Source organism: uncultured Cocleimonas sp. (assembly GCF_947495625.1).
Taxonomy (GTDB): Bacteria; Pseudomonadota; Gammaproteobacteria; order Thiotrichales; family Thiotrichaceae; genus Cocleimonas.
The window spans coordinates 1-57,671 of record NZ_CANLZW010000013.1 but is presented as its reverse complement, the minus strand read 5'-3'; the positions used below and the strand labels follow the sequence as shown (position 1 = coordinate 57,671).

Here is a 57,671-nt window from a genome sequence, read left to right as displayed (position 1 = left end):
GCAATACGGTGTCAGCCATTATTACGATATGCTGGCTGAAAATGCCTTTGGTAATTACCGAGAGCTTTTAGAAAAGGTCACGTTACACCCTACGATGGGCATTTACCTCAGCATGGTGCGCAATCAAAAAGCCAATCCTGCTTTGCAAATACGCCCTGATGAAAACTATGCACGTGAAGTGTTACAGTTATTTTCGGTAGGATTGTATGAATTAAATGATCGCGGTGAAGCTTTACCTTTAGCGAATCCAATTCCTACTTACAGCCAGAATACCGTAGAAGATTTTGCCAAGGTATTTACTGGCTGGAACTTTGTTGATTCATCCGGCACATGGGTTTCAAACGACCTTACGCCTTACGATAAACGCTTGGCAATGGTGGCGGATTACAATACACCGGTGGCTGATTCTTATCACGATACAACCACCAAGATACTTCTGAATGATGCGCAATTAATGAGTAGCGCAAGCTCATCAACGCCTGCTGAAGATGATATGCAAGCGGCATTAGATAACATTGCGAGCCACCCGAATGTCGCGCCGTTTTTTAGTAAGCTACTGATCCAGCGTTTCACCACCAGCAACCCTAGTCCTAATTATGTAGAGCGCGTTGCTGCCGTTTTCAACGATAATGGACAAGGTGAAAAAGGTGATCTTGGTGCAGTAGTTAAAGCTATTTTATTAGATCAGGAAGCCGTTAACGGTAAATCGGTCAACCCTGATTTTGGCAAAGTGAAAGAACCATTAATGCAGTTGGCCCAACTATGGCGAGCCTTCGATGCGCAACCGGGTTCTGGCGCAACGAACAACACCTATCGTTTATACGCCAAATCAAGTGACCGTCTGGAAGAGGTCTTTGGTCAGGCGGTGCTTAAATCACCTTCTGTGTTTAATTTCTTCTTGCCAGATAATCTTTTAGCCAGCGATTCCAGTTTGTATGCACCTGAAATGCAGATTATGACTGAGGCGAATGTGGCTTCCATGCATAACGCGTTTCACCAGCAAATCTATACCTTCAACAGTCAGGATACTGGCGGATGGGATGCGGCAACCCGTATCAATATTGATAAAGCGGTACAACTCGCACCAGATGTTGATGCACTGGTTGAGTATCTGAATAAGTTACTACTTTCTGGTAGCTTAGGCGTAAGCCAGAAATCCATCATTACCAACCATCTTGCTACGATTTCAGACAGCAGTGAACGCGCGCAAGAGGCAATCTTCCTGATTGTTGCATCGGCTGGCTTTCAGGTTCAGGGATAAGGGGAATAGATATGAAAAACAGTAATAACATTTCAAGACGATCATTCCTTAAACGCGCTGGTGCTTCGGCATTAACCACGGGTAGTTTGAAGTACACCCCCCTACTTTCAGGCACTTTTTTAGGAACGGGTTTAACCTCATCGGTGGCTGCAGCTGATTGCGATCTGCCACAATCTCTGGTTTGTGTGTTTTTATTAGGTGGTGCAGATAGTTTTAATTTTGTGGTGCCAACTGATTCAGCTTACGATCAATACGCAGCAACTCGCGGTGCGATGGCGGTTAATAAATCTGACTTGTTAGCCAGCACCGATGCGACACAGGGTGAGTTTGGCTTTAATAGCAGACTGTCAGGGTTACACGATCTTTATGAAAATGACCGACTTGCTGTTGTCAGTAATGTAGGCAATTTAATACAGCCCACAACAAAAGCCGATTTCAATGCGTCTACCACCCTGCCCCAAAGTTTGTTTGCCCACGATGCACAACAAAAGCTCTGGCAAACAGGCAGTGGTAATTTAGCGGATGCCTTCGGCTGGGGTGGTTCGATTGCAGAACGAATTGCGAACTGTAACGCTACATCTAATGTGGCAACGTCCATTTCAATCAATGGCTCGAACTCGTGGCTAAATAATTTACAACAGAATTACGTTCAACTAAATGCTAATGCAAACATCCAACGCATGGTCGGTTACAACGCATCGAGTAGCACCCAGGCAACATTGGAAGCTTTGATAGCAGCCAGTAAAGCTGATCAGGCAGCGCCTTTTAAACAGCAGCTTGCGCACGCCATTACACGCGCAAATGACACGGCGAATAGTTTATCCGAAGCGATTAATGATCACCCCGTGAGCAGCTTTTCACCCGCAGGAGATTTACAACGACAGCTGCATTTAGTGGCTCGCATGATTTCAGCCCGCGAACAGTTAAATATGGGTAAACAGGTATTTTTTGTTGGGCTCGGTGGCTGGGATACACACAGCAATCAAAACGTCAGAATGATTCCACTAATGACAGAGTTAAATGCAGCACTGACCAGCTTTCAAACAGCCATTGATGACATGGGTAAAGCAGACAGTGTAACCACATTTACGGCTTCTGATTTTGGTCGAACACTCACCACCAATGGTGACGGAACTGACCACGGTTGGGGTGGGCATTCGCTGGTTTTGGGCAACAAAGTTAAGGGTGGTCAGATTTATGGTGCATTCCCCAGTTTTGCCTCACAGAATAATCCTGATGATGCTGGCGATGATGAGAATTTTGCAGGACGCATTATCCCGACAACTTCGGTCGCACAATATGGGGCAACACTCGCTGACTGGATGGGCGTATCAGCCGCAGAACAACAAGCGATGTTGCCAAATCTGGCTAATTTTAGTCAGAAAAACTTAGGATTTATGAAGTCTTAGAGTCTACCACTGCAAATCCATTGTTTTACTATTCTATGGTCGTTAGTACTACTTCTTTTTCAGTGGCTATTATAACGAAGGAATTTGCAATTTTTGACCATAAAATTTCGCACCCGCCGGGGTTAAATGACCACCATCAAAACTGATGAGCTCACCTGAGGGGGTGAATACGGGGCAATCCTGGGCTGAGGAGCTTCCACAAACGTCACTGTGCACATCAATCCATTTTCTCTCCTTTAGCGTTTCTTGCATGAGCTGATTGAAGCTGACCTGCTTTTTATCCACTTTATTCCTGTGTGCAATACGCTCTTCTTCCGACATCCGCAAGAAATGACGAATATTCACTTTACCTAGATTTTTTCTACCCACGATTAATAAATGTTGCTGGTCACTCAGTGCGAGATTTTTAATGGTAGTTGGTAATTGCTTTATTGACCATTCTTTCCAGTTTGCCGCGAGTATCACCAGATCTGCCTGTTTGATCCGGTCTATGCTTTTGGCGATACTAAAACCCTTTTCACAATTGGCGCGGTCTTTGGTTTTAATAAATTGATTAAGTTCATCGCCGAGGTAAGGCTGGCATTGTGTGATGATATGCACAGTACTAATCTGGAAGTTATCCAGACGGTTTGCCTCTATCACCATATTTAAAAAATCTTGAGCATGGCTATCACCGATTAGAATCGCTTTTTTCTTACTGCTAGTTTCATCAAAAGGTTTATTGAGTCTTTCAACAAAATGCTTGCGAACATATTTGCCTGATTCTTTGACATCGGCATATTTTATAAGCCCATTGCCTGCCTGAACCGGGACAGCCAGTGACAACAGTAACGTGAGTAATAACGCTGCTTTCATGTTTAATTTTATGTTTAACAATTTAAAGTCCCCCCGCTATCTGTGCACCTACTAAAATAAATAAAATACTGAATAACATACCTGTTATCAAGACTTGTTTCTGAGTAAAAAGTTTCTTGTTTCTGAAAGGTTTCTCTACAAAACGCCAACTGATCCACGCCAACAATAAAGCTACAATACCTAATGTACCGAGAACCCATGGACCCGGTTCTTCCAGGCTCGCTATACGAGCAAAGGCAAAAATGGGGACATGCCATAAGTAGGCGCTGTAAGAGATTAATCCGATAACCACAACAAGCTTTTGTGAAAGCAGTTTACCCACCAGTGTTTGCTCTGTTGCAAACAGTATAATGAATACAGTTCCCAGTATCGGCAATAAGCCATATAGGCTTGGGATAGGTATGCCAGAGTCATAAAATATTAGAGAAAAGAATATTGCAAGTAGGCCAAGTATTGCACCAATTTGATTACCTGTTGGTGCCCGGTTAATTAAATAGAATGCCGTGAATGCACCCGCTAGTAATTCCCACATACGTGTTGGAAGCATGTAAAAGTTAAAATCTGGCGAGTAACGCCAGGCCCATTCACTGAGTGCGATACTTAAGATCGCAAGTACAATTAAGGTCGTCAGGAGTATGTTTTTTCCAAACCTCCAAAGCAGAATCATGATAATAGGAAAGAATAGATAATATTGCTCCTCAACCGCCAAACTCCATGTATGTAACAAGGGAAGATACTCAGAATCTGAGGCGAAGTAGTCACTTTCTTGCCAAAAGAAGAAGTTAGAAGCGAAAATAGATACAGAAGCAATACTTTTTCCAAAAGAGGTTAATTCTGCTGGTAGTAACCAATAATAAGCAAAAGGAATTATTGCAATTATGACAAAGAATAATGCAGGAAAAATTCGGCGAATTCGGCGTTCGTAGAAATTAGCAATGGTAAAAGTGCCGTTATCTAATTCCGCCAAGATAATGCTAGTGATCAGGTAACCACTAATGACAAAGAAAATATCAACACCCACAAAGCCTCCGCCAAAAAATTCAAAGCCGGCATGGAATAATATGACTGGGATGACTGCGAGTGCACGAAGACCATCTATTTCTTTGCGATAGAGCATACTAAAAATACGTTTACTTAATTTTCACTATTTTTTAGAACACGTAGATAATCTATCTAGGATGATATTTTTCACAATATACAATCAGGGATGAATGTAGTGCTAAATTGACATATCTAGGTAGTTTTGAAGGATATTTGATAGATTCGTTTTATTAACGTGTTCGTATACATCATTGTGACTTTGATAAAGATTTCAAGATAACTAATAAGACTTTGTGCTTTAGAATTAGATAGGTGACAATCCCACGCTGATACAAAATACAACTACTTTCTAATTTAAGCAGACCGCTACCTTGCACATTTCTGATCACCTAAAAGGCATTCTAATTACCACACTCGGGGTGATTATTTTAAGTCCTGATGCGCTCATAATCCGGCTATTAAATGCGGACACATGGACTGTAATGATATGGCGTGGAACAGCCTTTGCTATTGGTATCACTTTGATAATGTTATTAACTTATCGAGAAAAAACCATACAACAGTTTATTAAAATCGGCAAACCTGGCCTCATGATCGGTTTGTTTTTTGGCTGTAGTAATTTATGTTTCACTACAGCTATCCAAAATACCAGTATTGCTAATACCTTGGTAATTATTGCCACCTCGCCTATGTTTGCAGCGCTTTTTACCTGGATGTTTCTTGGTGAAAAGATTAAAACCATAACATGGGTGGCAATGTTAATAATATTTGCGTCCATTTTCCTTATTATGTCTGACAGCTTAGAAACGGGCGGTATTTTAGGGGATTTAAGCGCTTTCGGTTCAGCAATCTTCATAGCAATTAGCTTTACATTTACACGTCGTCATAAAGAAGTAAATATGGTTCCTGCTATGGCACTCAGTGGGATACTTATCGCTTTAGTTTCTATTCCAGCAATTTTAAGTACCGGTGGCACTTTCAAATTATTACCCGAAGTAGTACCTTTTCTCATACTGGGAGGAGCCATCTCCAGTACCGCTTTCGCCTTAATTACATTAGGACCGCGCTATATGCCTGCGCCAGAAGTGAGTCTTATAATGCCTTTGGAAACAGTTTTAGGAACCTACCTTGGATGGCTGTTTATAAGTGAGAAACCAAGCAGCTTAACTATTATTGGAGGTGTTATCATAATTCTTACATTAGTCGCTCATTCATGGGTCTCTTTGAAGAATCAACATTAAGTTTTACCACCATTCCTTATTTATGAAGTAAATCCTTGTACTTCAACCTAGTTGTTTTGATTTAGTTCTTCGTTAAATAATTTCGCCATCCCCTGAATTGAGTGATTTCAGTCGCATCTAATACACCGTGTGATTCGCAAATGAAACTACACAAGGTGCGACCGTCTTTCACAGTCACTTTACCGATTCCCAGTGGTGCAGGAATACCAGCAACAAAAGAACCAAACTCAGTTGCAGGTAATGACCAAATTTCAACTTCTATACAAGCACCTTTTTTACTGGCTTCATCAAATACCAATGCTGGCCGAAACGGTGGGCCACCCGCCAATGCGTATAACCGATATCCATCAGAAGTTGTCGTTTTCTCGAGTAATGTTCCACCCCTTTCAGTCAATTGCCAATTCAAGGGCAAACCTTCTAAATGTGCGCCACAGACAACCACTTCTATATTATCACTGATACTCGCTGCTTGATTAAACTCTGACGCTTCTAGTTCAACTGAAGTTGCGCCTAAGGGTAGCTGTAGTGATTGCTGTAACATATTTGCAATACTTAACAGTTTTCTATCTTCAAAATGATCCCCAATTAAAGTAATACCAAAAGGTAAATTTTTAGCGGTAAAGCCTGTAGGGACTGCGATTGCGCTCATATCTAGCAGATTAACAAAGTTAGTATATTGACCTAACTGGCTGTTTGCTACTATTGGGTTTTGTTGCATTTCTTCAATTTTAAAATGCTTACTAGTAGTTGGTGTTAACAGGCAGTCAACTTTTTTCATCTCCATCAAACATTGTTTTTTTAATGCCGCTAATTTGTATTTTGCGGCAAATGCATCAATGGCTAATAAATCACCGGCGGGTTCGATAATTTCTCGAATCACATCGAGCATAGCCTCAGGGTTTTCTTTTACCAGGGGCATGGCGCCTAAATAACGTTCACTCACCCATGGACCTTCATACAATAGTTTTGCAGCTGTAAGGAAAGGAGCATAATCAATTTCTAAAAATTCAATATCAAGTTCAGAAAGTTTTTTAATCGATTCCGCATAAGCGAGTGTATAAGCTTCATCACCAAAAAACTCTAGTTGCTCTTGCGGCAGTATCCCTACTATTAATGGTTTTTTCTCAACACCATTTAATGAACCATAATGACGTTTTTGGTTTTTGTATGGATTTACACGGCTAAACTCATCACTCTCATCATGTCCTTCTGCAATTGCAAGCACACTATTAGCATCATCGGTATTTAAGCTAAAAATACTAATACAATCAAGGCTGCGACAGGCGCGTACTACTCCTGTATTTGAAAGCAAACCTCGGCTAGGTTTCAAACCTATGAGATTATTAAAACATGCAGGGACTCGACCCGAACCCGCGGTATCTGTACCCAGACTAAAGCTAGCTAAGCCTAGGGACACTGCGACAGCTGAACCTGCGCTAGAACCGCCACTAATATAATCTGAGTCAAATGCATTTCGACATGCGCCATAGGGTGAACGCGTTCCATTCAGGCCAGTTGCAAATTGATCGAGGTTCGTTTTGCCAATCGGGATAGCCCCAGCATCTATTAACTGCTGTACCACCGTGGCCGATTTTTCGGGCGTATAAGTAAATTCAGGACAGGCAGCCGTGGTTGGAATTCCTGCAAGGTCAATATTGTCTTTAATCGCAAACGGAATACCCCACAAGGCATGAGTTTCAGGATTTTTTTCAGCCAAAGCAAGCACATAAGGAGATAACTCAGCTTCGTTTAATTGATAAATCCATATATTTTTTTCAGCAAACGCTAGGCTATTTTTTAAAATATTATCAATAACATCTGCTGGTGTTAATACGCCATCAGCATAAGCTTTATGTAATGCTGATACGGTTAGATTTAATGTTACTACTTCGGATATAGAATTAGACATCATTTTCCTCCAATACAACTAAGGTCTGTCCTGCTTTTACTTCTTCACCTGCCTGAGTTAACACATGACTTACCTTGCCTGAAGCAGGTGCTTGTATATTAATTTCCATTTTCATCGATTCCAAAATCATTAATGTATCTCCTTCAACGACGTTATCCCCAGCTTTTACTAAAAGCTTCCAGACACTTGCCATTACCTGACTTTCAACAACTGTGCTTGAGGCAGGCCAATCGATTTGATTAGTTTCATCATTTGAATTTTTATTCTGAACACTTTCAAAATTAAACTGACCGCTGCTATGCCATAGCGCTAGTTCTTTTTCAAAAGCTGCTTCACGAGTATGAGTAAAACGATTAATAGTCTCGGCTTCTTCAACTAAAAAATCACTGTATTCAGCTAATGAGAATTCACTTTTTTCAATTTTCAAGGGATAACGACCTTGCGGAAAATTCTTACGAATGTCTTTGAGCTCATCACTACTAACTTCATAAAAACGAATTTGATCAAAGAAACGAAGCAACCAAGGCTTAGAGAATTCCTGTGTTTCTTTATAACGATTCCACATTTGCAAGGTACGGCCAACAAACTGATAGCCACCTGGACCTTCCATACCATATACACACATATAAGAACCCCCGATTCCTACCGAATTTTCTGCCGTCCAGGTTCTGGCTGGGTTGTATTTAGTCGTGACTAAACGATGGCGTGGATCTAACGGAGTCGCTACTGGTGCTCCTAAATAAACATCACCCAAACCCATCACTAAATAGCTTGCGGAAAAGACGATTTTTTTGACTTCTTCAATGCTTGCCAAGCCATTAATACGACGGATGAATTCGAGATTGCTCGGACACCAAGGAGCATCTTTGCGAACGGATTGCGTGTATCTATCAATAGCAAGTTTACAAGCTTCATCATCCCAAGAGAGTGGAATATTAACGATTCTGGAAGGGACGGTTAATTCATTCAGGGTTTTTGATAGCTCTTCCTCAGCTGATTTTAGATGCTCTATAAGTGTGGTAGCACTTAATTCCTGACTGTCGTAATGTAACTGCAATGAGCGAATACCCGGAGTCAATTCTTGCATACCAACGAGTCGATTTTTTTGTAACCATTGCATTAATGCATGCACACGAAAACGTAGTCTTATATCTAAAACTTGTTCTCCATATTCAACCAATAAAAAATGATCACCAGCCAACCGATAAGTAACTTCATCACCATATTTATCAGAGGATAAATTATCTTTGATGGCATTTACTGGTTCTACGCTCTCGCATCCATCTGCTAAAGATTTCAGAGATTCAATACTTTTTTGTTGTTGCTTCTCAGCTTCAACTGCGCTTTCTAAAGTAACACTGCGAAAACGGACTTTATCACCTGCGCGTAATTGTCCTAATTTCCATAAGTCTGCGTGGATCACTGTAGCAGGACAAACAAAACCTCCCAAAGAAGGTCCATCCGGGCCCAAGATAACCGGCATATCTCCTGTAAAATCAACGGCACCAAAAGCATAAGCATTATCATGAATGTTCGATGGATGCATGCCTGCCTCTCCACCATCAGCTCTGGCCCAGGTAGGTTTTGGCCCAATTAGTCTGACGCCAGTACGGCTTGAGTTATAGTGAATCTCCCAGTCGGTTTCAAAAAAGGTTGTTATATCTTCATCGGTAAAAAAGTCAGGCGCGCCATGTGGTCCGTAAATTACATTTAAGGTCCATTCATTGCAAAATGATGACTGAATGCACTCTGCTTTAGTCGTTTGAACCACTTCTGCAAACGTATCAGACACGCTTAACACATCGCCTGCTTGTAATGCACGCCCGTTATGTCCACCAAATTGGCCCAAGGTAAATGTACTTCTAGAGCCCAAATATGAAGGACACTGTATTCCGCCACGTATTGCCAAATATGCCCTGGCACCACAATCTTTAATTTGTCCAAGTTTGAGTTGCTGACCTGCATTAACATTAGTGACTTGATACATGGGAATATTTTTATCGTCTAACTGGGCATCAATAACAGCGCCTGTTAAGACAATTTGAGTCGCATAGCTAAACACCAAACTGGGGCCTTGCAGTGTGATTTCCAAAGCAGCACTATCAGCTGAATTTTCAAGTAAACGATTCGCCAATCTAAATGAATAATTATCGAACGGACCAGAAGGCGGAACGCCTACATCCCAATAACCCGTTCTGGCAGGATAATCCTGGATGGTCGTTTGAGTTCCACCACTTAACACATCAATACGTTGAGGGTTATACTCAAATTCATCTAAATAACGCGTCGTTACTTTACCTTCATGTAAAGTCGAATCTCCACTAAGTGCATGCAGATAGTCGAGGTTTGTCTGGGTTCCATATAATCGCGTTTGTGACAGGTGATTTTGTAAACTTTGCAGGGCTTTTTCCCGACTTTCAGCATGTACAATTAACTTCGCCAGCATAGGGTCGAAATACGTTGGAATTTGAGTGCCACTTTCTACCCAATAATCAATTCTTAAGCCTTTATCTTGAGGGAAGTAAACTTCATTAAGTAAACCGGGACTGGGCTGAAAATTTCGATACGGGTCTTCCGCATAGATACGCGCCTGAATAGCATGACCATTTGCTTTTATGGTACTTTTAATTTGTTTAAGATTCAGCGCAATGGTTGAGGTTTCACTTTTACTGCTTTGAAGATCAGAATCATTATGATCTGAAAATGCTTGTTTAAGCATCCATTCAACCAAATCAATACCATACACTTCTTCTGTTACACCATGCTCAACTTGTAGGCGGGTATTCACTTCAAGAAAATAAAACGCATCAGTATCCGCATCAAAAATGTATTCAACCGTACCAGCATTTCGATAGTTTACGCTGGCTAATAACCTTTCAGAAGTATCATAAAGTTGCTGACGAACCTGATCTGTCAATCCCGGTGCGGGACATTCTTCAATCACTTTTTGGTTACGGCGCTGCGCGGAGCAATCACGTTCACCTATGGCAATAGCTGTTCCTTTTCCATCACCAAACATCTGAACTTCTATATGTCGTGCACGCTGAATAAACTTTTCAAGAAAAACACCATCATTTGAAAAATTATTTTTGCCAAGTCTTTTAACGCTGTCAAATGCATCCAATAATTGAGTTTCATCATGACACAGCTGCATACCAATACCACCACCACCCGCTGTACTTTTAAGCATTACAGGATAGCCAATATTTTTAGCGTGCTCAGAAGCTTGCTGCTTATCAAAAAGCAAGCCAGACCCGGTTAATAATGGTGTGGATGAAGCTTCTGCCAATTCACGTGCTTTGTGCTTTAGACCAAATGCCATCATGTGTTCGGTAGTTGGGCCGATAAAACTGATACCCGCCTTTTCACATTCTCTTACAAACTCTGCATTCTCACTTAAAAAACCATAACCCGGGTGAATTGCTTCAGCACCAGACTTCTTTGCGATATCAAGGAGCTTCTGTTTATTTAAATAAGTATCAGTAGCTCCGCCATCCCCTAATGAATATGCTTCATCTGCATTACGCACGTGTAAACTATCCTTGTCGCACTCTGCATAAACCACTACCGATTCCACTTCAAGTTTTTTCAAGGTACGTAAGATACGGGTTGCAATAGCACCTCTATTGGCTATCAGAACTTTATTAAACATGTTATTTCCGTAAACGGGTCGTCCCGTTGGCTTTTACGACAATGGTCGTCCACTGAAGTCGTTAATCATTTATCCCAAATCAGAATTTCTATAGGCGTGGGATTGTAACCATTACATGGGTTATTCAATTGAGGACAATTGGATATCAAAACCACAACATCCATTCTAGCTATCATTTCAACATATTTACCCGGAGCTGAAATACCATCCTCAAAACTTAGACCTCCGGACTCAGTTACCGGGACGTTCATGAAAAAATTAATATTGTGAGAGATATCGCGCTTACTAATATCGAACTCGGGGTGCTCTGCTATAGCAAGCATCCAACTATCACGACAAGAATGCATGCAGCGTTTTTCTAAATCATAGCGAACGGTATTACTTTCACTAGCACAAGCCCCACCGATGGTATCGTGACGCCCACAGGTATCTGCAGTAATTTCGAGCATTATATTGTTTTCGTTAGAACGCAGCTGGCTACCCGTTGTAAGATAAAGATTTGATTGCTCTCTAATCGTATCTACTGCGCTGTAACGTTCGCTAGAATCGTTAGCATTAAAAAACAGAGTATCTGCTGCCTGATTCCCCTCCAGATCTAATATACGAAGAGTTTCACCCTTGTGTACCAAATGTATAAAGTAATCACCAGCACCTACAATGGTACTTTGCTTTGCTGAAGCTGGATTTTTTTCACTGATCGTTAACATCTATGTTTCTCCCATACCAAAGTGATACAGCTCATTATTAGCAAAACCTCTTAGATTCTCTGGTCGAAAATTACGGCAATAATCATCTTCCTTAACTGCATCAGCAATCCCTAAAGAAATCTCTATTTCATTATTTGGATATGAGTCAGCCTCAAGAAGCGGATGAGGACAAGTGTGTAACATCACCAAAGTATCCATTTCAAAACGTAACGTAATAGAAGACATAGGCTTACTATTATTTGGCTCTAGGGCTAAAGTCCCCTTTTCATTAGCCACAACTTTACTGAACCAATTAACATTGGCAGACATATCAGACCGGTTTAAACCAAATTTTGCCAGCTCAACCAAAAATGCGTCATTACCATTTTGATGCCAATCATTTTTGTCTTTTTGATAATCACGCTTTTGCCATTTTTCGGACACCATTTCCGCATTTGAATTTCCGCAAACTGTTTCGTGCCAACCAATTCCGTCATCAATAATAGAGCAGAAAATTCGACCCATATCAGAGTAAAGGCAGTTACCTTTTGTAAGCTTAAATGTGTATTGGCACTTCAGCGTATCTGGTGCGTTATAGCGCTCCAATAAATTCTCAGGGTTATAAAAAAGCATTCCAACATTAGCATTACCCTTAATATCAGTGAGTTTCATGGTGGTGCCACGTTTCACTTTTAGAGACCAATGTGATCCAGCAGGGATTTGGGTTTTATATTGTTTCATTATTTCTTACCTTGTTTCTTTTGCACTAGCGTGTTTGTTCTCAACTGTATGCGGTCTTATCTGATCATCGATTTGCTCATAGGTTAATTTATCAACGCTCCCCACGGGCAAATCGTAGGTAATATTTGCACCATAAGCTTGGGGGTGCTGAGGATCATGCCTCGTCTTATCGAACACCCACAGCCGAGTACCTAAATAGAACCCTTCTTTAATATCATGAGTCACCATGAATACTGTTAGCTTGTAGCTTTTCCATAAATCCAAGACAAGTTGATGCATATCTGCACGGATCCCAGGATCAAGCGCCCCAAAAGGCTCGTCTAATAGAAGTATGCGAGGCTGTCCCAAAAGTGCTTGCGCAATTGCTAACCTTTGACGCATTCCCCCAGATAATTCATGAGGGTATTTATTGATCGATGCTGTTAAGCCAACTTTATCAATGAGCTCATTTGCCTGCTCTACAGCCAACTTACGCTGATGACCAAACAAACGTCCCGTTATGCCTTTAGATTTGAAAGCTTTAGCGGCGACGATGTTCTCTAGAACATTCATGTGAGGAAAGACTGAATAATGTTGAAATACAATTCCTCTGTCTTCATCAGGCTCACTTTTCACAGGCTTTCCATCAAGTAACAAGCTACCTTTTGTTGGCGCTTCAATGCCCAATAACATATTAAGAAAAGTACTTTTACCGCAACCTGATGCTCCCACTAATGTTATAAATTCGCCCTCTTCTACCTTAATATTAAGATTTTCTAGAACAACATTATCGCCATAGGATTTCCATAAATTCTTAGCTTCTAAGATGATGCACCTCCCTCATGATGCCAAGGGAAAATCTTTCGACTTAACCAAACTAAAGCAACATCGAATAAGAAAGCTAAAAGCGTTATCCAAGCGACATATGGTAAAATAACATCCATAGCCAAATAACGTCTAACCAGAAAGATTCGATAGCCCAAACCATCGGTAGAAGCCACTGCTTCAGCAGCAATTAAGAATAACCAAGCTGTACCCATTGCTAACCTTACTGAGGAAATTAGCCTAGGTAATAGCTGAGGCAGAATTACTCTCAGAATAATCTGGATCGTATTGCCGCCCAATGTTTGTGCTTTGATTATTTGTTCTCGCGGTATTTCTTGTGCATAGCCCTGAATATCTCTAGCGATTAAAGGCGTAATACCAACCATGATTAAAACAACTTTGGATAATTCACCTAGGCCAAATACAATAAAAAGAATGGGTAGCAAAGCTAAAGGTGGAACTAAGGAAATCACGGTCAGAAATGGCGAGAATCCAGCTCCCATAACAGGTAATGCACCTATCACAATTCCAATAACTAAACCTAAGATTGCCGCTAGAAAAACACCAAGAGATAATCTTATAAGGCTGCTAGTAGTATCTACCCAGAAAAGGTATTCCCCACTACGCTTGCTAGGCTCGAATGCCATACGTTGAATCGCATTACCCATCTGCTCAAAACTTGGTAGTAGTTTATCGTTAGGGTTCTCAAGCAAACGTGCATCTGAACCAATTGAGTAGATGATCAACACTACAACAAAAGGAAGCAATCCCAACAACAGCCTCCAAGAAGGCTGGGGTTGGAAATTGATTAATTTTTTCATTATGAATAAGCCAGTAAGACTTAAAGTTTAGCGTCTTCAGCCATTTGCATGTATTCAGATGTAAAACGAAGCTTCACATTGCTTTTATCACCAAAGGTGCCTTTTGGAGTTTCTATACCGATGAATTCAGCATTGGGGGCTCCATCGCCTAACAAACCGTGAGTGAATGAAAATTCAGAAACTTTCTTCATCGTACTCAAAAGAGCTTCACTGTTTGCAAATTTTATAGCATCAGCTGGCTTATAGAACATCTCAGTACTGGCTAGTTGTGCTTCGTAACCTTTTAAGTCTGTACCAGAAGCTTTACCCAACCAAGTACGTACTTCTTCACCAGATTTATCTTTAGCGCTCATTAAACCCATAATTTCATACCAAGCACCGACCAGTGCTTTACCTAAATTAGGATTTTTCTTAAGTGTCTCGGTATTTACGACTAATAAATCGATAATCTCACCAGGGATTTTTGAAGAATCAAATACTTTAGTGCTATCTGGCATAGCTTCAATTTCACTCAACAATGGATTCCAGGTAGAAACTGCTTTCACACTATCGGTTCCATAGACTGCAACCATATCTGCATCTGAAGTATTTACTACTTTGATATCAGATTCTTTCAAACCTACAGAGTCTAATCCTCGTGCCAGCAGATAATGTGAAACACTTAGCTCAACCAAGTTAACACTTTCACCTTTAATTTCTTCGAGTGACTTTTTGCCTTTTAGCACGACACCATCATTACCATTCGAGAAATCTCCAATAATTAAAGCTGTGCTATCAACACCACCTGCAGCAGGAATAGTTAATGCATCCATGTTTGTCATGGCAGTCGCATCAAAAGAACCAGCGGTGTATTGATTAATTGATTCTACGTAGTCGTTAATTTGAACGACCTCTATATCAATACCGTATTTATCCCCCCATTTTTTCACAATTTCTTTTTCACTGGCATAGCCCCAAGGCATCCAGCCAACATAGATTGACCATGCTACTTTATAAGAATCACGAGCATAACTCGCTGAAGAAAATGCAATTAGAAATATAAGAAGAGCGAAACGTTTCATAGTAAAACCTCTAAGACCTAGTTAAATGGATGCAAGGACACTTTTGACAAATATGTCAAACTAGTCTCCCGGGCTTTTATCCCTCCGTGTAACCTTTGGTCTCAAAGGTCGAAAGCTCTTGGACCAGACATTGTGTTTACAATCGGAACCCTAGCTTTCTATTTGATAAATGTAGTTTGTCTTGAATCATCAAGAGTGCTTACGAAGAATACAAATGCAATTAATGTACCAATTAATTAGGAATTGAATAAATCCAAGAAACACAAAGAGCTTAAACAAATATCATTAATTTAAAATATCTAATTTTAACAAGGAGTTAGAAACTTTTAGTATGAATGACTTTCTTGATTCAAAAATCATTAGAATTGATAAGAACAAAAAATCGTTGCTGATTTTTTATAATAATTCCACCATTCTCGTACGATTATATTGGTGCGTATAATGATAAAAAAGCACTATTTAGGTGCGTAACCAGGATATTTTGCTATTCTATTAACACTATTACTCGTGCGTGGTTATCCTTATATGCAGAGAAAAGAAAAGCCCTCCCCCTACTTTGAATGACATTACGGTTTTGTGATTTAAAAACGTAAATGGAATTTAGCAGAACTAGGGATTTTTCCATTATTTCACTTCCTTCTCTTCACCCATCTGCCTATACAATTTAAATGCCATATAAGCCATCAGTAGTGTTCCTAGAATTAGCATTACCCAGAATATAATCAGTTTCCAGTTGGTATCTGGAGAGAAGACTTTTCCACTGTTTTCTATTTCGCCAAGTTTGACATTATCCACCATAGAGCCTGAATCCCGGATGGTTGTTATCAAGTTATTCAGGTCGTTTTGCTGCGAGGGTTTTATGTTTGGATTACTGAAGGCAATTTTAAACGGCTCTTTTCCCTGTGCTAAAAATAGCAGTTTTCTTGGTGACCATGCCGCTTTGATTTCAGGGAGTTGTTCATCGGTAAACTGCCCTTCTGAATCTAGTGTTACCTTCCAGTAACGGTTTTTATTAGGGTTAATTGAAAAGGCACTGCTTTGTAATTGAGTATCCCCAATATTTAAGCGATATTGGCTGATGTTATGCGAAAATCGCCACTCATCATTGTCATGATTTCGTGAATACAATTTACCCTTGTAGAGTAATCCGTCTTGAGGTGCGACAAATTCCATTTGCGTGATAGCAGCAACTACATCGCTTTCAAAAAGCCAATTTCCGTCTTTGTCATAACGTGGTTTTCCAAGGCTTTTCCATTGGGCTTGTTGCTTGCCAGTGCTGTTGTAAATGCCTTCAATTTTTTGAATATGAGCTTGAGAATTTGGATTCAACCAGGTGAGTCGCAGGTATTTTTGTGATGTACAGGAAAAGCCAATCTGGTCCTGTATCAGCTTAGAGCCTGCGTAATTGAGTTTAGATACCGTCTGCTTTCGGCTTAGGGTCGACCAGTTCTGCAAGTTATTACTACTCTCTAGTTTTAGCGGTAGCACCATGCTCGGCTTTTCTTGTACCCAATCGAGTTTTAGCCCGCACATATTCAATTTATGCGCTGCAGACTTGTTTTCAGGGTTTTCTATAATGTACTGGTATTCTTTATCGTCCTGATGATTATCAGGGTCACCCCCCCACTTTTGGGCGATTTTTATACTCTGTTGTCCATTTTGTTGAGTGGTGTTTTTATTCTGCTCGATGATTACTTTTATATTGCCAGTATCCGCCGCTTGCTCTTTGGTAAAAGGATAAAACACCAAAGGCTTTTGTTGTTGCGAATTAACCCTTTCAATCCGGCTCAGCTGATAGGGAACCAGTTGACCATCTGCGCTGAAAACACGAATATCACCATAATCTTTTCGTTGCATTTTTTCATAGACTATCAGCGGTAAATCAACCTCTCTTAATGAGGTTGTGGCATTGGTTAATTCTGCCGAATGCGCAAAGTCTTCGAGGGTAAATGGCGCTGCGTTTAGCGATAAATGCAGTACCGCCGTTATTGCACATACTCCGTATACCTTAAGTAATTGATGCTTTGCTTTCATCCTCATTTTTGATCCTCAATCGCACTTTCTTCACTGGTTTTCTCTTCGCTAGTTTTCTCTTCGCTGACACTGTCTTCGTTTAGTTCTTGTACTTGCTTACCAGTTCCATTTTTATCGGGCAATGGCGCAAAATAGCCAATGCTGGTTAGCAATACACCCACTACGAGGAATGAGACTACTCTACCTAAGCTGCCTAATGCAGCCAGATCAATCACAAACAATTTCAATACCACCAGTCCCAGTATCACCGCACCTGCAACCCACAATGGGCGAATCTGTTTTTTGCTTGAATACAAGGTGAGTATGACACCCGACAAAGCCCATAAAATAGAAACAGCGGTTTGTACCCAGTTTGAATAGAATAGGACATCAGGATCGTATGCAATGCCGAACCAGTGATGTGCCACTCTAAATAAAGTGAAGTTGAGCCATAAGAATACTAATGAGGCAAAACCAATCATTAGCGCACGCTGATTGAATAACGTTCTGTCAGGATTGTGATTGCCAATCGATGCAGTGTCACCGATGTCGCTGGCAACGTTCCCTATGCCACTAGCACGCCACCATTTGAACAAGCTGATGAAAACGATCACCACCATGATATCCGTAGGGTTCAATAATGGAATCCACGGCAATGGTTCTGATTGCCCTTTCGATACCAGTGCCATCAATGACCACAGCGCTAAATAGGCAGCGAACGCAAAACCAGTCTGCTGTCGATAAGTGAGTTGGTGCGTACTGAATGGCCAAAACTTTGCTTTGATAATCATCCAGAGCGCCAGTGTTGCTGGTATCACATACCAGATATTCAACCAGGCTGAAGAACTGGACAAGTGTTTATTCAACCACCATGTGCCTTCAAGCGTAATTAATGTCACCAGTAGAATCAGTAATAAACTGTGGAATATCGGTTGTATTTTCTGGAACACAGCGTGCTTTTGTAGCTGATATAAATGGAAATAGAATGCTGCAAAGACAATCGGCCATGCTATCCAACCATTCCATTGTGACGGATGGTAAGTGCTTTGAGAACCGGTTGCCCCGACCTGAGAAAGCCCAAGCAGTATCACTAATACAAATAAACCACTGGCTACATACCAGGCGTGTTTCCATTCTGGTTTTAATCGAGTCGCGGCAAGGGTGAAACCGATACTCACAATCGCGCTTAGAATGAGTAAATTACTCGCCATCCATTTCAGGTCGTAATAAGTGAAGAGCTGGAAACTAATGCCGCCGAACAACCAGATCAAACCCCAGCCTAGTGCGAAGGGGCTGATACCTTTTTCCCACACTCTGCGACCTTCGAATTCTTTAAAGAGTAATCTGGCTGAAATTATGCCCGCAACAGCCATCATCATACTGCTGATAAAGTGACCATTAACAAAAGGTTTTAAGTCGGCGATATGGCTGAATCGAGCGAGGAAAATGGCACCTGCACCCACCTGTAAGATTAAACCGAAAGCTCTTACAGAAATACGATCTTGGCGAGAACCTAACCAGAGTAATCCAGCACCTTCTAATGCCCAGGCTGCCGCTGTTTGCGTTGGAGCTAAAGCAAATGGAATCGCCATGGAAGCGAAGATCGCACCTAATGCGAGGAAAGCTTCGGATAACAGTTTTAAGCCATCACCTTTGCGCTTCCATACAAACCATGAAAGTACGATATAGAATAAACCCATCGCAAATGATGAAATCGACACGCCGTATTCAAAGTCTTTAACTAGAGAATACTGAAGCGCTGATGCAGCTAGCGGCACGCCGAATAATAAGGTCCCATCAACATAACCACGTAGCTTTGGTGGCTGACGTAATGCAAATAAAACAGCAATTAATACGTAGAATAGGAAGAAAATAATCAGGAACGGTTCGGTGGTTGCGAACTTGCTATCGTCATATCGCAATACACCCCAAACGGTGCCGATGATAAAGGTGAACGCGAAACCTAATAGATTCAGTGGGCGCCATGCTTTAAACCACGCTATCGCCACAATCGCGATATTGAGAACAGCATAGTAACTGAATAAATACACATGATTATTTGACCCGCTTGAGGCTAAAACCGGGGCGAGAAAACCACCACTAAAGCCCAAAACAGCGAGTGATTTTGAGTCTTGCAATACGGCTAATGCCGCACTTAACATGCTGACGACAAACAATAAGCCGAAGGCTAATGTTGGCTCAATGAGCTTGAACATACTAAAGGCAGCGAAGATATCCAGATATAAGATACCAATACCTGCACCTTGCAACAATAAGGCGTAGGTTTCATTTTTGTAACGTAATCGCCACCCTAGACCGAGTAAGAACATCGCCCCAACGACGACGCCAATCAAACGGTATTCGATCGGGAAAAAGCCTCGATCAGACACGTATTTGAGTAGGAAGGAAACACCAAAGAATAGAATAATGATACCAATGCGAACGAATAGGTTTCCACCCATAAAGTATTCTTTAATTTTATCCCCGACTTTTTCCAGAATATTGTCTTCGCGCGAAGTATTCGTTGATTCAATAGCGTCAGGCGCTTCTGTAACAGGAGGGACGTAAGGCGTTGAAGCGACCTGGTCAATAGACACTGGAACTGCTTGTTGATTTATTGTATTTGCATGAAGACCTGTTTCAAGGTTTGCTTCATCAGCAGGTGCAACGTTATTAGCTGCTTGCGAAATCGTATCGAGATATTCTTGCTGTTGATCATCACCACTTTCGCTAAATGTATTAGTCTGCGAAGATGGCTGACTGATGCTTTGTTCGTCTTCCACTTCCGATTTGTTAGCATTGGAAAACTTTGCTACAGCTTGATTTGCTCGAGCCTCAGCCTGTCTTTGTTCCCAGTCTTTAGCGAGCGCATCGCGCAAGGACTCTAATTCCTTAGATAAGCCTAATACCTGACCCAGCAAAAAACCGACGATGGTTGCAAGCCCAATAAATGCTAATTGCCACTCTCTGCTTCCCAATGAGAAAGATAACAACACAGAAACAACCAGAAATATTCCAGCGAAAAGAAACTTCATGAAAACTACCCATTTGTATTTTTTTGTATAATACTTTTTATAATCAACCCAAGACAGCAATGCCGAAATAGTATCAAAATACTATCCCTTAAGTTCCATCAGAACATCCCATTTCCTAAAAATCTGCAAATCAGAAAATTTAGCGATACTGTCTGCGGTGAATTGTATCAGGCTTAAGCTGTTGTGACGCTTAACTAATCACAACCCACCCCCCTACTTTCAGCACTTATTTTGGTAGATGAAGCGCTATCCTGCTATAACAAACTATCGATCATGATCAGGGAGAAAAAATGGCACGATTAATTCTAGTCTGTGGTCCTACAGGCGTTGGTAAAACCACTTATTCCGTAGCACTTGCTAAAGATGCTAAAGCTATCAGATTCTCCATAGACCCATGGATGCAAACGCTATTCGCAGACGATATGACAGAGTTGGATTATTCCTGGATGATTGAAAGAGTAAACCGCTGTTACGAGCAAATATGGAAAGTCAGTGAGCAAATTCTGGCGATAGATGGAAATGTTATTTTAGATCTAGGATTTACCACTAAGGCACAAAGAAATTTGTTTTCTCAACGAGCAGCTAAGTTAGGCATAGATGCCGAAGTGCATTATTTAGATGCGCCGACAGATATTCGGAGGAAACGTGTGGAGAAACGCAACGCGGAGAAAGACCCCGACGTGTATGCTTTTGAAGTCACTGAGATGATGTTTGATTTTATGGAACCACGATTTGAGATTCCTGATGAAGACGAACTTAAGAATGGATGTATTGTGGATAATACATAGCTGATTGTTTTAATTGCTAAGTCACCCCCCTACTTATGGGCACTTTTTTATATAACTTGAAAACAAGAACTAAACTTATAACAATCAATCATTATAAGCTTAGTCCTGTAATCACAAAATCACTACGATTTATAGCATCTTAAATCTAAAGTATACGGATATTCAGCTGTCATTTCTTCAGACAACTCACTGAAATCAGAACTACTCTTCTGATGTGTGACAAAGCTCTGCTTACCACCCAGTAATGGTGGAGCAACTACCGGAGCGCTCGCAGGTGTATGACCAAAGTCCCAGAAACGACTGACTCTACGTGATTCAGCTTCTACCGCATTAATCGGTGAGTTCTCAGGGTTTAATCCGCCAGGATGTGCCACATGGTAAGTACAACCACCTATTGAGCGATCATTCCAGGTGTCCACGACATCGATAACCAATGGCGCATGAATGCCAATCGTTGGATGTAATGCCGATGGTGGATTCCAGGCTCTATAGCGTATGCCCGCGACAGCTTCACCATGAGTGCCGGTACTTTTTAATGGTACACGATGGCCATTACATACAATGATGTATCGCGAGTCGGTAAAGCCACTGACGGTTATTTGAACACGCTCTACTGAAGAGTCAACATAACGAGCTGTTCCTTGACTACCGGATTCTTCACCCAACACATGCCACGGCTCAATCGCTCCATGTAACACGACTTGCTTATCATCTAACTGCAAGGTTCCATAACGAGGGAATCTAAATTCAATAAATGGCGCAAGCCATTCAAACTTAAACTCATAACCGGCATCATTAAGATCTCGGATAATTTCCTTCATGTCTGCAGCAACGTAGTGCCCAAGCATAAAGCGGTCATGTAGCTCTGTTCCCCAACGTACTAAGGTTTTCTTGTAAGGATTCTTCCAGAACCACGCAAGTAACGTTCTAATCAACAAGGCTTGCATCAAACTCATATGAGGATGTGGTGGCATTTCAAAACCACGGAACTCAAGAATACCCTGACGACCTGTCGCCGAATCTGGTGAAAATAGCTTATCGATACAAAACTCTGAGCGATGCGTATTACCCGTAATATCGGTCAATAAATGACGCAATAAACGATCCACTAACCATGGCTGATCAGTTTCACCGTTAGGCATTTGAGAGAATGCGATATCTAACTCATAGAGTTTTTCATCACGACCTTCATCGACACGCGGCGCCTGACTTGTCGGACCAATAAATAAACCCGAGAATAAGTAAGACAAAGCGGGATGATGCTGCCAATAAGTGACAAAACTCTGCAATAACTCAGGACGTCTTAAAAACGGACTATCCGTAGGTTGCGCAGCACCCAGTGTTACGTGGTTACCACCACCGGTTCCGGTGTGTCTGCCATCCTGCATGAATTTCTCTGTTCCCAAGCGACAAATACGCGCTTCTTCATAGAGAATTTCAGTGTGTTTAACCAGATCTGCCCAGTTGTTCGATGGGTGTATATTAACTTCGATAACGCCCGGATCAGGCGTAATCTGGAATGAAGTAACACGATGATCACGTGGTGGCGGGTAGCCTTCAATACGCACCGGTGTTTTCAACTTTTCCGCTGTCAGCTCTATGGCACTAATCAATTCGAGATAATGTTCCAGGTAACTTAATGGCGGCATAAACACATGCAAATAGCCATCTCTTGCTTCGATAGAAAGCGCGGTATGCGGAACATCAACAATAAACTTTTCGGTATTCTTCTTTTCTTTTTTACCTTTTTTCTTACTGCTGGTTTCTTTACCTGAGTCTTTTTCCAGCTTCATGTCGGCAGTTGGTTGCTGTCTCTTTTTCGATTTACGCTTCAACCAGCCAAAGTAGCTTTCAAGAATGCCTTTATTAGATTCATTTTCATCATCATCCGAATTTTCATAACGATCGACAACTTCACCATAATAATCATCTAGCTCGCCTAGCTCTTCCATAGTGTCGCGATCTGTCTGGATTTCGCGTTCATCTTCGGCTTGCCATGGTAATGAATCAAGCGGCAATCTAAGACCCATGGGTGAGTCTCCCGGTATTAATTGCAGTCGATCATTTCTAAACTGCCAAGGTGCACTGTGCCACTTAAGTTCATTGTAATCCCAGCTAATCGGAAGCACATATCCCACTTCACTGTCCAAACCTTGCATCAGCACTTTTGCAATTGCCTGACGTTCTAAGGAGTCTTTCAAACTCGCTTTTTGTGAGTCGAGATTTATCGGGATCGTACCCTCTTTCCAGAGGAAATATAATTGATCCTCAAACGCCGGAATAATGTATTTATCAGACAGCCCGAGATGTTTGGTTAAAATTCGCGAAAACTCTTTAGCATTTTCCGGCGTCTGCTTGTAATCCTCATAATCTTTGGCAATTAGATCAGGGTTTTTCCAGATCGCCTTGCCATCATTACGCCAGTAAGTACCTAGCGCCCAGCGTGGAATCTCTTCCCCTGGATACCATTTACCTTGACCATAATGTAGCAAACTGCCTGTAGAAAAACGATCCTTGAGGTTTAATAGTAATTGACCTGCCAGAATGCGTTTATGCTCTCCAAGTGCTTCGGTGTTCCATTGTGGTGCTTCCATATCATCGATAGAAACAAATGTTGGTTCTCCTCCCATGGTAAGACGTACATCTTCAGCGATGAGTACTTCATCAACCTTCTGACCCAGAGCGTTGATCGCTTGCCATTGTTTTTCTGTATAGGGCTTGGTTACTCGTGGATCTTCTCTTACACGTGTTACAACATTACTAAAATTAAAGTCGACAACTTCACATTCATCCATGCCACCTGTTACCGGTGCAGCACTTCCAGGATCAGCAGTACATGCCAGTGGAATGTGGCCTTCACTGGCGAATAAACCTGATGTTGGGTCAAGACCAATCCAGCCAGCACCTGGGATAAATACTTCACACCATGCATGCAAATCGGTGAAGTCTTCTTCTGGGCCTGACGGTCCATCTAAAGATTTCTCGTCTGAGGTTAATTGTACTAAGTAACCCGATACAAAACGGCTTGCTAGTCCAAGGTGGCGCAAAATTTGTACGAGTAACCATGCACTATCACGACAAGAACCGGTTGCTGTTTCGAGCGTTTCTTCGCAGGTCTGAACACCTGGCTCCATGCGTATGTTATAGCCAATCTCTTTTTCTAAGCGCTGATTCAACTGTACGAGGAAATCCTGTACGCGTACCTCTGATGTATCTACATCTTTCAGCCATTCTTTAAGTTTTTCACCATTTTGAGAAACTTGTAAATAGGGTGACAGCTCATTTTTTAATTCAGACTTATATTCAAAGGGGTAATTTTCAGCATACTCTTCAACAAAAAAGTCGAATGGGTTGATGACTGTCAATTCCGCGACCAAGTCTACTTCGAAAGAAAACTTGGTGGTCTTATTGGGAAAAACCAGTCGCGCCTCATAATTTCCAAAAGGGTCCTGCATCCAGTTGATATAATGATCTTCTGGCTCAATTCGCAAAGAATAAGATTTGATCGGGGTACGTGAATGTGGAGCTGGCCTTAAACGTATTACATGCGGGGAAAGATTGACCGCGCGATCATACGTGTACGACGTTTTATGGGTTAAAGCTACATCTATTGTCATATTTTATATTTTCCTGATTCAGGCTTGTGTTTGTTTTTGAGAAAGATCTTCATCGACTTGCATCGGCGACCCATCATTCTCTTCATCTGTTTTTTCTTCTTCTGGTTCTATAACTATTTCAGCTATTTTAGGGAACCATGTATGACATATCCCGTTATGAATTTGTATAATTCCTTTTTGAATATCGTCGAAATAACGATGCAAAAATTCTGGGGAGACATCCTTTGTTTCATCGAAACTATTCACCTGTTCTAACAGTAAATCCCATCCTTCAAAAACCTCATCATTGTCTGGTAATTGAGAGGCATATACTTCAATTTCTGTCAGACAAAACTTGATTGAACGCGGAAAATCATCTCTACATAAGAGAAAGTGAAGTACTTTTGTTGGATCAATCTTGGGACCATTCAGACTGCGGTACATCTGTATGCCATTTTGCGCTTTGAGGATTTCATGCCAGATCAGCATGTCAAATGTACCGACTTCTGAAGCATTGCGACGTAATAAAATACCCGCAGCAACATCCAACATTCTAGAGGTCATATCAGCTCGTTCGAGCATAATTCCAACCTGCAAAAAGTCGTAGGCCTGATTTCGACTCAAAGAGTTTTGTATCATGCCATTGAATTGTAAGCATTTTGAAATGATTTCCGATAAAAACTTATATCGATTCCTCCTATTCGTTGAATCATTTGCTGATTCTTTAACAAACAGATTTAAATCATTAAGCATTTCCCAGGCAGATATTGGAATGGCTTCTTTGGATGTTCGCGCATTCTCGCGCGCTGCCTTAATAGATGAACGAATGGAATTGGGATTTTCGACATCTGCCAACAGAAATGTAATCACATTCTTTTCAGTCGCTTCATCATAAAGTTTATTGAACTCATATTCCGCCGAAAGGATTTGTAATAAGGTATTCCAACTGAGTTTATGCGTTTTAGGAATATCCATCATTACTTGCGAGAAAGCTTTGAGCATTCTTGCGGTATCTTCCGTTCTTTCGATATAACGACCTAACCAGTAAACACGTTCTGCACTTCTAGATAACATATTTATTCATCCTCCTGTTCGACAATCCAGGTATCTTTACTACCACCACCTTGTGACGAATTCACAACAAGCGATCCCTCTACCATTGCAACGCGTGTTAGACCACCTTTCGTTACCCAACAATTTTCACCTTGTAATACAAATGGACGTAAATCCAGATGTCTCGGCGAAATGCCCTGATCGGTAATAACAGGTGCAGTTGATAAATCTAACATCGGTTGTGCCACGTAGTTTCTAGGGTTTTTAGTAATAAGATCACGGAATTCTTCAACTTCTTCTTTAGAAGCTTTTGGGCCTAAGAGGATGCCATATCCACCTGATTCATTAACCGGTTTAATGACCAGTTCATCCAGATGTTCATGTACATAGGCAAAATCATCTTCTTCATAACAGAGATAAGTGTCTACATTAGGGAGAATGGCATCTTCATCGAGGTAATACTTAATCATTTTTGGAACATAAGCGTAAACCGCTTTATCATCTGCAACACCACTACCGGGTGCATTTGCTATAGCGACATTGCCTTTTTTCCAGGCTCGCATAATTCCGGGCACACCCAGCATTGAACCTTTATTAAATACTTCAGGATCGATAAACACATCATCAACTCGACGATAAATAACATCAACACGCTCAGGACCGTTGATCGTACGCATATAGACGCAATCATCTTTATCAACGAACAAATCTGCACCTTCAACTAATTCTGCACCCATTCCTTGAGCCAGAAATGAATGCTCATAATAGGCAGAATTAAATATACCCGGGGTCAACACCACAATCACTGGGCAATCTTTATCACGCGGTGAAAGTGATGCCAGCATTTCATGCAATCGAATAGGATAATCAGAAATCGGAGATATACTTTGTGTATCAAAAACCTCGGGGAATATTCGCTTAGTAACTTCCCTGTTTTCTATCATGTAAGAAACACCTGAAGGTACACGTAGATTATCCTCAAGGACTCTCAAGATACCACCACCATCACGCACCAAATCGGTGCCTGAAATATTTGCCCATGCACCATGAGGGGGCGTTATTCCTTGGCATGCAGGAAGATAATTTGTTGAACCTTCAATAAGATGCCTAGGTACTAATTTGTCTTTTAGTATTTTTTGGTCATTGTAAACGTCATTTATAAACATATTGAGTGCTTGTATACGTTGTTTCAATCCTTTCTCGACCATACGCCATTCGGATGCAGGTATAGGCCTAGGGATAATATCAAATGGCCAATCCCGGTCGATATTGCTCCCTTCTGAATAGATGGTAAAAGATACTCCCATCTCCTTGATACAACGCTCTGAAGCTTGCTTTCGAGCCATCACTTCTTTGTTATCAAGAGATTTTAAATATTTATACAGTTCTTTTGCGACAGCGCGGGGTTGAGAGTTCGTTTCCATGACCTCATCAAAGAACACCCCGGAATTGTAATCATTCCATTCCATAAAATACCTTTTAATTGATTTTATTATTGCTCTAATTATTAACGTAGTTAGTAATAGAGAGTTATTCTTGACTGATTGAGATTGATAATAATCAAAGCGTTTTTCATTAGCCTCTTATATATTTATACTTTTATAGTTATACCTTGTTTCTTTATATATAGTGCAAAAGATATGCCATAGTTTATTTTAATTTAACATGAGTTTAATTAAAGGAACTTATCAAAAGAAATAGTCTAAATAGCAGTGTCAAAGTTATGTAACAGGCGTATACTGTGCGGTCGTGTAATTTCATTCGTTGAACTTTTTTTGACACTACAATTACACATATTCCAAGAATAACAATTCTAGTATTTCTCTGAACGTTCAAATTATTTTTCGTTCTAACAAGGTTAAAACACATTTAGTATGACTTATTGTATTGCCATTAAAACCAACAATCGTTTGGTTTTCGCTTCTGACTCCAGAACCAACGCTGGTCCTGATCACGTCTCCACTTATAGCAAAATGTTTAAATGGGGGGTTCCGGGTGAACGTCAATTTATACTCGTTAGTGCAGGAAATTTAGCAACCACTCAGGCTGTGGTTGAAACGATTGAACGAGATATGAAAGAGTCTGCGGCAGACAACCTTCTAAATTTTAAATATATCTCCTCAGCCGCTGACTATATTGGCAGAATAAGTCTAGAAGCGCAGAATAAAAATGCTAATCTGGGCATGAGAGCGGGATTCAATGCCGAGTCAACATTTATCCTTGGTGGCCAGATTGGCTCAGAGCCTGCAAATATTTATATGATCTACCCTCAAGGTAATCATATTACCTGCCCGGAAACCACACCGTTTCTGCAAATAGGTGAAATCAAATACGGTAAGCCGTTATTAGACAGAGTCATCACGGATAAAACCTCTGAGCGTGATGCCGTACGTGCAGCTATGGTATCAATGGATTCAACGATGCGAAGCAACTCTACAGTTGGACCACCCATTGAAATTGAAAGCTATCACATTAACTCTTTGCAACCGGGTAAATACAAAATTTTTGAGGCAACTGACCCTTATCTGCAACTATTGAGCTCAAGCTGGGCTGAAAAGTTACTGGAGGCATTTTTAAAACTTCCCGAGTTGCCTGATTTTCCAGATGATGGACAAGCGGTAACTATGTCTAAAGCAAAGTTACAGTCTCAGATGCAATCACAGATGCAGACTCAGTCACAAGATCATCAGTCACAGAGTCAGAGTCAAACTCAGTTAGATTCTCAAACTCAACCGCAGACTGAATTAAAATAAAAGTCACCCCCCTACTTTAGAGTGATTTTTATACGACTACGCCTTCCCTGCGATTAAGCATTAAACAACAATGCTTTTGTCTCGCTTTCGCTTCGGCTCATTTTGCTGATAGAAATGACTAAAGGAACTTATGCAGAGCTAGGCGCTTTTTTGAGATATTGAATCAACGTTTTACACTGCGTTTTTTTCTAGCGTTTTTAACAGGCTTGGCCTTTGCAAAACCTGTTTTAGCTTTAGCTCGCGGTTTACCCTTACTCTGCTCATTAGATTTTGTTTTGATACGATGATGAAAATCATTGCCTTTGTTTTTATTGGCGTTATTAGCTTGGTTTCCACGCTTTTCTAATCGGGCATTAAATTCTGGAATCAGATGTTCTTTGGTATTTCCGATTAATTCAGTACGACCCATACGTTTCAATGCTGCACGTATCATTTGCCAATTATCTGGATCATGATAGCGTAAAAATGCTTTGTGCAAACGACGTGATTTAGCATCGCGTGCCGAATCAATATGCTCGGAAGCTTCACCCACTTTTTTCAATGGATTGATTTCACTGTGGTACATAGCCGAAGCAAGTGCCATTGGCGTAGGAATAAAGCCCTGCACCTGATCAGGCTTGAAGTTATTCTCTTTAAGCCATAGCGCTAGGTTAAGCATATCTTCATCCGTCGTACCGGGATGCGATGAGATAAAGTATGGAATTAAGTATTGTTCTTTACCCGCTTCTTTCGAATACTTTTCAAACAACTCTTTAAATTTGTAATAGCTACCAATCCCTGGCTTCATCATTTTAGAAAGAGTGCTTTTTTCAGTATGTTCTGGCGCTATCTTTAAACGTCCGCCTACATGATGAGTAACCAGTTCTTTGACGTATTCCGGGTCAGTCACAGCTAGATCATAACGCAAACCCGACGCGATAAAGATACGTTTTACACCTTCAATTTTACGCGCACGACGATATAACTTTGTCAGCGGCTTGTGGTCTGTATTCAGGTTTTCGCAAATTCCTGGGTAAACACAAGATAAGCGGCGACAAGACTCTTCAATCTTGTTGCTCTTACATGAAAGTCGATACATGTTTGCAGTTGGACCACCAAGGTCGGAGATATTCCCCGTAAATCCAGGTACGTTATCTCGAATTGCTTCGATTTCCTTAATCACCGAATCTTCCGAACGACTTTGGATAATACGCCCTTCATGCTCTGTAATTGAACAGAAAGTACAACCACCAAAACAGCCACGCATGATATTCACTGAAAAACGAATCATATCGTAAGCCGGAATTTTTAAATCCCCATAGCTCGGATGCGGTCTACGCGTATACGGAAATTCAAACAAACCGTCGAATTCTTCAGCACTCAAAGGCTGTGGAGGTGGATTTAACCAGACATCACGCTTGCCATGCATTTGCACTAATGAACGCGCATTACCCGGATTAGTTTCCAAGTGAAATACACGAGAAGCATGCGCATATAATATTTTACTATCTACCACTTGATTGTGAGACGGTAAACGTATCACGGTAGTAGTTCGATCTAGTTTTTTAGGTCGCTCATGAAAATGAATCACTTGAGCAGCCGCACTATTCAGCTTGGCCTCTGTTTCATCATCTATCGCTTGCTGGCTATTCTTATCGCAATCTGCTGTTTGTGTCGTATCAACGTATGGATTTGAATCAGGGTGTTCGATAGAACCGACTTCATCGAGGTCTGTAGAATCGATCACCGTCCAGCCTTCGGGTACTCCCTGACGCATAAAACCTGTGCCACGGATATCGGTAATTTCACCAATCTTTTCGCCTGCCGCTAAACGATGTGCGACCTCAACGATTGCTCTTTCCGCATTGCCGAAAAGCAACATATCCGCTTTTGAATCTGGCAAGATTGAACGTCTTACTTTTTCTGTCCAGTAATCGTACTGTGCGATTCGACGTAAGCTCGCTTCGATACCACCAATAATTACCGGCACACCTTTGTAAGCTTCTCGTGCACGCTGTGCATAAACAACGGTTGCACGATTTGGGCGTTTACCCGCTTTTGCGCCAGCAGTATAAGCATCATCAGAACGTGGCTTTCGATCCGCAGTGTAATGATTCACCATCGAATCCATATTTCCTGCGGCAATACCGTAGAAAAGATTCGGCTTTCCTAATTTGCAGAAATCATCAGCTGAACGCCAATCTGGTTGAGAAATTATCCCAACACGAAAGCCTTGAGATTCGAGCAATCGGCCGATAATAGCCATACCAAAGCTAGGGTGATCGACATAAGCATCACCTGTAACAATAATAATGTCGCAGGAATCCCATCCGAGATCATCCATCTCATCACGTGACATCGGCAATACAGGGGCCGCTCCGAACTTGTGAGGCCAGAACTTCCTGTACGAGAATAATTTAGGGGCTGTAATTTCCATAGTGTGTGCAATTATACGCTATCATCACAACTAGGTATAAACCTATTAACTCTGATTAATTTTGAGGCAGGGAAACCTGCGTAAACTTACAAAATATATTACAAATGAACATACCTGGTTTTCTAATTTCACTCCTGCTCACACTTTCTGTAAGCGCTGCTTATGGTGATTATGCGGTTGTTCCAAATGATGTCTACAATTCTTATACCCATTTCCTAAACAAGCGATCAGCGCTAAACATTACAGACTACTCTGGCTCACATACGAACAGAGATGTGGTTGAAACTATTATCTGGCAACAAGCACTTAAAAAAGGCGGGTATGACAAGACCATAAATATTGAAGCTTTAGATATTTCATATTCACGAGTCATCCTCGAAATAAAACACGGAACAATTGCTGCATTTGCCAACTCAGTATGGCTAGATGACATCGAAGATTATGAAAACTATAAAGATCTGTTTTATATTACTGAGCCAGTCATACCTGAGCATAAATTTTATGCAGGTTTTTATACCACGCCAGACCGTGTTAGCCAGATTAAAATCAAAGACAAAGAAGGTATCAGTAACTATAAGTTTAGTTGCAATCGACACTGGAAAAAAGACAACCAATTACTAGAACATCTTAATGCTGACTGTATGTTCTCGAATACCTGGGAAGCTATGGTAAATAAACTGAAAAATAAACATGCAGATATGGTTCTAGCCCCTTTTCAGGCTAGCAAGGATATGAGTTTGATCGCATTTGGAGAAATATTGGTGCCTCTCCCCAATGTGAAAACCAGTCTTCCCGGTAAACGGGTATTTATCATTTCTAAAAAATCAAGAAACGGCGAAGCATTGTTTAAGGCCTTAAACAAGGGCATTAAACTAATGAACAAAGAAGGTCTAATTGAAAAAGCCTACGAGCAATCTGGTTTTTATAATCATAAAACAAAAGAGTGGAAGCTAATCGACTAGTCTCACACTTTCTATAAGCACTAAGAAAATACACTGTATTCAAATTTTAAAAACAATCTGTCTATTCTGTTTTTAATCTTTACGACTATACTCCTCCGATGACTCGCTTCATCCCAATAATATTTGTACTGCTTTGGTCCACCGGTTTTATCGGCGCAAAGTTCGGCCTGCCTTACGCAGAACCCTTTACCATGTTGATGTGGCGTATGATTATTGTGGTTCCACTATTTTTCCTTGTGGTTCTCATTATGAAACGTCCAGGTATTAGTGGCAAAGATGCTGCAATACAAGGACTTGTTGGATTGCTGATTCACGGCTTTTATCTTGGCGGTGTGTTTGCCGCTATTTCTGTAGGAATGCCAACCGGACTCACCTCTTTATACGTTAGTTTAAACCCTATTCTTATTGCGATATTCTCCGGCATTTTTTTGCACACCATCATTACCAAGCGCGAATGGTTGAGTTTATTCCTGGGCTTCCTCGGAGTAGCTATCGTTATCTATGGTGCCTCAAAGTGGGAGGGTGTCATCAGCGCAAAGGGTATTGCCCTATTAACTGTGGCATTAATAAGTATCTGCGCCGGTACTTTAATACAGAAAAAATATGCACAAAATGTAGGATTAATTAGAGGTTCGATGTATCAATACGCCGCCTCCTTAATACTCTATCTCATTCTCTCTTTCACCATAGAAACGGGAGAAGTTGAGTGGAACCTGACTTTTATCGCAACACTGGCATGGCTAGTTATCGTACTTTCATTTGCCGCTGTTTTACTCTTGATGTATATGATCCAGAATGGCGAAGCTACCAAGGTTGCGAGTTATTTTTATTTAGTACCTCCCATTACCGTTTTACAAGGTTGGCTTTTCTTCGATGAACAGTTAAGTTGGTTGACCTTTGTGGGAGGAGGCCTCGTCGTTTTTGCGCTTATGATGGGCAGGCCTTTAAAAGCCAAAACAAACAAGTGAGTTATCTAAATTGTTAGAATACATTTTAATTATCGCAGCAGGTTTCCTCGGCGGAATGTTAAATGCCGTCGCAGGTGGAGGTAGTTTCATTACACTGCCTGCCCTAATATTTGTAGGCGTACCACCCGTCATGGCTAATGCAACAGGCACTGCCGCTCTGCTTCCCGGTTATATCGCTAGCGCATGGCGCTTTAGAAAAGATATTAAGTTTCCTGCCAACTTAAGCTTTAAAACGCTTTCTACCATTTCTATTCTCGGTGGCTCTCTGGGTGCCACGATCTTATTGTTTACCAGCGAACAGGTATTTTCGTCTTTAATACCCTGGCTGATTCTTATTGCCACGCTGTTATTTATTATTGGGCCGCGTTTACTACCAAAGAAACAAGAAACCGATAATGACACTCTAGCAAAACAAACTAACCATAACAAAAGCAAAGTAACTGCTTTTTTAGTGATGTTCTTCGTTTGCGCTTATGGCGGTTATTTTAATGGCGGGCTTGGCATAATCTTGCTCGCTGCATTAGCGCTCTTAGGGCAAACAAATCTTCTGGGCATGAATGGCATCAAGAATTACGTATCCGCGCTATTAACCGCTATCGCTGTCCTTGTGTATGCCTCTGGCGGCGTTATTGAATACAAATTTTTAGTCATTATGGGGTTAGCTGCTATTGTTGGTGGTTATGTGGGTGCTGCACTTGCCTATCGTATCCCTCAGAATATTATGCGAGGTTTTATTATTACCATTGGTTGGATTATGTCTGCGGTGTTTTTTTTAAGATAGGTATCTCATATCATAAATTAGCTTTTAATTAATTTAAAGTTTATCTCTGTGTAGCAAAAACCTGGGTCCAATACACGCCATATGTAGCTGTTGTACTCTCAGTGCAAGCTACAGCCATCTCCATATAAGAAGATTTCATGATATTTGCGCAATGTCCAGGACTGTCTAACCATCCATTAATAGTATCCTGCAAAGAACTTCTACCAGCAGAAATATTCTCCCCTACAGCTTGCCATACATATCCTGCATCACTAACACGATCTCCTAATGTACTTCCATTTGACCCTGTGTGACTAAAGAAATCGAACTCTGCCATATCATTAGAATGTGATTGAGCAGCCGTTGATAATAAATTACTCCAAACAATTGGATCTGAAGCTTCATAGAAAGTAGAACCACAGTTTCGCCCTTCTGCCCTAATTAAATTAATAGTGTTAATAGCAATTTCATTGATTTCAGAAGTTAAGTTACATTGCTGAATATCTGGTTGCTCAGTTATTATTTCTTCAGACTCCGCATAGTCGGACAAAGAACTCTCTGCTGCAGATACATTTGTTGATACGAAACTAGTTTCTAATTGTTCTTCAGTTGTCACGCTATTCGATTCAGTTGTAACACTACTAGAGTTGCAACCAAAGAAAGATAAAAGGACTATAGACAAAATTAAATGTTTTTTACTCATGCTGTTAAATACTTACTTAATTATAGATAGCCTTTAAACAATTAATTTTTGTGGTGGTTCACTTTAAATCCTTATTTTTATTTTTCTATCATTTTTGTTATTCTTTTTAAGAAAAAACTTATTATTATTCAAAGAGTTAAATTCCATTCTATTTTTGGACTTTTCCTATTGAATATTTTAGATCAAAACTAAATCACTACTAAAACTCCTAAAAGGCATCTCAATCATGCCTCCCGATCTCATCTAAAGCTCCTAAAACTACCTCTCATTAGTTCAGACAAGCTTATGATAAAAAAGTAATATCGAACATTTTGTATAATTAGATAGTTCAGCTTTATTATGAGAATAATATTTAGAAGTCAAATCAGAATAATGTGTCTCTTTAAATAAAGTGTCTTGTTCTGCTATCAATAACAGGAACAAAACATTCATTTCTCCAGTATATTTTCTGATTTGAACAAAGCACCCCAACGATGCCATTAGCACTTTAGCTTTTACTCGATACTCCCAAAAATTCTCAATCTTCTCGGATTAAAAGCCATTCGACAAATCAACACTAGAACCATTGAAGGATTGATTATCCTTACCGTATTTTTTTACAAAGAACAATTTAATGATTTGTATCCGTTTTGCCCCCTCATCTTTCGGGCACTTTTTCTAATGGATGAATAAACGAATGAATAAGTAAATTTATTTATCCTTTTATTAGCCCTAAGGTTCATTAAATTTAAAAAATAAAAACCCACTTCCTCGATTAAAAAACTTGACTATTTTTTTATATCAACTTGTCCACAAAACCTGTGGATAACTCTGTGCATATCCCTATGAATTGATCCTAAAAGCCTTACTCTATTTAGTTCCCTTACTAATTGATCAATTTTTAACCAGATCACTATTTTACTATTATATCAACATCTTAGAGATACATATTAATAGATTAAAATAGAAAAAGCGTGAATGTTACACTTTTATGACCGAATTAATGCTTGCTTTTTAAATTGTGCATAAAACGGAAATCGATGTTCATATTTTCAAAAAACGCTAAGTCATTGTTAAGCTTAGATTAAGGAAAATTAACAAAATAAAATCCAAAAAAAACTGCGAATATCAATAATTTTTTCAATTTATTTTACGAATAAAAGTCATAACTAGTTCCCCCCAAAAAAATCAGAAAGTAATGCTGCAATATCCACTTTTTTAAAAGTAATTATGATGCCCACTAGCGTATTTCATACAATGGATTAATAAAATTCCAGCCCTTAAGTTCACAAATCAATCTATGCTTTCCTTAACGAAAGTAATCAACGTTTCATTTACTGAGATAATTTGGGTTAAAGCAAATTACAAAAGGAGCATATATGGATAAGCACGAATTTTTAGAGGTTGAACACCCTATCATCCAGGCACCCATGGCAGGAGTTCAAGATAGTACACTCGCATTGGCTGTCTCAGCCGCTGGTGCTTTAGGCTCACTTCCCTGTGCAATGCTGAGTCATGAAGCATTAAAGAAGGAATTAGAAATCCTTAAATCCCAAACTAATAATCCGATTAATATCAACTTTTTCTGCCACACTCCACCGACACCTAATATAGATGCCGAAAATAATTGGCGCAAAGCACTTCAACCCTTCTTTAATGAATTTGGCATTGACCCTAATGACATTCCAGACGGCCCAAGTCGCGAACCATTTAGCCACAATATAGCTGATATTCTGGAAGACTTTAAACCCACGATAATTAGCTTCCATTTCGGCTTACCTGCAAAAGATCTTTTACAACGAGTAAATGGTTGGGGCACAAAAATCATTAGCTCTGCCACGACAATTGAAGAAGCATTATGGTTAGAAGCCAATGGGGCGGACGGTATTATCGCTCAAGGGCTAGAAGCAGGAGGACATAGAGGTATGTTCTTATCAAAAGATTTGAACACCCAAATGGGAACATTCGCATTGCTGCCTCAAATTGTTAGACGAGTAAATGTTCCCGTGATAGCAGCTGGAGGCATTGCAGATGAACACGGTGTTGCCTCTGCTTTAGAACTTGGTGCATCAGCGGTCCAAATTGGTACGGCATATCTACTTTGCAATGAAGCGAATGTTACTCCACTATATCGAACGGCTCTTAAAAGTGATACCGCACACCAAACAGCTATCACTAATGTATTTTCTGGCAGACCAGCTAGAGGAATAATTAACCGGGTAATTTCCGAACTAGGACCGATAAGCACTCAAACACCAGAGTTTCCATTAGCATTGACAGCTATTTCAGCTTTGAGAAGCAAAGCAGAAGCTGAAGGCTCATCAGATTTTTCCCCCTTATGGAGCGGCCAAAATACCAGCGGGTGTAAAGAAATCTCAGCCACAGAATTGACAAAGCAATTAGCTTTAGGCGTTAGAGGAATTTAAAAACAGGCTATAAGTAGGGGGGTGTATTTTTCTGTTCGTGATATTTAGGTGCACTGATTAAGTCTATACTAATAAGTGTCATTAACCTCTAAGCAATGAGATTCAAGATGCCTGATAACATTACTAACAATAAAAATGGAAGTGATAGCAATCACGAAAAAATAAATTATATTGAATTACCCGCCAAGGATATCGAAAAAGCCAAAGCTTTCTTCAGCCAAGTATTTGCCTGGACATTTGAGGATTTCGGTCCGGAATACACGGCGATACATAACGCGGGAATTGATGGCGGGTTTTACAAATCTGATCTAAGCGTATCAACTAAAAACGGAAGTGCATTAGTAGTGTTTTTCAGCAATGATTTAGAAAGCACTCAGCAAAAAATTGAAACCTCAAATGGCGAGATTACCGAAGCTATTTTCTCTTTTCCCGGCGGAAGACGTTTTCACTTTACTGACCCAAACGGTAATGAATACGCAGTTTGGTCAGACACATAATGATTAGTTAGTTCTGGAAGTAATAGTCGTATTTTCTCTGTAAGTTACTCGTAAACTTCCAGGCTTCGTTGTATGACAACCCACTATTCTCAGGAATCACAACTTTGATGTAAAGATTCTCTTTGTGCTTCTTTTTTAATGCTTCTAAGCCGCTGGCTAACTCTTTAGAAGATACTGTCTTATAACTACCACTCGGATCGGATTTAAATCGAATAATCGTTTTTCCGCCTCTCTTCTTATAAGTAACGCTGGCAATGTATTTACCTTTTGATGAACGCGCTGGACGTAGTAATTTCTGATACTTACTGTCCAGAGTATCGTACTCACCCTGCAAGCTTCTTAGTTGGCTGTTCCCTGCTTCTTGATCTTGTTTAAGTGAAGCGATTTGCTCTTCTTTTACTTTAAGCTGCTTTTGTGATTCTTCGATGCTTGCTGTTAGTTTAGCTAATTCTTTCGCTTTCTCGTCCAGTTGCTGTGTTAGCGTTTGCTCGACTGTTCCTTGTTTTTCTTTATCTGTTTGTGTTTTTTCAAGGCGATTTTGAAGAGCCACTAATTGCTGCTGTAGATTTTTAGAAGTAGCTCGTTCTTTCTCTAAAGCCTCATTGGTACTTTCCAGATTAGAGGCTAATGAATTATATTTATCATCAAGACTATTACGATTACTTTGTAAGGATTGCAGCATTGCCACGCTGGAAGAGGCTGAATCTTTAAGCTGCTTGATTTCAGCTAAGTTCGATTGTTTCGACTGCTCTAAAACTTTTAACGCTTTTTCACTTGTAAGCAATTTTTCATTCAATACTTTTTCTTGATTTAAAGCGACAGTGATTTTTTCTTTTTGAGTCGCAGTGACCTCAGTAAGCTTTAGATTTTCTTGTTTAGAATTAGATAAGTCTGCTTTCAAAGCGGTTATTGATGCAGTTTTTTCTTGAATCTGTGCAGTATTTTCTTGGATTAGTACTTCATTCTGAGCAAGGTTAGTTTTTAAACTGGCATTATCTTTTGAAAGAGCAAGTTTCTCACTTTTTACACCATCTAAATCTGTCTTTAACGTTGCGATTAACGACTCATTTTCTTTGTTAACATTTTCACTTGTTAATAGTTTTGTTTGTACTTCTTTTAAAGAAGTTTGTGTATTTTTTAGATTAGTTTGTGTGTCAGTCAGTGTACTTACAGTCGCTTCATTTTTAGCGGTTAATGCAGAAAGCTTTTCATTTAAAGCCGTTATTTCAGCAGTCTTCTCGCTTAACTGTTGTTTCGTAGTGGATAGTTGTTGGTTGGTGTTTAGCAAGCGCTTATCAGTATCTGTAAGCTTCTCATTAGTACTCAGTAAATTAGCTTTTTCAGTTTCGTATTTAGTATTTAGTGATTTTAGCTGCTCCTCAATCGAGGTGAGTAAAGTAGATTTAGCCGTTAAATTCTGAGTGGTACTACTGAGCTTTTCTTTGGTATCTGCAAGACTGGCTTTTTCAACTTCATATTTCTGGTTTAGAGTTACCAACTGTTTTTCTAAATTAGAAAGTCTTGCTGCAAGTGTCTGATTTTTTTCTTGGCGATTTTCAGCCAAATCCGATGCAATATGTTGCGCATTAATACTGGTCTTTAATTCAGAAATTAGCGTCCAGTTATTGAGAATAACGGCGACTGTGACCAGTAGAAACACCATCACAATGACCATCATAATATCGGTAAATGAAGGCCAGAAACTCTCTTCATTTACATTATGATTTTCTAAATGGGTATTCGACCCTGGGTAACCGTAGTTCATCTAAGTCTCCCTATTTAAGGTCTGCGACTTTAATATCACTATCAGATTTTTGTGCCAACTCAATGGCAGGCTTATTTTGATCCGTAAGCTTTTCAGAATCATATTCAGGCTCAGACAAATGAAAACCTTTTCGAATCAGATCTTTAATATCATCAAGACTCGAGCTTTTTACTTGTCCATGTAATTCATTAACCGCTTGTTGTAAACGATCTCCTGCCAGAATAAATCTGTCTTCGACCATTAACAATTTTTCTGCGGCTTGATTTAGCGCATTGGTTAATTCTGCAACTTTGTGAATCATGCCCTCTTCCGTATGAGAAACACTTGGAATCAGATACATACTGGTCATATCTTCAATCTGAGTTAACAGCTGAATACGCGCATCGTTTAATCGAAGATAAAAATAAGCAAACACAAAGAAGCACACTATCGCTGTAATGGTAGAGCTAAGCGCTGATGACATTCCGCTGATAATAGCGCCCATTTCCTTAACACCTTCAGGAGAATTAAGTAAACCTGCCGCACCAATAAGTGCCATCGATAAAGAAACAACAGTACCGAATACACCGGCAAGAATTAACGTGCTGTGGACAAAGCGGATTAAGGTTAAACGGGAATTTTCATGTGCATTAGAACTCGATGCCAGTGCTTCTTGATTGATTGGAGAACCCTGCCTCGCTAACCAGCGAACTGCTTTATAACGGCTAACAGCCAAAGAATTTTGCTGTAGTCTTGCTGTTGGATCTTGAGCATTTTCTTTTAAATATTCGGTGAGTTGAAAAAGAACTCTTTGTTCATTGATATAGCGAAAAAGTACTAAAACTATTCTTAGCATACCAACAAAAAACAAGGCAAAAATAATGCCATTGATAATCATGCCGGTTTTACTGATCTCGCCCGACGCGTACATGCCTACAATAGTGTCTTTTTTATAGAGAATTAATAACGCAAAGGCGATTAAAAAAACAACAACTTGAATTAAAGTGCTCTTGGCACTGCTTTTACCAATATTCATTGTTTGCCCTTCCCCCGGGATCAAAGCATTTGACTGACGGCTATAATGACACGCTGTGACAATTTGCTCAAATATTAGTCATTACTATTTTAGGGAAATCACATAATTACAGTCAAACAAAAAAACAATTAATGCTTAACTTTCAATAAAATAAAGGCTTAAATCAAAGTCGCACTCAAATTGAATAAATATAAGTAAACGTAGAAAATTTATTAGTTAAGCCAGGGTAAAATTTCATCAGGATACTCAATCACGCCATTTGCCCCCCAATTAACAGGGGTTTGAGAGTCATCAATATAACCATAGCTAGCGATAAGTGTTTGCATATTTGCACGATTGCCCGCTTCAATATCACGCTCTGCATCACCAACATAGATACATTCAGTAGCTAGGCTCCCGCATTGACTGGCAGCTAAATAAAGGGGCGCAGGATCAGGTTTTCTTTCTGGAATCGAGTCACCTGAAATGATGCTACAAGCTCTTTGCGATAGTTTTAACTGTTCTAATAAGGGATTCGTTAAAAAAGCCGGTTTATTGGTCACAATGCCCCACCGAATGTAGTTTTCTTCCAGAAAAAGCAACACTTCATCCATACCTTCGAAAAGTTTTGTATCCAAACACAGGTTTCTCTCGTATAAATGCAGGAAACGGAGACGACGACGTTCGAATTCATCTGGATTTTGTTGTTCTCCAAAACCTAGAGTGACCATCGCAACCGATCCATGCGATACGAAATCTCTACAAAACGCAGTAGTTAGAGGTGCTTTATCCTCTTCTGCTAAAAGAAGGTTTAGGGCATTTGTCATGTCTGGAGCGGTATCCAATAGCGTACCATCTAAATCGAATAGCACACTGGATATTTTTGAACTGTTGTCTAATTTAGCCATCTAATTCACGAATCATCTTTAATTAAGTTTATTTTAAAATTGAATATGTATTGTTAACATATTTATATAACGAGGAAATTGTCTGTGATACGACTTTCATTAGCAAATAAAATATTTGGGACAGCATTAAAGAGTGTGCTGTTGGGAGCACTAATCATTGGTAGTAATGCATTTGCATTCACCGATATGAATGGTAAGCAAGATTCAATCAACAACCACATTGGAAAAAATAAGTGGACGATCTTAGAGATTTGGGAATCAACCTGTTCTGCATGTCGTAGTCATATGCCAGAAATGGTTGAATTTGATGGAAAGCTTAAAAATGCACGTATCATAGGCGTCACTCTGGATGGCGTAAGAGGCATTGAAGACGCTGAAGATTTTATCGCAGAATACGACATGAAATTCACCAATCTGGTAACTAACTACGTAGAAATGAATATCTGGATGGAGCAAAGCATTGGTGAATCACTTCAAGGTACACCAACCTTTATCTTATTTGATCCAGAAGGAAAACTAGTAGCAGCCCAACCAGGTATAGTTGCTATTTCTTCTTTAGAGAAGTTTATTACCCAGAATTCTGGACAGGAAACAGCTCAAGTTGTTGATACAACAAAATAACGAAACTCCTTTGAGTTGTAATTAAAAAGCCTTCAATATTGAAGGCTTTTTTGTGGGCTAGATTTAAGCATAACTTGCTCCATCAAGTACTTAGACATATAGTTACAGCAACTCAACGGAGTGCCTTTTATTGTAATAGCAATAGTTTGGCTGAGAGGTTATATGGAGTTTTCCTGACCGATCCGATGAACCTGAACCGGCTAGTACCGGCGTAGGGATGTGAGTTAAAACTGTTAGCGCAGTTTAAAACTTCTGCATCTCTCCGTTTTATTGGAGATTAATCATGCGTTTTTTTTACCTGTTTATTTTTATCTTTCAGTTCCCCTTATTAAGCAGTGCAATATCTGCAGAAAAACCCACATTAATAGTTTATACCTACGATTCTTTTACCAGTGATTGGGGGCCCGGACCAAAAGTTAAAACCGCCTTTGAAGAGGTTTGCGACTGCGAATTAAAATACGTCGCATTAGAAGACGGTGTTTCCCTACTGAGCCGATTGAAGCTCGAAGGCAGGCATACCAAAGCCGATATCGTCTTGGGTTTAGATACCAATTTAATGGCGAATGCAGAAGCAACTGGATACTTTGCTCCACACGAAATGGCGCTTGAAAATTCGACACTGCCTGAAAAATGGACAAATTCACATTTTATCCCTTACGACTTCGGCTACTTTGCTTTTGTTTATGACAAAGACAAGTTAAAGAATCCACCTACCAGTCTTAAAGCACTGATTGAAAACCCAGACTCACCGAAGATTTTGATTCAAGACCCAAGAACCAGCACCCCAGGGTTAGGCTTATTATTGTGGGTAAAAAAAGTCTATGGCGATAAAGCCGAAGAAGCATGGGAAAAACTAGCACCGCGTATTGTGACTGTCAGCAAGGGCTGGAGCGAAGCATACGGATTATTTTTAAAAGACGAAGCACCATTGGTTTTAAGCTACACCACCTCACCTGCATATCACATGATTGCTGAAGAAAAGAACAACTTTGCCGCCGCTAAATTTTCGGAAGGTCATTATCAGCAAATTGAAGTAGCAGGAATGATCGCTGCGAGTAAAAACAAGGAACTGGCAAAGAAGTTCCTGGGCTTTATTCAAGGCGAAACATTCCAGAAAATCATTCCAACAACGAACTGGATGTATCCCGCTGCACTGGCCAAATCTGAATTACCAGAAGCATTTAATACGCTGATTGATCCAGAACCAGCCCTTATTTTCTCAAGCGATGAGGTGAATAAAAACCGTAAAGCATGGGTAAGCGAATGGTTGAATGCTTTAGCTCAGTAAGTTATCCAGTTAGATAATCAATACAAACCATGAAAGCCGGAATCTTTGTTGCGCTGTTCGTCATTGCTTTTATCACGGTGCCTTTATTTAGTCTGTTTTTGGCTAGCGGCACACTTTCAGGAGAGCAAACAGCGAGCTTGAGTGAGATTTGGAACAGCAGCTATATTCGCCGAGTTTTATTTTTCAGCTTATGGCAAGCATTCCTCTCGACACTGTTAAGCATCACTTTGGCGATCATCGTATCCCGTGCTTTTGCACGTTATCCAAACTTCCCCTTTCGCTCTTTCTTTCTTAGCTTATTTGGATTGCCTTTAATTGTGCCAGCCGTGGTTGCCGTCATAGGTATCATTACAGTTTACGGTAAATCTGGCTGGTTACCCATAGGCTCAAACCTATACGGGCTTTTTGGCATTTTGCTGGCTCATGTATTTTTCAATTTACCGCTCGCTGTGCGTTTATTCGTACCCGTTTGGAATCAAATACCCGAGCAACATTGGCGCATTGCATCACAGTTAAAATTTAACAGCACTCAGCAATGGAAACATATCGAATGGCCCGCCTTACGCGAGAGTTTACCCAGTGTCGCACTTTTGATTTTTATGTTGTGCCTGACGAGTTTTGCCGTCGTGTTAACCCTCGGTGGTGGTCCTAAGAGCACAACCGTAGAAGTCGCCATTTACCAGTCTTTACGATTTGATTTTGATCCTGCACAGGCGGTTGTTTTAGCATTACTACAATTGGGATTATCTATACTGGTGGCTATAATTGCTTCTCGTTTCAACAAAATACCAGATGTAGAACCCGACCTAAATATCAAAAATGCCAAGCACCAATCCGAAACTGGCAAGTTAGATAAAATACTACAAATCACGTTTATCGTATTCGCAATATTGTTTGTAAGCACCCCTCTTCTCGCTATTTTTATCGATGCAGCAAGAGGCCCAATCATCAGCGTACTCAGTGAAAGAAATCTGTGGATGGCGACTGCATTCAGTTTAGTAATTGGTTTGAGTGCAGCAACTATTTCACTGATACTCTCCTGGTTTTTATTAAATGCCAGTGCTCGAGCAAGCTACCAAAACAAAAGTAACCTTTCACAATGGTTATTGCTTTCTGGATCTATTATTTTCGTGGTGCCACCATTAGTAATTGGCACAGGGCTTTTTATTCTTCTGGCTGACTTTATCAACGTCTTTGATTGGGCGATTTTGATCGTCATTCTTATTAATGGCTTACTCGGCATTCCCTTTATTATTCGCACGCTAGGGCCAGAAATCAGACAAAACACAATGAAATATCAACGACTTTGCGACAGCCTGAATTTAAAAGGCTGGCAGCGTTTCAAACATCTAGACTTTCCTCTTTTAAGAAAACCGCTGGGCTTATCTGCAGCACTTGTGACTGTTTTCACCATGGGGGATTTAGGTATTATCGCTTTATTTGGCAGCCCGGAAACAGCAACTTTACCGTTATTACTTTACCAACGTTTAGGTGCTTACCAAATACCACAAGCAGCGGTTACTGCAGCTTTCTTGCTGCTGATTAGTCTCATCACTTTCTGGCTTTTAGAGAAAATTATTGGCGGTAAAACGCAGAGGGATTTGTAATGCTAACCGTAGATAATCTTAGTTTCAGTTATTTAAATAACTCAAGTAGTTCGAGTGACTCAGATAAAGCAGAGATGTTATTCAATCTCGATGTTCAAGCAGGTGAAATATTAAGCATCATTGGACCTAGCGGTTCAGGCAAAACGACCCTACTTAATTTAATTGCGGGTTTTAACACACCAAATGCAGGAAAAATTCTTGTTGATAATGTAGATATCACCGCGCTAAAAATCCATCAGCGTCCAGTCACAACTGTTTTTCAAGACAATAACCTTTTCCCTCATCTCGATGTTTTTACTAACGTTGCTATTGGTATTCAACCCTCGTTAAAGCTCAATCAAGATGAGAAACAGCATATTAACCATGCCTTAGAAAGCGTTGGTTTAGCGGATCTACACAAACGTCGCCCGAAAGAACTATCTGGTGGTCAGCGCCAACGTGTAGCCCTAGCAAGAGCACTCGTTAGAAAACAGACCGTTTTACTGCTCGACGAACCCCTTGCTGCGCTCGGCCCAGCAATGAAAGATGAGATTATCGATCTATTAAAGACCATGGTTGCAGAACAAAATATGGTTGCACTACTTATAAGCCATCAACCCTCAGATGCTTTTCGTGCCTCAAAACGTACGGCCTTTATTAACCAAGGAAGAATACATCGCATCGGGAATACAGCGGAAGTGCTGGAGGATTCCTCAGACGATGTGATTAAACAATATCTTGGTGATACCAGATCTAACAATTCTATATAAAAAAGTGCCTATAAGTAGGGGGGTGTCTTTTATGAGCACCTTCATCATAAATCTTGCACTTCTATAAATGTCTACTATACTAACCGCCATCGCCTGGGGGTGGTTGTTGTATTTATTTTAATATGATTTATAAATTCAACGTAACCTGAGATTCCGTGAGGAAAACCCTAAGAACCTGATCTGGATAATACCAGCGTAGGGATAGGTAATGTCTTTCTCGATCTAGCTTTGTCATTTAAAGCTATGAATCTACCAAGCATGTCTCCTATCCCATTTTTATTTTTAGGAGTACAGCATGCCATTTCAAGTGCCATCACAAACCAAACTGCCCGCACGTTTTTCATTAGCATTAACGAGTGTATCCGCATCAATTCTAGTCCTTGCTCCATTGCTAACAAGCTTTAGCGCAAACGCCGCTGATGTTCTCGAAGAAGTGACCGTCACAGCGGATTTCCGCCCTACTACTTTAGAAGAAAGCACAGCGAGTATTTCGGTAGTAACTGAAGAAGAGATAAAGAAACGTGGCGCTCAGCATATTGAAGACACCTTGAATGCTGCACCTAATGTCAATATGGCAAGCGGCGCATCTCGATCTCGTTATTTCCAGATTCGTGGTATTGGTGAACGCAGCCAGTTTATTTCTCCGATCAACCCTTCTGTGGGTTTGTATATAGACGGTATGGACTTCAGCCGCAGTGGTGGTTCTGCAACGCTGTTTGATGTCGATCAGATAGAAGTAATTCGTGGCCCACAAGGCACTAAATACGGCGCAAATGCATTGGCTGGTATTATCAATATTCACTCTACCGAACCTACCAACGAACGCTCAGGAAAGATTGAAGCAACCTTAGGCAACTACGGTAAGCAAAGCCTAGGTATAGCAGCTGGTGGTCCGTTAATTAAAGACAAATTACTGGGGCGTTTCTCACTGCATACCAACCAATCAGATGGCTTCATGGAAAATGATTTCCTCGATCGTGATGACACAGCAGACCGTGATGAATTTACCGGACGCGGACACCTTAAATGGCTGGCAAATGACGACCTAACCGTCGACCTAAAAGTATTACATCTTGATATCGATAACGGCTATGACGCATTCACATTTGATAACAGCCGCACCACATTGAGTGATGAGCCAGGCAAAGACACGCAAAAAACGGATGCTATCTCTTTAAAAGCATTGCTGGATATCAATTCTTCAGTGGCTCTTGAAGCCAGCGCAAGCTACTCAGATTCAGATCTTGGTTACAGCTATGATGAAGACTGGGGATATGTTGGACAATTCTCTGAAGACCTTTATCCATATAGTTCTTTCGATGAATACCTACGTAACCGCAAAAATACCAGCCTTGAAGGACGCCTACTTTCTAATGAAGATGGACGAATATTCAATGATAAAACGGACTGGGTTGTGGGCTTATATCATGCCAAAAAAGAGGAAGGACTAACGCGCAAGTACACCTATTTAGAAAGCGACTTCCTAAGCCAGTATGACACTGAAAACACCGCGTTTTATGGTCAATTAGACACTGAAATCAACGACAAACTTAAGCTCATCACTGGTTTGCGTGTAGAAAAATGGAAAGCCGATTACACCGATTCTAACGACAACAAAATCAATGTCGATGAAACACTGCATGGCGGTAAACTCGGTCTGGAATATGAACTTAACGACAACCATTTGGCCAGCACCAGTATCTCTCGTGGTTACAAAGCGGGTGGCGTAAATACCGATGGCACATTGCCTGAGAACCTACTCGATTTTGATACAGAATACCTGTGGAATTTCGAAGTCGGGGTTAACTCATCTTACTTACACGATGCGCTAACCACTCGTATTACTGCCTTCTATGCCAAGCGTAAAGACCAGCAGGTAAGAAGCTCTATCGTTGAACTTCGTGAAGATGGTAGTACCGACTTTACCGACTATATCGGTAATGCAGCAAAAGGCAGCAACTACGGTATCGAAGCGGAACTTGACTGGAAAGTGAACGACAAATGGCGTTTAAAGACCTCACTAGGCCTGTTACAAGCCAAGTTTGATGAATACACAGACCCGCAAAGTACCGCCAATGGTTTGGATTTGGCAGGAAGAGATCAGGCGCACGCGCCTAACTATCAATACTCTCTGGGTGCTGAATACTCGATCACACCAAAATTAACCGCCGGGGTAACACTTGAAGGCAAAGACGGCTTCTACTTCTCTGATCGTCACAATGCCAGAGCAAAAGCTTACAGCCTGATAAACGCTAACTTGAGTTATAAAAAAGGTGATTGGACAGCAACCTTATGGGGTAGAAATCTAACCGATAAAGACTATGATGTGAGAGGTTTTGGTAGCTTTGGTAACAATCCAGGCAATGGTTACATTACTGAAACTTACACCCAAAAAGGCGAGCCACGCACTGTTGGCTTAACCGTTTCATTGGACTTTTAAGCTAGATTTAACCTCATATTTAAAGAGAATAGATTATGGAAATTTCAGTAGATATCAGCCTTTACCCGCTTAAAGAAGAATACGTTGAGCCTATTCTGGCGTTTATTAAAGGTCTAGAATCAAACCCGAAGATCACTGTAAAGAAGAACCAACTCAGCACTCAGATTTATGGCGAATACGACGCGGTGATGGCATTGATTACTGCAGAAATGAAAGACGTTTTTGCGGCGATGCCTCATTCGGCTATGGTAATGAAGTTTGTTGGCACTAACCGTGCGGATGTAGAAGTTGATTGGTAATAGCGTTTCATTGAAAAGAAGATCGCTATGACAACAGATGCTATCGTTGAAGCTTTCCTGGCCTTATCTGGCTGGGAAGTTTTTGCCACGACTCTCGGTATCGCCTATGTGATCTTGGCAGCGAAAGAGTCTATCTGGTGCTGGCCAACGGCATTTGTCAGCACACTTATTTATACCGTGCTATTTTGGGAAGGCCAACTTCCCATGCAGGCTATCCTTAATTTCTATTATATGGCGATGGCTATCTACGGCTTTATGCTGTGGACGAAGCATAGTAATAATGACGATACTCTCAAAGTTAAAACATGGGGCTGGCAAAAACATATCGCGTATATTGTCATCGCCAGCGTCTTAAGTATTGGCATTGGTTACTATCTCGACCTCAGTAGCGGAACCCGACTCCCCTTTTTAGATTCTGCCGTGATGGTATTTTCTGTGATCAATACCTGGTTAATGGCACAAAAAATTCTGGAAAATTGGCTGTACTGGATAATCATAGATGCCGCAGCTATTTATCTGTATTGGCAAACGGGCTTTTACGTCACGATTATAATGTTTGGTGTTTATCTGATACTGGCGGTTTATGGCTATAAAGAATGGCGTGATTCATTAAAAGAATCATTGGATGAAACTGATTTAACAAACACTGAAAATCCTTATATGTAGTTCAAGTCATTAGATCAACCTTTAGGTCACCCCCTACTTTAAGTGACTTTTCATTTTGCTGTTTAAAATGACCTAAGGAACTTATGCAGAGCTAGGCACTTTTTCTAGTATTCATTGAATGCTAGAAAATCAATAATCTCACTGTTATTTTCCGTATTTATACCCATAATAAATAGATGTACTATTAATCCAGTTCCTTATTTTTATATAATAGAACCAATAATCAATCTAATTTGAAGCAACCACTATGAGTAATACCCCCGAGCATAAGCCTCGCCCCTTAATTGATCTATTAGTTAGTATCATTTTACCCTCTGTAATTTTGATGAAATTCAGTGGCGATAACGATTTAGGTGCAGCTGGCGCACTCATCATTGCATTAGCCTTTCCACTTGGCTGGGGTATTTTCGAATTAGTAAAATACAGAAAATTTAACTTCATCGCTCTTCTCGGTTTAATCAGCGTGCTTCTTACCGGTGGCATTGGTTTATTAGAATTAGACAACAAATGGCTCGCGATTAAAGAAGCGGCTGTCCCCAGTGTGATTGGTATAGCTGTATTAGCGTCGACCTTTACGCGCTACCCATTAGTGAAAACGCTGTTGTTCAATCCTAAAATAATGAATGTGGAAAAAATCGAACAACACCTCGAAGAACGCAACAGCACACCTGCCTTTGAAAACCGTTTGATGAAGGCTAATTACCTGTTTGCTGGTACGTTTGTCTTTTCTGCAATCATGAATTACGTTCTGGCTAAATGGATCGTCACCAGCCCTTCTGGTAGTACCGCTTTTAACGAAGAACTCGGACAACTGACTTTATACAGTTACCCGATGATTGCGATCCCATCCATGATTATGATGATGGCGATTTTGTACTACCTATGGCGTACCATTAATGGCCTTACCGGGCTTGGTTTTGAAGAAATTCTCGCTACAGAAATCGTAGAGAAGTAACTCTTCTAATCGGTTTCGTCATACTCTTTTGAGTTAAGTAGACACCACACCCTCGAAACTTTTAGATTCTGGAACCTTATAGCGACATAAGGTTGTAAGGTTCCAATCCCACCTAAACATTTAGCTCGCTGCAGACATGTATCACTCTATTAAAAAATTCATCGAAAGCTCCACCTTTCAGAACTTCATTATCAGCCTGATTATCCTTAATGGTATAACCATGGGGCTTGAAACATCGAAGCAAATGGCTGCAAATTACGGCAGTTTTTTTAAATGGTTTAACATCTTTGTCATCAGCATTTTCACTATCGAAGTTTCACTGAGAATTTATATTCACAGATCAGCATTTTTCAAAGACGCATGGTCCTTATTCGACTTTTTCATCGTTGCTATCTCCTTAGTGCCTGCCAGTGCCGGATTTGAAATTCTTAGAATTTTAAGAGTATTAAGACTATTGCGTCTGGTATCTGTAGTACCACAAATGCGAAAAATCACCACGGCTTTAGTCACTGTGATTCCCGGTATTGCCTCCATTGGTGGCTTGCTAACGCTGTTTTTCTATATATTCGCGATTATGTCAACGCAGCTTTTTGGCGATACATTTCCTCAGTGGTTCGGCACACTGGGTGAATCCTTTTATACCCTATTCCAGATCATGACCCTCGAATCCTGGTCGATGGGAATCGTTCGCCCTGTGATGGAAACCTATCCTTTAGCCTGGGTATTTTTTGTGCCCTTTATCTTTCTGGCCACATTTATTATCGTGAATTTAATAATTGCCATCGTCGTAGATGCCATGAATGAAATGAAAGAAGCCGAAGAAGAAAATATTATTGGTGAGCTACAAATCACAGACGACTCAACCAAGCATGAGCTTCAATTAATAAGGAATGAGTTAAAAGAACTAAAAGCGCTTATTAAAAACAATCCCACGGGATTCAATAATTAAGTGAAATAAATAAAGAGAAATAATATAAAAAGAGAGGACTGCAAACATGAGAAGAATTTTCTTAAGCTTAATTACGTTCTACCAAAGATATGTTTCACCTCATAAACGTTTCAGTTGTGCCTACGGTGTACTACATCAGAATGGTTCTTGTTCCAGAAGAGTGTATTCCATCATTCAAAATTCACCCCAAAGGAATTTACTCCCTGAAATTTCTGCCCAGTTTAAAGCATGTAAAAACGCGCATTTACATTTAGCCACCGAGAAGAAAAAAGAAGAAGCAGAAAATACAGAGGGCACAGATAAAAAGAAAAGTACTAAAAACAATGATCATTACTTATGTATTGGCAGTGAATGTAGCTTTTGGGCATGTTTAGGGATCTTTTCTTAAAACCATAAAAACGTTCTTATGCGTATCGCACTGACCTAAATTTCACTAAAGCAGATTGTCCATGTACAACATTTAAACATTTCCAAAGTGAACTGACAGACTTCTTGGAAGTCTATTTTTACTGAGAACATGAAGTCTTCAGGACTTAAAAACCTATTTCAACCTTGAGAGAATTATGCAACCACCTCGTTTACTGACTAATTTAACGCTGTTACTCGCTCTGTTTTCATTGAGCAGTTTCGCCAACGCTGTTGATGATATTTTCAAAAGTGATAAAGGTTCTAGCCTCGAAGCTGGGAGCTTTGGTGAATTCAATCAACCCTGGGCCATGACTTTTCTATCAGATGAAAATCTATTGATCACTGAAAAAGCAGGAAAGTTACTGTTAGTGAATCTCAAAAATGGTTCTAAAACTAAAGTGGCAGGGTTACCCGAAGTCGCTTATGGCGGTCAAGGTGGCTTGGGTGACATTATTCTTCACCCTCAATACCAGAAAAACCATTGGGTATACTTATCCTATGCTGAGCAAGATTCAGCAGGGAAAAAAGGCGCTGTTGTTGCCAAAGCAAAGCTACAGCTTCCTGCAGCCAAACCTAAGCTGGAAAACCTTGAAGTTATTTGGCGACAGACACCCAAAGTTACTGGCAGTGGTCATTATTCGCATCGAATGGCATTCAGCCCCGATGGATATCTATTCATCACTTCGGGTGATCGACAAAAACAAACACCGGCACAAGACTGGAATCAAAACTTAGGCAAAGTTATTCGATTAAACGATGACGGCTCAGTACCAAATGACAATCCCTTTCAAAACAAGGGCGAGCTAGCAAAATCTTTCTGGTCATTAGGACATCGAAACATGTTGGGTATCTCTTTCGATAAGCAGGGCAAACTTTGGACGCACGAAATGGGTCCAAGAGACGGAGATGAATTAAACCTGACGACTCGTGGCGATAATTATGGCTGGCCGATTGTTTCCTGGGGTGATAATTATTCCGGTATTCCCATCCCTGATCATGACACGCGCCCAGAATTCAATGCGCCCGAAGCCTACTGGGTGCCCACGATTGCGCCTTCTGGACTGATCATATATTCCGGTTCGGTATTTCCTAAATGGCAGGGCAATGCATTTATTGGTGGACTACGATCAAGATCGTTGCTTCGTATTAAAATAGACGGAGACCAAGCTCAGGAAGTCGAACGCTTCGACATGAACAATCGCATTCGCGAAGTTGAACAAGGACCTAAAGGCGCAATATGGGTTCTGAAAGATGGAAGAAATGGGCGCTTGCTTAGACTGACACCAGAATCATAAGTGGGAATCAACATGAAAAAACGATCAGTTAGCATTCGCAATATTGCAAGTCGCTAGGTATTATTCGGCTTACAATTGCATCACTGAAACTATTTATGAAATTATCGTTTAGAACACTACTTTCCCCTATTCTTAAATTATTTGAGTCGGGAGAAGGCCCCTATAATTACAAAAAATCCCATAGAACTATATTAAATGTAGTGGGTTGTCTATTTATACTCTTGTCATTGGTTACGGTTGCTGGCGGATTGGCTAGCTCATTAATGGGTGCAATCATCCCTTTTTTAGTATTCTTTTTGGGTGGTTTACTGTGTTTAGTGATAGGCACTTTAGGCACAGACCGTGCGGTTGCGAAAATATGGGGGACTAAATAGCCAATTTATTATGGCTCTCCGTTAAGTCACCCCCCTACTTTAAGCCACTTTTTTAAAAGCGATGCGCTGCATTCATCCATTTATCAATATCCTGCTCGCCCAGCACTTCCATATAAAACAACAATAAACGATAAACAGGACGCGCATATTTCAGCTCAGGAATAGTGTGATGTTCGGAATAGACTTCAACAAAACACTCAAATTGTTGTTGATCTAGCAAATACTCCAGCAACACAAAATCCAGTTCTCGCGGAGCCAATACAAACGCGTCTAGATCTAGCAGTATCAATTCGGAATTGTTCTTTGTGATTAAAAACTGATCCCAGCGCAAATCAGGCATCATAGGAACAAATTCATTAACATTTAACTGCTTACACGCGTCTAATGCAGCATTCAGATATGCATTGTCTGTTGTTTTGTCACCCCCCCACTTATGAGCACTTTTTTCTAAAGTATCAATCAAACGTAGTACCCAATGACCACTTTTGTATATTGGTTGATGTATTAACCCCCAATTATCCTGTCGATCTTGATGGAGATTGGCGAGATGTTGAGCCAGTTGCTCAACTATTCCAACGCTGATTTTTGAATTATCCGGGACTGAACCATCTACTTCAGGCGTTAAAATATACGACCCATGTTGCCTGCTGCTTTGGGATTGAATCAGTTCAGGTATTTTTAATGAGGTCAGTGATGAAATATGCCCATATAAGGCGTTGAAGCTTGCAATATCGTCCCGTAAATCAACCCCAAAAAGCTGCTGCATAATCTGCCAGAAAGGCGATTCAGTATTGCTGCACACTTTCAGAAAATAATTATCCTGTGTAGATTTCAAACGCCATAAATCATGGGTACTGTCTGCAAAACGTTGTGGAATAAATTCGGCATTTTCAGCCGCTATTCCGTTTGGCAATGTTTCAATCAGCGCTGCTGGTATTTTCTTATTATGGTTTTGCTTCATGAATTTACGTAAATCGCGCTAGATTAGGTATTAGAGAGTATAAGGTATTTTTCAAAACAAGAGTGTTTACTATATAATGCCCTGCTAATTAACTTTAACATCTGCTCCTACTATGTTCTATACAGAATCTTTCGATGTCATTATCATCGGCGGCGGTCACGCCGGCACTGAAGCTGCTCTTGCGCCTGCGCGCATGGGACTGAAAACATTATTACTCACCCATAATATTGAAACCATTGGACAGATGAGTTGTAACCCTGCCATCGGCGGTATAGGCAAAGGCCATATCGTAAAAGAAATCGATGCACTGGGTGGTGCAATGGCTCATGCAGCTGATAAAGGCGGCATCCAGTTTCGCACGCTAAATGCGAGCAAAGGCCCAGCGGTTCGTGCAACACGTGCACAAGCTGATCGCTCTTTGTACAAAGCGGCAATTCGCGAAATGGTCGAAGCCGAAGAAAACCTTCAAATCTTTATGCAAGGTGTTGACGACTTAATTATTGAAAATGATCGAGTGGTTGGTGTGAGTACCGAAATGGGTCTTAAATTCAAAGCCAAGGCCGTTGTTCTTACTGTAGGAACTTTCCTCGGCGGTAAAATTCACATCGGTATGGAAAATCATTCCGGCGGGCGCATGGGTGATCCACCATCGATTGCTTTAGCTGATCGTTTACGCGAAATGCCGTTTAGAGTAGACCGTTTAAAAACCGGAACACCTGCACGTATCGATTCGCGCAGTATCGATTACAGCAAACTACAAGAGCAGCCTGGCGATACTCCTATTCCTACGTTTTCATACATGGGAAAGAAGGAAGATCACCCAGAGCAGATTTCTTGTCACATCACATACACCAATTCGCGCACCCACGACATTATTCGTGCGAGCCTAGATCGTTCGCCGCTTTATTCAGGTGTCATCGATGGTGTTGGTCCACGCTATTGTCCTTCTATCGAAGACAAGATTGTGCGCTTTGCAGATAAAGACAGTCACCAGATATTCATCGAGCCTGAAGGTTTAAATACTTACGAAATCTACCCTAACGGTATTTCAACCAGTATGCCGTTTGATGTGCAGTTTGAATTTATTCGCTCTATCGAAGGTTTTGAGAACGCGCATATCACCCGACCTGGCTATGCGATCGAGTATGATTTCTTTGATCCGCGCGATCTTAAACCAACGCTTGAAACCAAATTTATTGATGGACTGTTTTTTGCTGGTCAAATCAATGGCACGACCGGTTACGAAGAAGCTGGCGCTCAGGGTTTGCTTGCAGCGACTAATGCAGCACTTCAAGTTCAGGGTAAAGATTCATGGTTCCCGAAACGCAGTGATGCTTATATCGGTGTAATGGTTGATGACTTAATCACCCACGGCACGCAAGAGCCTTACCGTATGTTCACCAGCCGTGCTGAGCATCGTCTGTTATTGCGTGAAGACAATGCAGATTTACGTTTAACTGAAATTGGTTACAAGATTGGCTTAGTTGATGAAGAACGCTGGCGCGCATTCAATATCAAACGCGAGCAAGTCGAACTCGAAATGCAACGTTTACGCGATACCGTATTACATCCTGCTGATGTAAACGCAGATCAGAATGAGCGTATTTTCAAAGGCTCTTTAAGTCGCGAATATCGTTTAAACGAATTATTGAGAAGACCTAACGTTAGCTATGCTGATTTGATGTCTATCGATAAATTTGGTCCAGCGGTTGAAGACCCAAAAGTTGCGGAGCAAGTCGAAGTACAGTTTAAATACGCGGGTTATATCGATCGCCAACAGTTAGAAATTGATAAGCAAAAGAATCATGAAGAAACAGTTCTGCCGGATGATTTTGATTACGCAACGATCAAAGGTGGCCTTTCTAATGAAGCATTACAAAAGCTACAAGATCAAAAGCCTACGACGATTGGACAAGCTTCGCGTATCCCTGGCATTACACCAGCGACTATTTCTATTCTAATGGTGCATTTGAAGAAACACCGTTATCAGAAAGCTAGTTAGACTAGTTCATAAAAGAGAACCTTATACGTGTCGCAAGATCAACTTTGGGAGCAAGGTCTAAAACAATTAGATTGCCACCTTACTGAAGCACAATTATCGCAACTTAAACAATACGTTGAGATGCTTAATCGCTGGAATAAAACCTACAACCTCACAGCAGTTCGTGAGGTTGAGGATATGATTCCCTTACACATATTCGATAGCCTTGTGGTCGCTGATTTCATTAAAGGCGATAACTGTTTAGATGTAGGCAGTGGCGCGGGTTTGCCTACGATTCCATTGGCGATTATGCAGCCGGATCGTGAGTTTATGGCTGTCGATACAAACGGTAAAAAAACCCGTTTTATTCAACAGGCGATTATTGAGTTGGGTTTAAAAAATACCAAGGTTGCCCAAGCACGCATAGAAAGCTGGGATTCTGATATCAAATACGATGCGATTATTAGTCGCGCATTTGCTTCTGTGTATGACTTTCTTAAAGGCTCATCAGCACCACTTGCTGCAAATGGCATTTTATATGCCATGAAGGGACAGTATCCTGAAGCTGAATTACAGTATATTCCTAAGCAATATACATTGACTCAATCACATTCAATGACCGTTCCTTTTGTTGATGGAGAGCGTCACTTACTTGAATTTACAATGAGTAAGTAAAAACTTTAAACTAAGTACAGGACCAAACATGAAATTAAAAAACTCACGTTCAGTTTTCTACCTATTTGCCGCAATGGTGATTAGTAGCGTGGTCATTGGCAGTTATTGTAAAACCAAATTTATGCCTATAAGTGATGCCATTGCGGCAGAAGCTTCTGATAAAACTTCGACTCCGGTAAAGTCTAAATACGCAGATGTTGACGTTGATATGAAGCTAGTTAAAGTTGGCGAACACAGCTATTACGTCCAAGGCAAGGCAGGTATCGCTACGGATAATGCGGGTTTTATCTCAAATGCTGGAGTAGTAATCACAGATGCTGGCGTGGTGTTATTTGATGCGCTGGGAACACCTTCTTTAGCGAATAAGCTACTGCAGAAAATACGTGAAATAACGGATCAACCTATCGTTAAAGTGGTTGTCAGTCATTATCACGCTGATCATATTTATGGCTTGCAGGTATTCAAGGAACAAGGCGCAGAAATTATTGCGCCAGATGGTATTTATGAATATATCGATTCAGAAGTTGCCAGTAGCCGACTCGAAGAAAGACAATTTTCACTGGACCCCTGGGTGAATGAAAACACCTACATCGTCAAACCCGATACGATTCTGGATGATACGGAAAAGTTTACTGTCGGCAATATTGATTTCACCATCAATGTCATTGGCAAAGCTCACTCTGATGCTGATTTAACCCTATTCGTTGAAAACGACAAGGTGCTTTTTACCGGTGATATCCTGTTTGAAGGTCGAGTGCCCTTTATAGGAAACCATACAAAACACTGGCTTGAGACTTTGCAAAGTCTGGAAACCAATCAGGTAACAGCATTGGTTCCCGGTCATGGCCCTGCGGCAAAAGACCCGCAAAAAGCAATTACATTAACACGAGAGTATTTAGCCTATATGCGTGAAAAAATGGCTATTGCCGTGGAGGAGATGATTGATTTTGATGAAGCCTACAAAGAAGTAGATTGGTCAAAGTACGCAAAATTACCTGCTTTTGAAGCCGCTAATCGACGCAATGCATTTCAGGTTTATTTATCATTAGAACTAGAGTGATATTGCGCTAAACGAACAGCCTAACTCAATAGAAATGACACCCCCCACCTTTAAGGCACTTTTTATTAAAAAAGTGCCTTAAAGATACTCTGTTCACCGTCAAGTAAATAATCCCATTTCGAATAGAAAAAACTAATGGATCACGATGCTACTAAATCATAAAACCGTATACCATCAAAAGGCTTGTTCTCTTTCAACATGCCATGCATAGCAAGCAGCATTTTACGCATAACAGCACAGATGGCT

45 protein-coding genes and 3 riboswitches (1 of these 48 running past the window's edge) are annotated in these 57,671 nt (G+C 40.6%); of the genes, 25 read left to right on the top strand and 20 right to left on the bottom strand.

Annotation, left to right across the window (positions count from 1 at the left end; translation table 11 throughout):
- Positions 1–1,261: the 3' portion of a DUF1800 family protein gene (locus tag Q1A31_RS09085; RefSeq protein WP_299875515.1), read on the top strand. 572 nt of this gene lie to the left of the window's left edge; only the last 1,261 of its 1,833 coding nucleotides appear in the window; its start codon lies beyond the left edge, outside the window; its stop codon occupies positions 1,259–1,261.
- Positions 1,262–1,272: 11 nt separating this feature from the next.
- The gene (locus Q1A31_RS09080; protein WP_299875513.1) at positions 1,273–2,670 is read left to right on the top strand and encodes a DUF1501 domain-containing protein; all 1,398 of its coding nucleotides are present in this window, start codon (positions 1,273–1,275) and stop codon (positions 2,668–2,670) included.
- A gap of 69 nt (positions 2,671–2,739) precedes the next feature.
- Here Q1A31_RS09080 and Q1A31_RS09075 read toward each other — a convergent pair whose 3' ends face one another.
- Both Q1A31_RS09075 and Q1A31_RS09070 read right to left on the bottom strand, forming a co-directional pair.
- Positions 2,740–3,546, bottom strand: a complete 807-nt coding sequence (locus Q1A31_RS09075; protein WP_299875510.1) for an SGNH hydrolase domain-containing protein — start codon at positions 3,544–3,546, stop codon at positions 2,740–2,742.
- A 1-nt stretch (position 3,547) separates the two neighbouring features.
- A complete protein-coding gene (locus tag Q1A31_RS09070) occupies positions 3,548–4,642 on the bottom strand; it encodes an acyltransferase (protein ID WP_299875507.1) in 1,095 nt (364 codons plus the stop codon).
- Between the two features lie 295 nt (positions 4,643–4,937).
- Here Q1A31_RS09070 and Q1A31_RS09065 point away from each other — a divergent pair, with 295 nt between their 5' ends.
- Entirely contained in the window at positions 4,938–5,807 is an 870-nt protein-coding gene (locus tag Q1A31_RS09065; protein ID WP_299875504.1) for a DMT family transporter, read from the top strand.
- Positions 5,808–5,868: 61 nt separating this feature from the next.
- Here the strand turns inward: Q1A31_RS09065 and atzF are convergent, their stop codons facing one another.
- The 9 genes from atzF to Q1A31_RS09020 form a co-directional block, all read right to left on the bottom strand.
- On the bottom strand, positions 5,869–7,719 hold the full coding sequence (gene atzF, locus Q1A31_RS09060) for an allophanate hydrolase (protein WP_299875501.1): 1,851 nt from the start codon (positions 7,717–7,719) through the stop codon (positions 5,869–5,871).
- Positions 7,709–11,368 carry an urea carboxylase gene (gene uca / locus Q1A31_RS09055; RefSeq protein WP_299875498.1) on the bottom strand — a complete coding sequence of 1,220 codons (3,660 nt, stop codon included), beginning with the start codon at positions 11,366–11,368 and terminating at the stop codon, positions 7,709–7,711. Before uca ends, atzF begins: the two co-directional genes overlap by 11 nt.
- Before the next feature lie 65 nt (positions 11,369–11,433).
- Entirely contained in the window at positions 11,434–12,075 is a 642-nt protein-coding gene (locus Q1A31_RS09050; protein WP_299875496.1) for an urea amidolyase associated protein UAAP2, read from the bottom strand.
- Positions 12,076–12,795 (bottom strand): urea amidolyase associated protein UAAP1, encoded by a 720-nt coding sequence (locus tag Q1A31_RS09045; protein WP_299875493.1) that lies wholly within the window; start codon positions 12,793–12,795, stop codon positions 12,076–12,078. It abuts the gene before it with no gap.
- 6 nt (positions 12,796–12,801) lie between these two features.
- Positions 12,802–13,602 carry an ABC transporter ATP-binding protein gene (locus tag Q1A31_RS09040; RefSeq protein ID WP_299875670.1) on the bottom strand — a complete coding sequence of 267 codons (801 nt, stop codon included), beginning with the start codon at positions 13,600–13,602 and terminating at the stop codon, positions 12,802–12,804.
- On the bottom strand, positions 13,596–14,420 hold the full coding sequence (locus Q1A31_RS09035) for an ABC transporter permease (protein WP_299875491.1): 825 nt from the start codon (positions 14,418–14,420) through the stop codon (positions 13,596–13,598). The genes Q1A31_RS09040 and Q1A31_RS09035 overlap by 7 nt, the downstream gene beginning before the upstream one ends.
- A 20-nt stretch (positions 14,421–14,440) precedes the next feature.
- Positions 14,441–15,481 (bottom strand): putative urea ABC transporter substrate-binding protein, encoded by a 1,041-nt coding sequence (locus Q1A31_RS09030; protein ID WP_299875488.1) that lies wholly within the window; start codon positions 15,479–15,481, stop codon positions 14,441–14,443.
- 63 nt (positions 15,482–15,544) lie between these two features.
- Positions 15,545–15,646, bottom strand: a riboswitch (guanidine-I (ykkC/yxkD leader).
- A 459-nt stretch (positions 15,647–16,105) separates the two neighbouring features.
- Positions 16,106–17,521, bottom strand: a complete 1,416-nt coding sequence (locus Q1A31_RS09025) for a DUF3999 family protein (RefSeq protein WP_299875485.1) — start codon at positions 17,519–17,521, stop codon at positions 16,106–16,108.
- Positions 17,518–20,529 (bottom strand): DUF2339 domain-containing protein, encoded by a 3,012-nt coding sequence (locus Q1A31_RS09020; protein WP_299875482.1) that lies wholly within the window; start codon positions 20,527–20,529, stop codon positions 17,518–17,520. The genes Q1A31_RS09025 and Q1A31_RS09020 overlap by 4 nt, the downstream gene beginning before the upstream one ends.
- A gap of 290 nt (positions 20,530–20,819) precedes the next feature.
- Here Q1A31_RS09020 and Q1A31_RS09015 point away from each other — a divergent pair, with 290 nt between their 5' ends.
- Positions 20,820–21,317: an ATP-binding protein gene (locus Q1A31_RS09015; RefSeq protein ID WP_299875480.1), complete on the top strand. Its 498-nt coding sequence runs from the start codon at positions 20,820–20,822 to the stop codon at positions 21,315–21,317.
- 122 nt (positions 21,318–21,439) lie between these two features.
- Here the strand turns inward: Q1A31_RS09015 and Q1A31_RS09010 are convergent, their stop codons facing one another.
- Genes Q1A31_RS09010 through Q1A31_RS09000 form a run of 3 tightly spaced genes read right to left on the bottom strand, consistent with a single transcriptional unit; the run spans position 21,440 to position 27,435 of the window.
- A complete protein-coding gene (locus Q1A31_RS09010; RefSeq protein WP_299875477.1) occupies positions 21,440–24,934 on the bottom strand; it encodes a DUF2126 domain-containing protein in 3,495 nt (1,164 codons plus the stop codon).
- 18 nt (positions 24,935–24,952) lie between these two features.
- Positions 24,953–25,987 (bottom strand): alpha-E domain-containing protein, encoded by a 1,035-nt coding sequence (locus tag Q1A31_RS09005; RefSeq protein ID WP_299875474.1) that lies wholly within the window; start codon positions 25,985–25,987, stop codon positions 24,953–24,955.
- 2 nt (positions 25,988–25,989) lie between these two features.
- Positions 25,990–27,435, bottom strand: a complete 1,446-nt coding sequence (locus Q1A31_RS09000; protein ID WP_299875471.1) for a circularly permuted type 2 ATP-grasp protein — start codon at positions 27,433–27,435, stop codon at positions 25,990–25,992.
- Between the two features lie 405 nt (positions 27,436–27,840).
- Here Q1A31_RS09000 and Q1A31_RS08995 point away from each other — a divergent pair, with 405 nt between their 5' ends.
- The gene (locus Q1A31_RS08995) at positions 27,841–28,719 is read left to right on the top strand and encodes a proteasome-type protease (protein WP_299875468.1); all 879 of its coding nucleotides are present in this window, start codon (positions 27,841–27,843) and stop codon (positions 28,717–28,719) included.
- A gap of 163 nt (positions 28,720–28,882) precedes the next feature.
- Here the strand turns inward: Q1A31_RS08995 and Q1A31_RS08990 are convergent, their stop codons facing one another.
- Positions 28,883–31,135 (bottom strand): YgiQ family radical SAM protein, encoded by a 2,253-nt coding sequence (locus Q1A31_RS08990; protein WP_299875465.1) that lies wholly within the window; start codon positions 31,133–31,135, stop codon positions 28,883–28,885.
- Positions 31,136–31,239: 104 nt separating this feature from the next.
- On the opposite strand from Q1A31_RS08990, the gene Q1A31_RS08985 reads away from it, so the two are divergent.
- The 3 genes from Q1A31_RS08985 (at position 31,240) to Q1A31_RS08975 (ending at position 33,846) form a co-directional block, all read left to right on the top strand.
- Positions 31,240–32,097: a hypothetical protein gene (locus Q1A31_RS08985; RefSeq protein ID WP_299875460.1), complete on the top strand. Its 858-nt coding sequence runs from the start codon at positions 31,240–31,242 to the stop codon at positions 32,095–32,097.
- A 98-nt stretch (positions 32,098–32,195) separates the two neighbouring features.
- The gene (locus tag Q1A31_RS08980) at positions 32,196–33,065 is read left to right on the top strand and encodes a DMT family transporter (RefSeq protein WP_299875457.1); all 870 of its coding nucleotides are present in this window, start codon (positions 32,196–32,198) and stop codon (positions 33,063–33,065) included.
- A 10-nt stretch (positions 33,066–33,075) separates the two neighbouring features.
- Positions 33,076–33,846: a sulfite exporter TauE/SafE family protein gene (locus Q1A31_RS08975; protein WP_299875455.1), complete on the top strand. Its 771-nt coding sequence runs from the start codon at positions 33,076–33,078 to the stop codon at positions 33,844–33,846.
- A gap of 40 nt (positions 33,847–33,886) precedes the next feature.
- Here the strand turns inward: Q1A31_RS08975 and Q1A31_RS08970 are convergent, their stop codons facing one another.
- Positions 33,887–34,528, bottom strand: coding sequence for a CAP domain-containing protein (locus Q1A31_RS08970; RefSeq protein WP_299875453.1), 642 nt, complete (start codon positions 34,526–34,528; stop codon positions 33,887–33,889).
- Positions 34,529–35,886: 1,358 nt separating this feature from the next.
- On the opposite strand from Q1A31_RS08970, the gene Q1A31_RS08965 reads away from it, so the two are divergent.
- Both Q1A31_RS08965 and Q1A31_RS08960 read left to right on the top strand, forming a co-directional pair.
- Positions 35,887–36,933 (top strand): nitronate monooxygenase family protein, encoded by a 1,047-nt coding sequence (locus Q1A31_RS08965; protein WP_299875450.1) that lies wholly within the window; start codon positions 35,887–35,889, stop codon positions 36,931–36,933.
- Between the two features lie 107 nt (positions 36,934–37,040).
- Positions 37,041–37,430, top strand: coding sequence for a VOC family protein (locus Q1A31_RS08960; RefSeq protein WP_299875446.1), 390 nt, complete (start codon positions 37,041–37,043; stop codon positions 37,428–37,430).
- Positions 37,431–37,437: 7 nt separating this feature from the next.
- Here the strand turns inward: Q1A31_RS08960 and Q1A31_RS08955 are convergent, their stop codons facing one another.
- The 3 genes from Q1A31_RS08955 to Q1A31_RS08945 form a co-directional block, all read right to left on the bottom strand.
- The gene (locus tag Q1A31_RS08955; protein ID WP_299875444.1) at positions 37,438–39,195 is read right to left on the bottom strand and encodes a hypothetical protein; all 1,758 of its coding nucleotides are present in this window, start codon (positions 39,193–39,195) and stop codon (positions 37,438–37,440) included.
- 10 nt (positions 39,196–39,205) lie between these two features.
- The gene (locus tag Q1A31_RS08950; RefSeq protein ID WP_299875441.1) at positions 39,206–40,210 is read right to left on the bottom strand and encodes a hypothetical protein; all 1,005 of its coding nucleotides are present in this window, start codon (positions 40,208–40,210) and stop codon (positions 39,206–39,208) included.
- A 212-nt stretch (positions 40,211–40,422) separates the two neighbouring features.
- Positions 40,423–41,097 (bottom strand): HAD-IA family hydrolase, encoded by a 675-nt coding sequence (locus tag Q1A31_RS08945; RefSeq protein WP_299875438.1) that lies wholly within the window; start codon positions 41,095–41,097, stop codon positions 40,423–40,425.
- A gap of 84 nt (positions 41,098–41,181) precedes the next feature.
- Between Q1A31_RS08945 and Q1A31_RS08940 the strand changes: the two genes are divergently transcribed.
- The 12 genes from Q1A31_RS08940 to Q1A31_RS08885 all read left to right on the top strand — a co-directional run bounded on the left by Q1A31_RS08940 (position 41,182) and on the right by Q1A31_RS08885 (position 52,748).
- Positions 41,182–41,718, top strand: coding sequence for a TlpA disulfide reductase family protein (locus tag Q1A31_RS08940; protein ID WP_299875436.1), 537 nt, complete (start codon positions 41,182–41,184; stop codon positions 41,716–41,718).
- 106 nt (positions 41,719–41,824) lie between these two features.
- A riboswitch (TPP riboswitch) is annotated at positions 41,825–41,954 on the top strand.
- Between the two features lie 47 nt (positions 41,955–42,001).
- Positions 42,002–43,006 carry a thiamine ABC transporter substrate binding subunit gene (thiB, locus tag Q1A31_RS08935; RefSeq protein ID WP_299875434.1) on the top strand — a complete coding sequence of 335 codons (1,005 nt, stop codon included), beginning with the start codon at positions 42,002–42,004 and terminating at the stop codon, positions 43,004–43,006.
- 29 nt (positions 43,007–43,035) lie between these two features.
- Positions 43,036–44,613: a thiamine/thiamine pyrophosphate ABC transporter permease gene (thiP, locus tag Q1A31_RS08930; RefSeq protein ID WP_299875431.1), complete on the top strand. Its 1,578-nt coding sequence runs from the start codon at positions 43,036–43,038 to the stop codon at positions 44,611–44,613.
- Entirely contained in the window at positions 44,613–45,362 is a 750-nt protein-coding gene (locus Q1A31_RS08925) for an ATP-binding cassette domain-containing protein (RefSeq protein ID WP_299875428.1), read from the top strand. The genes thiP and Q1A31_RS08925 overlap by 1 nt, the downstream gene beginning before the upstream one ends.
- Positions 45,363–45,447: 85 nt before the next feature.
- Positions 45,448–45,582: riboswitch (TPP riboswitch) on the top strand.
- 75 nt (positions 45,583–45,657) lie between these two features.
- Positions 45,658–47,802 (top strand): TonB-dependent receptor, encoded by a 2,145-nt coding sequence (locus tag Q1A31_RS08920; protein ID WP_299875425.1) that lies wholly within the window; start codon positions 45,658–45,660, stop codon positions 47,800–47,802.
- A 35-nt stretch (positions 47,803–47,837) separates the two neighbouring features.
- Positions 47,838–48,101: a YkoF family thiamine/hydroxymethylpyrimidine-binding protein gene (locus Q1A31_RS08915; protein ID WP_131903947.1), complete on the top strand. Its 264-nt coding sequence runs from the start codon at positions 47,838–47,840 to the stop codon at positions 48,099–48,101.
- 27 nt (positions 48,102–48,128) lie between these two features.
- Complete coding sequence (gene pnuC / locus Q1A31_RS08910) at positions 48,129–48,767, top strand: nicotinamide riboside transporter PnuC (RefSeq protein WP_299875420.1); 639 nt, start codon at positions 48,129–48,131, stop codon at positions 48,765–48,767.
- A 247-nt stretch (positions 48,768–49,014) separates the two neighbouring features.
- Positions 49,015–49,722, top strand: a complete 708-nt coding sequence (locus Q1A31_RS08905) for a VC0807 family protein (RefSeq protein ID WP_299875417.1) — start codon at positions 49,015–49,017, stop codon at positions 49,720–49,722.
- Positions 49,723–49,858: 136 nt separating this feature from the next.
- Entirely contained in the window at positions 49,859–50,671 is an 813-nt protein-coding gene (locus tag Q1A31_RS08900) for an ion transporter (RefSeq protein WP_299875415.1), read from the top strand.
- A 46-nt stretch (positions 50,672–50,717) separates the two neighbouring features.
- Complete coding sequence (gene yidD, locus Q1A31_RS08895; protein ID WP_299875412.1) at positions 50,718–51,059, top strand: membrane protein insertion efficiency factor YidD; 342 nt, start codon at positions 50,718–50,720, stop codon at positions 51,057–51,059.
- A 175-nt stretch (positions 51,060–51,234) separates the two neighbouring features.
- Positions 51,235–52,374 carry a PQQ-dependent sugar dehydrogenase gene (locus Q1A31_RS08890; RefSeq protein ID WP_299875409.1) on the top strand — a complete coding sequence of 380 codons (1,140 nt, stop codon included), beginning with the start codon at positions 51,235–51,237 and terminating at the stop codon, positions 52,372–52,374.
- A gap of 221 nt (positions 52,375–52,595) precedes the next feature.
- Positions 52,596–52,748, top strand: coding sequence for a hypothetical protein (locus tag Q1A31_RS08885; RefSeq protein ID WP_299875406.1), 153 nt, complete (start codon positions 52,596–52,598; stop codon positions 52,746–52,748).
- Between the two features lie 52 nt (positions 52,749–52,800).
- On the opposite strand, the gene Q1A31_RS08880 is transcribed toward Q1A31_RS08885, so the two are convergent.
- Positions 52,801–53,709 (bottom strand): hypothetical protein, encoded by a 909-nt coding sequence (locus tag Q1A31_RS08880; protein WP_299875403.1) that lies wholly within the window; start codon positions 53,707–53,709, stop codon positions 52,801–52,803.
- 112 nt (positions 53,710–53,821) lie between these two features.
- On the opposite strand from Q1A31_RS08880, the gene mnmG reads away from it, so the two are divergent.
- The 3 genes from mnmG to Q1A31_RS08865 are packed head-to-tail and all read left to right on the top strand — an operon-like array spanning position 53,822 to position 57,425.
- Positions 53,822–55,711: a tRNA uridine-5-carboxymethylaminomethyl(34) synthesis enzyme MnmG gene (mnmG, locus tag Q1A31_RS08875; RefSeq protein ID WP_299875400.1), complete on the top strand. Its 1,890-nt coding sequence runs from the start codon at positions 53,822–53,824 to the stop codon at positions 55,709–55,711.
- Positions 55,712–55,738: 27 nt separating this feature from the next.
- A complete protein-coding gene (gene rsmG / locus Q1A31_RS08870; protein ID WP_299875397.1) occupies positions 55,739–56,365 on the top strand; it encodes a 16S rRNA (guanine(527)-N(7))-methyltransferase RsmG in 627 nt (208 codons plus the stop codon).
- Between the two features lie 28 nt (positions 56,366–56,393).
- A complete protein-coding gene (locus tag Q1A31_RS08865) occupies positions 56,394–57,425 on the top strand; it encodes an MBL fold metallo-hydrolase (protein ID WP_299875394.1) in 1,032 nt (343 codons plus the stop codon).
- Positions 57,426–57,671: the final 246 nt, after the last annotated feature.

Bases quoted from the DNA above. Each gene is read 5' to 3' on its own strand.
- Q1A31_RS09080 (WP_299875513.1), top strand. From the start codon at position 1,273: ATGAAAAACAGTAATAACATTTCAAGACGATCATTCCTTAAACGCGCT.
- Q1A31_RS09070 (WP_299875507.1), bottom strand. From the start codon at position 4,642: ATGCTCTATCGCAAAGAAATAGATGGTCTTCGTGCACTCGCAGTCATC.
- atzF (WP_299875501.1), bottom strand. From the start codon at position 7,719: ATGATGTCTAATTCTATATCCGAAGTAGTAACATTAAATCTAACCGTA.
- uca (WP_299875498.1), bottom strand. From the start codon at position 11,368: ATGTTTAATAAAGTTCTGATAGCCAATAGAGGTGCTATTGCAACCCGT.
- Q1A31_RS09050 (WP_299875496.1), bottom strand. From the start codon at position 12,075: ATGTTAACGATCAGTGAAAAAAATCCAGCTTCAGCAAAGCAAAGTACC.
- Q1A31_RS09045 (WP_299875493.1), bottom strand. From the start codon at position 12,795: ATGAAACAATATAAAACCCAAATCCCTGCTGGATCACATTGGTCTCTA.
- Q1A31_RS09035 (WP_299875491.1), bottom strand. From the start codon at position 14,420: ATGAAAAAATTAATCAATTTCCAACCCCAGCCTTCTTGGAGGCTGTTG.
- Q1A31_RS09030 (WP_299875488.1), bottom strand. From the start codon at position 15,481: ATGAAACGTTTCGCTCTTCTTATATTTCTAATTGCATTTTCTTCAGCG.
- Q1A31_RS09025 (WP_299875485.1), bottom strand. From the start codon at position 17,521: ATGAGGATGAAAGCAAAGCATCAATTACTTAAGGTATACGGAGTATGT.
- Q1A31_RS09020 (WP_299875482.1), bottom strand. From the start codon at position 20,529: ATGAAGTTTCTTTTCGCTGGAATATTTCTGGTTGTTTCTGTGTTGTTA.
- Q1A31_RS09015 (WP_299875480.1), top strand. From the start codon at position 20,820: ATGGCACGATTAATTCTAGTCTGTGGTCCTACAGGCGTTGGTAAAACC.
- Q1A31_RS09010 (WP_299875477.1), bottom strand. From the start codon at position 24,934: ATGACAATAGATGTAGCTTTAACCCATAAAACGTCGTACACGTATGAT.
- Q1A31_RS09005 (WP_299875474.1), bottom strand. From the start codon at position 25,987: ATGTTATCTAGAAGTGCAGAACGTGTTTACTGGTTAGGTCGTTATATC.
- Q1A31_RS09000 (WP_299875471.1), bottom strand. From the start codon at position 27,435: ATGGAATGGAATGATTACAATTCCGGGGTGTTCTTTGATGAGGTCATG.
- Q1A31_RS08995 (WP_299875468.1), top strand. From the start codon at position 27,841: ATGACTTATTGTATTGCCATTAAAACCAACAATCGTTTGGTTTTCGCT.
- Q1A31_RS08990 (WP_299875465.1), bottom strand. From the start codon at position 31,135: ATGGAAATTACAGCCCCTAAATTATTCTCGTACAGGAAGTTCTGGCCT.
- Q1A31_RS08985 (WP_299875460.1), top strand. From the start codon at position 31,240: ATGAACATACCTGGTTTTCTAATTTCACTCCTGCTCACACTTTCTGTA.
- Q1A31_RS08980 (WP_299875457.1), top strand. From the start codon at position 32,196: ATGACTCGCTTCATCCCAATAATATTTGTACTGCTTTGGTCCACCGGT.
- Q1A31_RS08970 (WP_299875453.1), bottom strand. From the start codon at position 34,528: ATGAGTAAAAAACATTTAATTTTGTCTATAGTCCTTTTATCTTTCTTT.
- Q1A31_RS08965 (WP_299875450.1), top strand. From the start codon at position 35,887: ATGGATAAGCACGAATTTTTAGAGGTTGAACACCCTATCATCCAGGCA.
- Q1A31_RS08960 (WP_299875446.1), top strand. From the start codon at position 37,041: ATGCCTGATAACATTACTAACAATAAAAATGGAAGTGATAGCAATCAC.
- Q1A31_RS08955 (WP_299875444.1), bottom strand. From the start codon at position 39,195: ATGAACTACGGTTACCCAGGGTCGAATACCCATTTAGAAAATCATAAT.
- Q1A31_RS08950 (WP_299875441.1), bottom strand. From the start codon at position 40,210: ATGAATATTGGTAAAAGCAGTGCCAAGAGCACTTTAATTCAAGTTGTT.
- Q1A31_RS08945 (WP_299875438.1), bottom strand. From the start codon at position 41,097: ATGGCTAAATTAGACAACAGTTCAAAAATATCCAGTGTGCTATTCGAT.
- thiB (WP_299875434.1), top strand. From the start codon at position 42,002: ATGCGTTTTTTTTACCTGTTTATTTTTATCTTTCAGTTCCCCTTATTA.
- thiP (WP_299875431.1), top strand. From the start codon at position 43,036: ATGAAAGCCGGAATCTTTGTTGCGCTGTTCGTCATTGCTTTTATCACG.
- Q1A31_RS08925 (WP_299875428.1), top strand. From the start codon at position 44,613: ATGCTAACCGTAGATAATCTTAGTTTCAGTTATTTAAATAACTCAAGT.
- Q1A31_RS08920 (WP_299875425.1), top strand. From the start codon at position 45,658: ATGCCATTTCAAGTGCCATCACAAACCAAACTGCCCGCACGTTTTTCA.
- Q1A31_RS08915 (WP_131903947.1), top strand. From the start codon at position 47,838: ATGGAAATTTCAGTAGATATCAGCCTTTACCCGCTTAAAGAAGAATAC.
- pnuC (WP_299875420.1), top strand. From the start codon at position 48,129: ATGACAACAGATGCTATCGTTGAAGCTTTCCTGGCCTTATCTGGCTGG.
- Q1A31_RS08905 (WP_299875417.1), top strand. From the start codon at position 49,015: ATGAGTAATACCCCCGAGCATAAGCCTCGCCCCTTAATTGATCTATTA.
- Q1A31_RS08900 (WP_299875415.1), top strand. From the start codon at position 49,859: ATGTATCACTCTATTAAAAAATTCATCGAAAGCTCCACCTTTCAGAAC.
- yidD (WP_299875412.1), top strand. From the start codon at position 50,718: ATGAGAAGAATTTTCTTAAGCTTAATTACGTTCTACCAAAGATATGTT.
- Q1A31_RS08890 (WP_299875409.1), top strand. From the start codon at position 51,235: ATGCAACCACCTCGTTTACTGACTAATTTAACGCTGTTACTCGCTCTG.
- Q1A31_RS08880 (WP_299875403.1), bottom strand. From the start codon at position 53,709: ATGAAGCAAAACCATAATAAGAAAATACCAGCAGCGCTGATTGAAACA.
- mnmG (WP_299875400.1), top strand. From the start codon at position 53,822: ATGTTCTATACAGAATCTTTCGATGTCATTATCATCGGCGGCGGTCAC.
- Q1A31_RS08865 (WP_299875394.1), top strand. From the start codon at position 56,394: ATGAAATTAAAAAACTCACGTTCAGTTTTCTACCTATTTGCCGCAATG.